The sequence below is a fragment of the Streptomyces sp. 2P-4 genome (assembly GCF_030167965.1).
GTDB classification, from domain to species: Bacteria; Actinomycetota; Actinomycetes; order Streptomycetales; family Streptomycetaceae; genus Streptomyces; species Streptomyces globosus_A.
This window is the reverse complement of the sequence record NZ_CP095011.1, coordinates 4675505-4733175: the sequence shown is the minus strand read 5'-3', so window position 1 is coordinate 4733175 and position 57671 is coordinate 4675505. Positions and strand designations below refer to the sequence as shown.

General features: G+C 74.7%; 42 protein-coding genes and 2 pseudogenes (1 of these 44 cut by a window edge). 25 read left to right on the top strand and 19 right to left on the bottom strand.

The window, feature by feature from the left end; translation table 11 throughout:
- The first annotated feature begins 184 nt into the window (after positions 1 to 184).
- The gene (locus MUK52_RS20860; protein WP_284579013.1) at positions 185 to 1621 is read left to right on the top strand and encodes an amino acid permease; all 1437 of its coding nucleotides are present in this window, start codon (positions 185 to 187) and stop codon (positions 1619 to 1621) included.
- A 100-nt stretch (positions 1622 to 1721) separates the two neighbouring features.
- Here the strand turns inward: MUK52_RS20860 and MUK52_RS20855 are convergent, their stop codons facing one another.
- Positions 1722 to 2303, bottom strand: a complete 582-nt coding sequence (locus MUK52_RS20855; RefSeq protein WP_114057582.1) for a biotin transporter BioY — start codon at positions 2301 to 2303, stop codon at positions 1722 to 1724.
- A 286-nt stretch (positions 2304 to 2589) separates the two neighbouring features.
- Here MUK52_RS20855 and MUK52_RS20850 point away from each other — a divergent pair, with 286 nt between their 5' ends.
- From MUK52_RS20850 to MUK52_RS20840, 3 genes are all read left to right on the top strand, one after another.
- The gene (locus MUK52_RS20850; protein ID WP_284579011.1) at positions 2590 to 4002 is read left to right on the top strand and encodes an amino acid permease; all 1413 of its coding nucleotides are present in this window, start codon (positions 2590 to 2592) and stop codon (positions 4000 to 4002) included.
- A gap of 199 nt (positions 4003 to 4201) precedes the next feature.
- Complete coding sequence (locus MUK52_RS20845; RefSeq protein WP_114057584.1) at positions 4202 to 5614, top strand: amino acid permease; 1413 nt, start codon at positions 4202 to 4204, stop codon at positions 5612 to 5614.
- Positions 5615 to 5780: 166 nt separating this feature from the next.
- Positions 5781 to 6437, top strand: coding sequence for a superoxide dismutase (locus MUK52_RS20840; RefSeq protein ID WP_114057585.1), 657 nt, complete (start codon positions 5781 to 5783; stop codon positions 6435 to 6437).
- Positions 6438 to 6562: 125 nt separating this feature from the next.
- Here MUK52_RS20840 and MUK52_RS20835 read toward each other — a convergent pair whose 3' ends face one another.
- Positions 6563 to 7210 carry a mycothiol-dependent nitroreductase Rv2466c family protein gene (locus MUK52_RS20835; RefSeq protein ID WP_114057586.1) on the bottom strand — a complete coding sequence of 216 codons (648 nt, stop codon included), beginning with the start codon at positions 7208 to 7210 and terminating at the stop codon, positions 6563 to 6565.
- Positions 7211 to 7335: 125 nt separating this feature from the next.
- On the opposite strand from MUK52_RS20835, the gene pepN (MUK52_RS20830) reads away from it, so the two are divergent.
- Positions 7336 to 9888, top strand: coding sequence for an aminopeptidase N (pepN, locus tag MUK52_RS20830; protein ID WP_284579008.1), 2553 nt, complete (start codon positions 7336 to 7338; stop codon positions 9886 to 9888).
- A gap of 173 nt (positions 9889 to 10061) precedes the next feature.
- A complete protein-coding gene (locus MUK52_RS20825; protein ID WP_114057588.1) occupies positions 10062 to 11021 on the top strand; it encodes a putative endonuclease domain-containing protein in 960 nt (319 codons plus the stop codon).
- Here the strand turns inward: MUK52_RS20825 and MUK52_RS20820 are convergent.
- Together MUK52_RS20820 and MUK52_RS20815 are read right to left on the bottom strand one after the other, a co-directional pair.
- Positions 10997 to 11899, bottom strand: a complete 903-nt coding sequence (locus MUK52_RS20820; protein ID WP_284579006.1) for a pyridoxamine 5'-phosphate oxidase family protein — start codon at positions 11897 to 11899, stop codon at positions 10997 to 10999. The genes MUK52_RS20825 and MUK52_RS20820 overlap by 25 nt on opposite strands.
- Positions 11900 to 11920: 21 nt before the next feature.
- Positions 11921 to 12379 carry a VOC family protein gene (locus MUK52_RS20815; protein WP_284579003.1) on the bottom strand — a complete coding sequence of 153 codons (459 nt, stop codon included), beginning with the start codon at positions 12377 to 12379 and terminating at the stop codon, positions 11921 to 11923.
- Positions 12380 to 12520: 141 nt separating this feature from the next.
- Here MUK52_RS20815 and MUK52_RS20810 point away from each other — a divergent pair, with 141 nt between their 5' ends.
- The 4 genes from MUK52_RS20810 (at position 12521) to pepN (MUK52_RS20795) (ending at position 20660) form a co-directional block, all read left to right on the top strand.
- Positions 12521 to 13090 carry a CGNR zinc finger domain-containing protein gene (locus MUK52_RS20810; RefSeq protein WP_284579001.1) on the top strand — a complete coding sequence of 190 codons (570 nt, stop codon included), beginning with the start codon at positions 12521 to 12523 and terminating at the stop codon, positions 13088 to 13090.
- 274 nt (positions 13091 to 13364) lie between these two features.
- Positions 13365 to 16694 carry a S8 family serine peptidase gene (locus MUK52_RS20805; RefSeq protein WP_284578999.1) on the top strand — a complete coding sequence of 1110 codons (3330 nt, stop codon included), beginning with the start codon at positions 13365 to 13367 and terminating at the stop codon, positions 16692 to 16694.
- 208 nt (positions 16695 to 16902) lie between these two features.
- Complete coding sequence (locus MUK52_RS20800; RefSeq protein WP_114057591.1) at positions 16903 to 17934, top strand: aspartate-semialdehyde dehydrogenase; 1032 nt, start codon at positions 16903 to 16905, stop codon at positions 17932 to 17934.
- 140 nt (positions 17935 to 18074) lie between these two features.
- Entirely contained in the window at positions 18075 to 20660 is a 2586-nt protein-coding gene (pepN, locus tag MUK52_RS20795; RefSeq protein ID WP_284578996.1) for an aminopeptidase N, read from the top strand.
- Positions 20661 to 20747: 87 nt separating this feature from the next.
- Here the strand turns inward: pepN (MUK52_RS20795) and MUK52_RS20790 are convergent, their stop codons facing one another.
- The 4 genes from MUK52_RS20790 to MUK52_RS20775 form a co-directional block, all read right to left on the bottom strand.
- The gene (locus MUK52_RS20790) at positions 20748 to 21665 is read right to left on the bottom strand and encodes a LysR family transcriptional regulator (RefSeq protein WP_284578993.1); all 918 of its coding nucleotides are present in this window, start codon (positions 21663 to 21665) and stop codon (positions 20748 to 20750) included.
- 10 nt (positions 21666 to 21675) lie between these two features.
- On the bottom strand, positions 21676 to 22617 hold the full coding sequence (locus MUK52_RS20785) for a DMT family transporter (protein WP_502963588.1): 942 nt from the start codon (positions 22615 to 22617) through the stop codon (positions 21676 to 21678).
- 35 nt (positions 22618 to 22652) lie between these two features.
- A complete protein-coding gene (locus MUK52_RS20780) occupies positions 22653 to 23597 on the bottom strand; it encodes an EamA family transporter (RefSeq protein WP_284578991.1) in 945 nt (314 codons plus the stop codon).
- Between the two features lie 71 nt (positions 23598 to 23668).
- On the bottom strand, positions 23669 to 25009 hold the full coding sequence (locus MUK52_RS20775; RefSeq protein WP_284578990.1) for an MFS transporter: 1341 nt from the start codon (positions 25007 to 25009) through the stop codon (positions 23669 to 23671).
- Positions 25010 to 25113: 104 nt separating this feature from the next.
- Here MUK52_RS20775 and MUK52_RS20770 point away from each other — a divergent pair, with 104 nt between their 5' ends.
- Positions 25114 to 25608, top strand: a complete 495-nt coding sequence (locus tag MUK52_RS20770) for a MarR family winged helix-turn-helix transcriptional regulator (protein ID WP_114057597.1) — start codon at positions 25114 to 25116, stop codon at positions 25606 to 25608.
- Between the two features lie 192 nt (positions 25609 to 25800).
- Here the strand turns inward: MUK52_RS20770 and MUK52_RS20765 are convergent, their stop codons facing one another.
- Both MUK52_RS20765 and MUK52_RS20760 read right to left on the bottom strand, forming a co-directional pair.
- The gene (locus tag MUK52_RS20765) at positions 25801 to 26037 is read right to left on the bottom strand and encodes a hypothetical protein (RefSeq protein WP_114057598.1); all 237 of its coding nucleotides are present in this window, start codon (positions 26035 to 26037) and stop codon (positions 25801 to 25803) included.
- Between the two features lie 20 nt (positions 26038 to 26057).
- A complete protein-coding gene (locus MUK52_RS20760; RefSeq protein WP_284581743.1) occupies positions 26058 to 28118 on the bottom strand; it encodes a 4-alpha-glucanotransferase in 2061 nt (686 codons plus the stop codon).
- A 357-nt stretch (positions 28119 to 28475) separates the two neighbouring features.
- Between MUK52_RS20760 and MUK52_RS20755 the strand changes: the two genes are divergently transcribed.
- Positions 28476 to 31457, top strand: coding sequence for a glycoside hydrolase family 84 protein (locus tag MUK52_RS20755; RefSeq protein ID WP_284578986.1), 2982 nt, complete (start codon positions 28476 to 28478; stop codon positions 31455 to 31457).
- A gap of 97 nt (positions 31458 to 31554) precedes the next feature.
- Positions 31555 to 32358, top strand: coding sequence for an alpha/beta fold hydrolase (locus MUK52_RS20750; RefSeq protein WP_114058912.1), 804 nt, complete (start codon positions 31555 to 31557; stop codon positions 32356 to 32358).
- 110 nt (positions 32359 to 32468) lie between these two features.
- Here the strand turns inward: MUK52_RS20750 and MUK52_RS20745 are convergent, their stop codons facing one another.
- Entirely contained in the window at positions 32469 to 33008 is a 540-nt protein-coding gene (locus tag MUK52_RS20745) for an HNH endonuclease (RefSeq protein ID WP_125547456.1), read from the bottom strand.
- Positions 33009 to 33268: 260 nt separating this feature from the next.
- On the opposite strand from MUK52_RS20745, the gene MUK52_RS20740 reads away from it, so the two are divergent.
- The 11 genes and pseudogenes from MUK52_RS20740 (at position 33269) to MUK52_RS20690 (ending at position 49113) form a co-directional block, all read left to right on the top strand.
- Positions 33269 to 34366, top strand: coding sequence for a mechanosensitive ion channel family protein (locus MUK52_RS20740; RefSeq protein ID WP_114057602.1), 1098 nt, complete (start codon positions 33269 to 33271; stop codon positions 34364 to 34366).
- Between the two features lie 169 nt (positions 34367 to 34535).
- Positions 34536 to 35764: pseudogene (locus MUK52_RS20735) on the top strand (ROK family transcriptional regulator).
- A 43-nt stretch (positions 35765 to 35807) separates the two neighbouring features.
- Complete coding sequence (locus tag MUK52_RS20730) at positions 35808 to 37079, top strand: 6-phospho-beta-glucosidase (RefSeq protein WP_284581742.1); 1272 nt, start codon at positions 35808 to 35810, stop codon at positions 37077 to 37079.
- An 8-nt stretch (positions 37080 to 37087) separates the two neighbouring features.
- Positions 37088 to 38113: an N-acetylglucosamine kinase gene (locus MUK52_RS20725; protein WP_114058914.1), complete on the top strand. Its 1026-nt coding sequence runs from the start codon at positions 37088 to 37090 to the stop codon at positions 38111 to 38113.
- Positions 38114 to 38303: 190 nt separating this feature from the next.
- On the top strand, positions 38304 to 39701 hold the full coding sequence (locus MUK52_RS20720) for a GlnX family signal transduction membrane protein (RefSeq protein ID WP_284578982.1): 1398 nt from the start codon (positions 38304 to 38306) through the stop codon (positions 39699 to 39701).
- A gap of 83 nt (positions 39702 to 39784) precedes the next feature.
- A complete protein-coding gene (locus MUK52_RS20715) occupies positions 39785 to 40774 on the top strand; it encodes a glutamate ABC transporter substrate-binding protein (RefSeq protein ID WP_284581741.1) in 990 nt (329 codons plus the stop codon).
- 131 nt (positions 40775 to 40905) lie between these two features.
- Positions 40906 to 42165 carry a hypothetical protein gene (locus MUK52_RS20710; RefSeq protein WP_114057605.1) on the top strand — a complete coding sequence of 420 codons (1260 nt, stop codon included), beginning with the start codon at positions 40906 to 40908 and terminating at the stop codon, positions 42163 to 42165.
- The gene (locus MUK52_RS20705; protein ID WP_114057606.1) at positions 42162 to 45032 is read left to right on the top strand and encodes a serine/threonine-protein kinase; all 2871 of its coding nucleotides are present in this window, start codon (positions 42162 to 42164) and stop codon (positions 45030 to 45032) included. Before MUK52_RS20710 ends, MUK52_RS20705 begins: the two co-directional genes overlap by 4 nt.
- 3 nt (positions 45033 to 45035) lie before the next feature.
- A pseudogene (locus MUK52_RS20700) lies at positions 45036 to 46636 on the top strand (PP2C family protein-serine/threonine phosphatase).
- A gap of 120 nt (positions 46637 to 46756) precedes the next feature.
- On the top strand, positions 46757 to 48082 hold the full coding sequence (locus tag MUK52_RS20695; RefSeq protein ID WP_114057608.1) for a vWA domain-containing protein: 1326 nt from the start codon (positions 46757 to 46759) through the stop codon (positions 48080 to 48082).
- 44 nt (positions 48083 to 48126) lie between these two features.
- Positions 48127 to 49113 (top strand): FHA domain-containing protein, encoded by a 987-nt coding sequence (locus MUK52_RS20690; RefSeq protein WP_284578978.1) that lies wholly within the window; start codon positions 48127 to 48129, stop codon positions 49111 to 49113.
- A gap of 23 nt (positions 49114 to 49136) precedes the next feature.
- Here the strand turns inward: MUK52_RS20690 and MUK52_RS20685 are convergent, their stop codons facing one another.
- Positions 49137 to 50213: a methyltransferase domain-containing protein gene (locus MUK52_RS20685; protein WP_114057610.1), complete on the bottom strand. Its 1077-nt coding sequence runs from the start codon at positions 50211 to 50213 to the stop codon at positions 49137 to 49139.
- An 88-nt stretch (positions 50214 to 50301) separates the two neighbouring features.
- On the opposite strand from MUK52_RS20685, the gene MUK52_RS20680 reads away from it, so the two are divergent.
- A complete protein-coding gene (locus MUK52_RS20680) occupies positions 50302 to 50706 on the top strand; it encodes a globin (protein ID WP_114057611.1) in 405 nt (134 codons plus the stop codon).
- A 33-nt stretch (positions 50707 to 50739) separates the two neighbouring features.
- Here the strand turns inward: MUK52_RS20680 and MUK52_RS20675 are convergent, their stop codons facing one another.
- From MUK52_RS20675 to MUK52_RS20645, 7 genes are all read right to left on the bottom strand, one after another.
- The gene (locus MUK52_RS20675) at positions 50740 to 51456 is read right to left on the bottom strand and encodes a DUF8010 domain-containing protein (RefSeq protein WP_284578974.1); all 717 of its coding nucleotides are present in this window, start codon (positions 51454 to 51456) and stop codon (positions 50740 to 50742) included.
- Positions 51453 to 51935 (bottom strand): acyl-CoA thioesterase, encoded by a 483-nt coding sequence (locus MUK52_RS20670; protein WP_114057613.1) that lies wholly within the window; start codon positions 51933 to 51935, stop codon positions 51453 to 51455. The genes MUK52_RS20675 and MUK52_RS20670 overlap by 4 nt, the downstream gene beginning before the upstream one ends.
- Positions 51936 to 51943: 8 nt before the next feature.
- Positions 51944 to 53608 (bottom strand): energy-dependent translational throttle protein EttA, encoded by a 1665-nt coding sequence (gene ettA / locus MUK52_RS20665; protein ID WP_114057614.1) that lies wholly within the window; start codon positions 53606 to 53608, stop codon positions 51944 to 51946.
- 157 nt (positions 53609 to 53765) lie between these two features.
- Entirely contained in the window at positions 53766 to 55334 is a 1569-nt protein-coding gene (locus MUK52_RS20660) for a bifunctional phosphatase PAP2/diacylglycerol kinase family protein (protein WP_114057615.1), read from the bottom strand.
- 177 nt (positions 55335 to 55511) lie between these two features.
- A complete protein-coding gene (locus MUK52_RS20655; protein ID WP_284578968.1) occupies positions 55512 to 56831 on the bottom strand; it encodes a TQXA domain-containing protein in 1320 nt (439 codons plus the stop codon).
- Positions 56832 to 56899: 68 nt separating this feature from the next.
- Positions 56900 to 57307, bottom strand: a complete 408-nt coding sequence (locus tag MUK52_RS20650) for a single-stranded DNA-binding protein (RefSeq protein ID WP_284578966.1) — start codon at positions 57305 to 57307, stop codon at positions 56900 to 56902.
- 93 nt (positions 57308 to 57400) lie between these two features.
- Positions 57401 to 57671, bottom strand: partial view of a GTPase gene (locus MUK52_RS20645; protein WP_114057617.1) — the final stretch only. 1559 nt of this gene lie beyond the right edge of the window; 271 of the gene's 1830 nt are visible here — the last part of the coding sequence; its start codon lies beyond the right edge, outside the window; it ends in the stop codon at positions 57401 to 57403.

Sequence of the window (57671 nt, the reverse complement as noted above, 5' to 3'; positions counted from 1 at the left end):
TACCGGGGTGTCGCGTAAGTCACTTCTAAAGCTCAAGTAAACCCAAAGACCGCAGATGGGACAGGGTGGGACCAAGGTCCCGGACCTTGGCCCCGCGGAAACGATCCGGATGCCGCTCTTCCGGGCGGCGCCTTCTCGGGCTTGAATGCCAGAACTCGCAACCCGAGAACCTAAGGATTCGTCCATGAGCACCACGACGACCCTTCGGAAGGCAGGCGAACCCTCCGGCAACCCCGGTGGCGCCGCGCCCAACGACGGTCTCAAGGCCGGTCTCAAGAACCGCCACCTGTCCATGATCGCCATCGGCGGCGTCATCGGCGCAGGACTCTTCGTCGGCTCCGCCGGCGGCATAGCCAAGGCCGGCCCCGCCATCCTGGTCTCCTACGCGCTCGTCGGCGCGATGGTCGTCTTCGTGATGCGGATGCTCGGCGAGATGGCCGCGGCCAGCCCGAACTCCGGCTCCTTCTCCGCCTACGCCGACCGGGCGCTGGGCCGCTGGGCCGGCTTCTCCATCGGCTGGCTCTACTGGTTCTTCTGGGTCGTCGTCCTCGCCGTCGAGGCCACCGCCGGCGCCGTCATCCTCGAAAGCTGGATCCCCGCCGTCCCGCAGTGGGCCTGGGCCCTGATCGTGATGGCCGTCCTGACCGCCACCAACCTCGGCTCCGTCGCCTCGTACGGCGAGTTCGAGTTCTGGTTCGCCGGCATCAAGGTCGTCGCGATCGGCGCCTTCGTCGTCATCGGCATGCTGGCCGTCTTCGGCCTGCTGCCGGGCTCGGACAACCCGGGTGCGGGCTTCGCGCACCTCACGGACACCGGCGGCTTCATGCCGAACGGCTGGGGCTCGATCCTGACCGGTGTGCTGATGGTCGTCTTCTCCTTCATGGGCAGCGAGATCGTCACGCTGGCCGCCGGCGAGTCCGAGGACCCGCGCCGCGCGGTGACCAAGGCCACCAACTCGGTCATCTGGCGCATCGCCGTCTTCTACCTCGGTTCGATCTTCGTCGTCCTGACGCTGCTGCCGTGGAACGACGAGTCGATCGTGGAGAAGGGCTCGTACGTCGCCGCCCTGGACTCCATCGGCATCCCGGCCGCCGGCCAGATCATGAACTTCATCGTGCTGACGGCGGTGCTGTCCTGCCTGAACTCGGGCCTGTACACCGCCTCCCGCATGGCGTTCTCCCTCGGCGAGCGCGGCGAGGCCCCGAAGTCCTTCGCCAAGGTCAACAAGAAGGGCGTGCCCACCGCCGCCATCCTGGGCTCCACGGTCTTCGGCTTCGTCGCCGTCGTGTTCAACTACACGAACCCCGACACCGTCTTCAGCTTCCTGCTGAACTCCTCCGGTGCGATCGCGCTGTTCGTGTGGCTGGTCATCTGCCTGACCCAGCTGCGCATGCGCAAGATCCTGGTGGCCGAGTCCCCGGAGAAGCTGACGGTGAAGATGTGGCTCTTCCCGTATCTGACGTACGCCACCGCCGCGATGATCGTCTTCGTCCTGGGCTACATGTTCTACGACGACGGCAACCGCGAGGTCGTGTCGCTGTCGGTGCTCGTCGCCGCGGTCGTCATCGCGATCGGCGTGGTGCGCGACGTCCGCCGCCGCAAGGCCGCCCTCCGGGGCTGACGCCCGGCCCGCCGGGGCCCCGGACGGCAGCAGCCCCGGGCCGCGCGCACCGCGCAGGTCCGGGGCTGCCCCGCTTCTCGGGCCGCTGCCGGCGGCCGCTTCAGGAGCGGCCGGCCAGCTTCCAGGCGGCGGGCAGCAGGCCCATGGCCAGCGCCGCCTTCAGGGCGTCGCCGATCAGGAACGGGACCAGGCCCGCCGCGACGGCCGCACCGAGGGACATGCCGGTCGACAGCGCCAGGTACGGCACGCCCACCGCGTAGATCAGGGCCGAGCCGAGCGCCATCGCACCGGCCGTGCGCAGCACGGAGCGGTCGGCGCCGCGGCGGGCCAGGGCGCCGACGACGGTGGCTGCGAGCAGCATGCCGAGGACGTAGCCGAAGGAGGCGCCGAACGCGCCGGAGGTGCCGTTCGCGAACCACGGCACGCCGGCGGCGCCGGCCAGCGCGTACGCCGCGAGGGAGAGGAAGCCGAGGCGGGCGCCGAGGGCGGTGCCGACGAGCAGCGCGGCGAACGTCTGGCCGGTGACCGGGACCGGGGAGCCGGGGACGGGCACCGCGATCTGCGCGGCCAGCCCGGTCAGCGCGGCCCCGCCGGCGACGAGCGCGATGTCGCGGACGCGGCTCGCGGGCAGCAGGTCGGCGAGGACGGTGCCGGGGCGGACGGAAACGGATGCAGTGCTCATCGGGAGGCTCCGCGGTGGTGAGGGTGACGGGACGATCACCGACGCTAATGCGCGCCCCCGCGGGACCCCACCGCTGCCCGGAACAAAGCCCCGCTCCCCCGTTTGGTCGGGATCGCACAAAGTCCCCGGTTCACACCCGGGGCACCGTGATGCTCATCACGGGTCAGTTCACTCCACACATCCGTTTTGCGCGGATGGGCGCCGAACGGCGAGACTGTAGGGTCCCGCCAATCACCCGTGCGGAGCCCAACCGCCGCTGCCGAGCCGAGAGTACGAGCCTCCCCTCATGCGCGACCGTCTGCCCGACACTCCTCCACGCGCGGGCGAGCTGCCCGCGGAACCCCTGAGCCACAGCCTCAAGCAGCGCCACCTGACCATGCTGGGCCTCGGCGGGGTGATCGGCGCGGGCCTGTTCGTCGGCTCCGGAGCCGGCATCGCCGTCGCCGGCCCGGCGATCATCTGCTCGTACCTGCTCGCGGGCGCGCTGGCCATGCTGGTGATGCGCGCGCTCGGCGAGATGTCCGCGGCGCTGCCCGCGTCCGGTTCGTTCTCCGTGTACGCGGAGCGGGCGCTGGGCCGCTGGGCGGGCTTCTCTGCCGGCTGGCTGTACTGGTTCCTGCTGGTCGTGGTGCTGGCCGTGGAGGCGACCGGCGCCGCGAAGATCGCCAACGGCTGGGTGCCGGCGGTGGACCAGTGGGTGTGGGTCCTCGTCTTCATGGTGGTCTTCACCGTGGCCAACCTGGCCGCGGTGAAGAACTTCGGCGAGTTCGAGTTCTGGTTCGCCGCCCTGAAGGTCGGGGCGATCGTCCTGTTCCTGGTCCTGGGCACGCTGGCGGTGTTCGGGCTGCTGCCGGACACGGACCCGGTGGGCCTGGCGAACCTGACGGGCCAGGGCGGGTTCTTCCCGCAGGGGGCCGGCGGCGTGGTCGCCGGCATGCTGGCCGTCATCTTCGCGTTCGGCGGCCTGGAGGTCGTCACGATCGCGGCCGCCGAGTCCGACGACCCGGCCCGCTCGGTGGCCCGCGCGGTGCGCAGCGCGGTGTGGCGCATCCTCTTCTTCTACGTCGGCTCGATGCTGGTCGTGGTGACGCTGCTGCCGTGGGACTCGCTGGCGCCGGGCCAGAGCCCGTACGTGGCGGTGCTGGACTCCCTCGGCATCCCCGCCGCGGGCCAGATCATGAACATCGTGGTCTTCGTGGCGCTGCTGTCGGCCCTGAACGCCAACCTGTACGGGTCCTCCCGCATGGTGTTCTCGCTGGCCGAGCGCGGCGAGGCGCCCACGGCGCTGCTGAAGGTGTCGCCGGGCGGGGTGCCGCGCCGGGCCGTCTTCGCCTCGGTGTCGTTCGGGTTCGCCTCGGTGGTGCTGAACCTGCTGTGGCCGGACACGGTGTTCCTGTACATGCTGAACGCGGTCGGCGCGGTGCTGCTGTTCGTGTGGGCGCTGATCGCGGTGTCGCAGCTGCGGCTGCGCCGGGAGCTGGAGCGGGACATGCCGGAGCGGCTGACGCTGCCGATGTGGTGCTTCCCGTACCTGACGTGGGCGGCGCTGCTCGGGATGGCGGCCGTGCTGGTGCTGATGCTCTTCGACGACAGCGCCCGGTCGCAGCTGCTGTGGTCCTCCGGCGCGGCCGCCGCGGTGCTGGTCGTGGCCTGGGTGCGCGAGCTGCGCGCGCGGCGCGCCGGGGACGCGGCCGGCTGACGGCGCAGCGCGCCTGCGGCGGTGGGCCGCGCGCGGGGCCTCGCGGGTCCGGGACTCCACGTCCCGGACCCGCTGCCGTGGTGCCCCGGGGCGCGGGCGGGCGGGTCGTACGCGACCGGATGATCACACCCCGTGAGCCGGATGTCCGGATAACGGACGCGAGGCGTCCGACTATCGGACGGTCGGCAGACTGGCCGGCATGAGTCAGCGCACCACCGCACCTCCCGCCCCGCCCTCCGCCGGGCAGCAGCCCCCCGCGGACAGCCCCCTCGGCAACGGCCTCCGGCAGCGCCACCTGTCGATGATCGCGCTCGGCGGAGTCATCGGCGCCGGCCTGTTCGTCGGCTCCGGAGCCGGCGTCGCGGCGGCCGGCCCGGCGATCGTGGTGGCGTACGCCCTGTCCGGGATCCTCGTGATGCTCGTGATGCGGATGCTCGGCGAGATGTCCGCGGCGAACCCCGCCTCCGGCTCCTTCTCGGTGCACGCGGAGCGGGCGATCGGCCCGTGGGCCGGGTTCACGGCCGGCTGGATGTTCTGGACGCTGCTGTGCGTGGGGGTGGCCATCGAGGCGATCGGCGCGGCGCACATCATGACCGGCTGGTTCCCGGGCACCCCGTCCTGGGCGTGGGTGCTGGCCTTCATGGCCCTCTTCTGCGGCGCCAACCTGGCCGCCGTCTCCAGCTTCGGCGAGTTCGAGTTCTGGTTCGCCGCCCTGAAGATCGGCGCGATCGCCCTGTTCCTGGGCCTGGGCGTGCTCGCGGTCCTCGGCCTGCTGCCGGGCACCTCCTCCCCCGGCACCGCCAACCTGCTGCCCGAGGGCGGGTTCCTGCCCCACGGTGTCGACGGCCTGCTCGTCGGCGTGCTGGCCTCGGTCGTCGCCTACGGCGGCCTGGAGACGGTCACCATCGCGGCCGCCGAGTCCGACGACCCGGAGCGCGGCGTGGCGAAGGCGGTGCGGACCACCATGTGGCGGATCGCGGTCGTCTACGTCGGCTCGATGCTCGTGGTGGTCACGCTGCTGCCGTGGAACGACCCGAAGGTGACCGAGCAGGGCCCGTACGCCGCCACCCTCGACCACCTGGGCATCCCCGCCGCCGGCGAGGTCATGAACGCGGTCGTCCTCGTCGCGCTGCTGTCCGCGATGAACGCGAACATCTACGGCTCCTCCCGCATGGCCCACTCCCTCGTCTCCCGAGGCCAGGGGCCGCGCGCCCTCGGCAAGGTCAGCGGACGGGTGCCGCGGCGCGCGGTGCTCGCCTCCTGCGGCTTCGGCTTCACCACGGTGCTGCTGTCGTACTGGTACCCGGACACCCTGTTCGCCTGGCTGCTGAACATGGTCGGCGGGGTCATCCTCGTCGTCTGGGGCTTCACCGCCGTCTCACAGCTGGTGCTGCGCCGCCGGACGGAGCGCGAGGACCCGGCTCGGCTCACCGTGCGGATGTGGTGCTTCCCGTATCTGACGTGGGCTGCGCTCGCGGGCGTGGCGGGGGTGCTGGTGCTGATGGCCTGGAACCCCGACACGCGGGTGCAGGTCGCCTTCACCGGCGGGCTGGCAGCCTTCCTCGCTGCCACCGGCTTCCTGATGCAGCGTCGGCGCGCCTCCCGCGGCTGACGCCTCCTCCGTCCCCTCCGCAGGCGGGCCCCGTGCACTCGTACGGGGCCCGCCTGCGCTTTTACCCAGGCGACCCTTACGTGTGAGCGGGAATAGATGCTGCTAGCGTGCAGTTGCGCATTGATTGCAATAGCAGTTGGCACGCTGAGGGGACCGGATCACACGCATGGCCATCTACACGCTTCCCGAGCTTCCGTACGAGTACTCGGCTCTCGAGCCGGTGATCAACCCGCAGATCATCGAGCTGCACCACGACAAGCACCACGCGGCGTACGTCAAGGGAGCCAACGACACGCTGGAGCAGCTGGAGGAGGCGCGCGACAAGGAGAACTGGGGCGCGCTGAACGGGCTGGAGAAGAACCTCGCGTTCCACCTCTCCGGCCACATCCTCCACAGCATCTACTGGCACAACATGGCCAGCCCGAAGACCGGCGAGGGCGGCGGCGAGCCGACCGCGGCCGACGGCCTGGGCGAGCTGGCGGACGCCATCACCGAGTCCTTCGGCTCCTTCGCCCGGTTCAAGAAGCAGCTGACCTTCGCGTCCTCCGCGACGCAGGGCTCCGGCTGGGGTGTCCTCGCCTACGAGCCCGTCAGCGGCCGCCTGATCGTCGAGCAGATCTACGACCACCAGGGCAACGTCGGCCAGGGCTCCGTGCCGATCCTGGTCTTCGACGCCTGGGAGCACGCCTTCTACCTGCAGTACAAGAACCAGAAGGTGGACTTCATCGAGGCGATGTGGAACGTCGTCAACTGGCAGGACGTCGCCAAGCGCTACGCCGACGCCAAGGCCAACACCCCGCTGCTGATCCCCGTCAAGGGCTGATCGCGGCCCCCGGGCCGCCCGCCTCGTGATCGTCTTCTCAACCTTCGCGACCGGGCGTTTCCAACGGCAGACCCCCGTGAGGACGTGACTCACGGGGGTCTGCTGTGTGGGGCACCGGGAGGGCGTCAGTCGAAGCGCGGGCCCTCGGTGCGGGTGCGCTTGATCTCGTAGAACCCCGGGGTGGAGGCGACGAGCAGGGTGCCGTCCCACAGCCGGGCGGCCGCCTCGCCGCGCGGGGTCGGGGTGACGACCGGGCCGAAGAAGGCCACGTCGCTGCCGTCGGCTCCGGGAACGGAGATCACCGGAGTGCCGACCTCCTGGCCGACGCGCTCGATGCCGTTGTTGTGGGACTCGCGCAGCACCTCGTCGTACTCGTCGGAGTCGGCGAAGCGGATCAGCTCGGCGGGCAGGCCGACCTCGTCCAGCGCGGCGGCGATGACCTCGCGGGTCGCGCCGAGGTCCTGGTTGTGGATCCGGGTGCCGAGCGCGGTGTAGAGCTTGCCGGTGACCTCGTCGCCGTGCTTCTGCTGGGCGGCGATGACGACGCGCACGGGCGCCCAGCCCTTGGGGCCGACGATCTCCCGGTAGCGCTCGGGGAGTTCCTCAAGGCGGTGCTCGTTCAGGACGGCGAGGCTCATCACGTGCCAGCGGACCTCGACATCGCGGACCTTCTCGACCTCCAGCATCCAGCGGGAGGTCATCCAGGCCCAGGGGCAGAGCGGGTCGAACCAGAAGTCGACCGGGGTCTTCTCGCGCACCTGGGTGTCGGCCATGTCTCTCCTTGGGGCGGATAACGCTTCTCTGGTCATGTTCCTCCTGGCCAACCGGGCTGCGGCCGTGCGCATTCCCGCGTGGGAGGATTCGATCAGGTATCGCGAGCCCGCACGAAGGAGTGCACGTGCCAGGAGAGAATCTGTCCCGCGAGGAAGCCCGCGAGCGGGCGGAACTGCTGTCCGTCGACGGCTACGAGGTCGCCCTCGACCTCCGGTCGGCCGTGGACGCCGCCGAACCGGCCGAGGGGCCGCGGACCTTCCGCTCGGTGTCGACGATCCGCTTCCGCGCCGCCGTGCCCGGCTCGTCGTCCTTCGCGGACCTCGTCGCGCCGTCCGTGAACTCCGTCACCCTCAACGGGCGCCCGCTGGACCCGTCGGCCGTCTTCGACGGCGCCCGGATCGTGCTGGAGGGCCTGGAGTCCGAGAACGTCCTCGTCGTCGACGCGAACTGCGCGTACAGCCGGACGGGCGAGGGCATGCACCGGTTCGTCGACCCGGAGGACGGCGAGGTCTACCTCTACACCCAGTACGAGCCGGCGGACGCCCGGCGGGTGTACGCCAACTTCGAGCAGCCCGACCTGAAGGCGCCCTACCGCTTCGAGGTGACCGCGCCCGAGGGCTGGCACGTGTGGAGCAACGGCGCGGAGGTCTCCCGCGAGGGCGCGACCCGCCGGTTCGCCGAGACCAAGCCGATCTCGACGTACATCACCTGCGTCGTCGCCGGCCCCTACCACTACGTGACGGACACCTACACCCGCGGGGACCTGGAGATCCCGCTGGGTGCGATGTGCCGCAAGGGGCTCGCCAAGCACTTCGACGCGGAGGAGGTCTTCCGCGTCACCAAGCAGGGCTTCGACTTCTTCCACGAGCACTTCGACTACCCGTACCCCTTCGGGAAGTACGACCAGGCCTTCGTCCCCGAGTACAACCTCGGCGCGATGGAGAACCCGGGCATGGTCACCTTCCGGGAGGAGTACGTCTTCCGCGGCAAGGTCACCCGCGCGGCGTACGAGCGCCGCTGCAACACGGTGCTGCACGAGATGGCCCACATGTGGTTCGGCGACCTCGTCACCATGAAGTGGTGGGACGACCTGTGGCTGAAGGAGTCCTTCGCGGACTTCATGGGCACCTTCTCGCAGGTGGAGGCCACCCGCTTCGACCAGGCGTGGGTGACCTTCGCCAACAGCCGCAAGGCGTGGGCCTACCGCGCCGACCAGCTGCCGTCCACCCACCCGATCACGGCGGACATCCGCGACCTGGAGGACGCCAAGCTCAACTTCGACGGCATCACCTACGCCAAGGGCGCGGCCGTCCTGAAGCAGCTCGTGGCGTACGTGGGCCGGGAGGCGTTCCTGGAGGGCGCGCGCCGCTACTTCAAGGCGAACGCCTACGGCAACACCACCCTGGCCGACCTGCTGTCCGTGCTCGGCGAGGTGTCCGGGCGCGACATGGCGGAGTGGTCCCGGGCCTGGCTGCAGACGGCCGGTGTGAACGTGCTGACGCCGGAGCCGGTCCTCGGGGAGGACGGCCGCCTCGCCGAACTGGCCGTCGTCCAGGAGGGCGGCGAGCTGCGCCCGCACCGGGTCGCGGTGGGCCTGTACCGGCTGGAGGCCGGCTCGCTCGTCCGCTACGCGCAGGCCGAGGCGGACGTCGCCGGCGCCCGGACGGCCGTGCCGGAGCTGGCCGGCCGGGAGCGGCCCGACCTCGTCCTCGTCAACGACGACGACCTCACCTACTGCAAGGTCCGCTTCGACGAGCGGTCCCTCACGACGCTGCGGAACCGGCTCGGCGACATCACGGACCCGCTCGCGCGGGCGCTGTGCTGGTCCGCGGCCTGGAACCTGACCCGGGACGGGCTGATGCCCGCCCGCGAGTTCATCGCGCTGGTGACGGCGCACGCGGGCCGGGAGGGCGACGTCGGCGTCGTCCAGATGGTGCACTCCCAGGCGCTGGCCGCCCTCACCCACTACGCGGCGCCCGCCTGGCGCGAGCAGGGCGGCCGGGAGCTGGCGGCCGCCGCGCTCCGGGAGCTGCGGCTGGCCGAGCCGGGCTCGGAGCACCAGCTGACGTGGGCCCGGTTCTTCGCGGCGGCCGCGGCGACCGAGGGCGACTTCCAGCTGCTGCTGGGCCTGCTGGACGGGACCGCGCGCATCGACGGGCTGGAGGTGGACCAGGAGCTGCGCTGGGACTTCCTGCTGCCGCTGGCCTCGCACGGGGCGGTGGACGAGGCCGCGGTCAACGCCGAGCTGGCGCGGGACGACACGGCGTCGGGCAAGCGGCACCAGGTGCGCTGCCTCGCGGCGCGCCCGTCGGCGGCGGTCAAGGACCAGGCGTGGGCGGCGGTCGTCGAGTCGGACGCCCTGTCGAACGCGCTGGTGGAGGCGACCATCGACGGAATGCAGCAGCCCTCGCAGCGGGCCCTGCTGGCCGCGTACACCGACCGCTACTTCGAGGTCGTCGAGCGGGTCTGGGCCGAGCGCTCCATCCAGATCGGGATGCACGTCGTCCGGGGCATGTACCCCGCGCTCCAGGACGACGCGGCGACACTGGAGGCCACGGACGCCTGGCTGTCCGCGCACGGGGACGCCGCCCCGGCGCTGCGGCGGCTGGTGCTGGAGTCCCGCGACGACCTGGCCCGGGCGCTGCGCGCGCAGGCCTGCGACGCCGCCGCCGGGTAGCGGCCGCCGCGGTACGGGTCCGGGGGCGCTGCCTCCGGACCCGGCCCGGACAGGCCCGCGGGTGCGGGCTATCGGCCATCGAACGGCCGTACTTTAGTGCTGTCTTGTCCGGATTTGCCGACGGGACGGTAACAGCGGTTAGGGGGCCCGCCCGGAGCGGGAATCTCCGCGGCATGAACCACAACGCACCCCTCCCCCTCGCCCACCTCACCGACAGCCGCCCCCGCGTCCTGACCCTCGCGCAGCTCCGCGAGCACGGTGTCAGCGCCGCGGAGGCCGCCGCCCGGTCCTGGCAGGAGATCCTGCCGGGGGTGTTCCTGCTGCACCCCGGCGTCGCGACGAGCGAGGAGCGGCTGCACGCCGCCCTGCTGTACGCGGGTCGGCGCGGCGGCGAGGCGATGATCACAGGACTGGCGGCGCTGGCCCTGCACCGGTTCACCTCGGCGCCCGCCCTGCTCTCCCTGCCGCGGATCGACGTACTGGTGCCGCACACCCGCCGGCTGCGCTCCGTCGGCAGCGTGCGCGTCGTCCGCGCCCACACCCCGCCGCGCCCGCTGGAGGTGGCCGGGCTGCCGGTGGCGCCGGTCGCCCGGGCGGTCGCCGACGCGGTGGCCGGGCTGTCGGACGCGGGCACGGTCCGCCGGATCCTGAGCGAGGCCGTCCGCGCCGGGCACTGCGAGCCGGCCGCCGTCGTGCGGGAGCTGACGGTGGCCCGGCTGCTGAACCGGCCGCACGTGGTCGACGCGGTGGAGTCGCTGCTCGCCGAGGGCCGGGCCATCGCCGAGGACCGGCTCTACCGGCTGGTGGGCGGCTTCGGCCTGCCGCAGCCGCTGTGGAACGTGGACCTGCGCCTGCCCGGCGGCCCGCACCTGGGCGGCGTCGACGCGTACTGGCCGGAGCAGGCGGTCGCCGTGGAGATCGACACGCGGGCGCCCCGGCAGGGCGAGGACGAGGACTGGTCGGAGGCGGTCCGCAAGCGCGACGCGCTGGAGCGGCTCGGCGTGACCGTCCTGCACATCACCCCGCGCAAGCTGCGCGACTGGCCCGAGCAGCAGGCCGCGGTCGTACGGACCGCACTGACCGCGGCCGCCGGCCGGGAGCCCGCCGCCTACCTGGTCGTCCTGCCGCGGTGAGGCGGCAGCGCCGGGTTCGCCGGCGAGAACTCCGGGGCGCTCCACAGCAGCCGCCCCGGGTGCAGGCTCTCCACCGCCTCCTCGATGCGGAACAGGACGCTGCGGCCGCCGTCGGGCTCGTACACGGTCCGCGCCCGGCCGCTGAGCTGGAGCAGTGCGCCGCTCTCCCAGTGCGGGAAGAGCAGTCCGGCCCGCGGGTCGGCAGCCAGGTTCCCCAGGGTGAGGAACATGGCGTTCCCCGGGTAGTCCGGCCAGCGCAGCTCGGTCGGCGACAGCACCTCGACGAAGCCGGGCATGCCCCCGCGGTGGCTGGCGTCGGCGCCCTCCGCGTGGGCGGTGGCCGCGAAGAAGGTGTCGGCGCCGCGGACGGCCCGCTCCTGGCGGGCGTCGAGGGCGTGCGCCCGGCGCAGCACGCCGGGCCCGTCGGGGACGGTCCGCAGCGGCTGCCGCTTCTGGAGGTACTTGGGGCAGTTGGAGAAGACCCGCTCGGCCGCGACGGCGAACCCGCCGGGGACGGCCCGCGCGGTGCCGCCCAGCCGCATCCGGCGCCGGGTGCGCGGGTCGAGCGCGATCGTGCCGACGTGGATCCCGCCGGCGGCGAGCGCCGCGGCGAGCGGATCGCCCTCCGGCACCCCGCCGGCGACCTCCATGCGGGCGGGTCCGGCGGCCCGCACGAAGCCGGGCGGGCCGGTGAGCAGTGAGGCCCACATCCGGCCCGCCGCGTCGGCGGCGCCGACGACGAGGTGCGGCTGGCGGGCCAGGAACGCCGCGGCGACGTCCTTGATGCCGGGGCCGATGGAGCGGCCCACGTGCTCGGCGGCCGCGCGGACGCCGACCCGCTCCTGTACCGCGATCGAGCCGCGGTGGTACCGCTCCATGACTGCCTCCTGTCGGGCCGGCTAGAAGAACCCGCAGGTGGGGGCTCCGGGGGTGGGTGCGGGGGCGCCGTGGGCGCCGGTGGGCACCGAGATTTCGAGGCGGGTGCCGTCCGGGTCGTGGAAGAAGATCCCGCCGGAGGCGGTGCCCTCGCCGTGGGCGACGACCCCGTCGTGGGCGAAGGGGGTGCCGAGCTCGCGCAGCCGGGTCTCGTGGGCGCGCACCTCGTCGATCCCGGAGGCCGTGAAGGCGAGGTGGTGCAGTCCGGCAGCGGCGGGGGCGTACCCGCCTTCGGCCTGCTGCCACAGGGTGAGGACGAGTTCGCCGTCCCGCCCGAGGAAGGCGAAGCGGCGGCCGTCCTCCTTGCCCTCGCCGAGCGGCTCGAAGCCGAGGGCGTCGCGGTAGAAGGCGAGCGAGCGGTCGAGGTCGGTGACGTTCAGGCCGACGTGGCCGGTGCGGAGCGTGCTGATGGCAGCCGTCACGGCTGTTCCCCCTTCGACAGGGCCGGCGGGTCCCCGCCGGCGTTCTAACCATCTAAATTGAAGTTAACGGTTAGATGCGGGGGGCGTCAACCGTCCGCGTACGCTGGGGGGGTCGCTCGGCATGCGAGGAGGAACGGCTACATGGCCACAGCGGAGGCGGCGGACCCGCGCCCCCTGACCGGCGAACCGATCGCCCTGGACCTGCTGAACACGCGCTGGGTGCAGGACGGCGCGCCCGTCGACCTGTTCGCCGGCGCGGCCGGGCTGACCCGCATGGAGGGGCTCGCCGTCTGGCTGCGCGCCGCCGGCCTGGCCGACCGCTTCCGCGCCGACCCGTCGACCCTCGTCCACCTGCTGACCGCGCGCGAGGCCATCGCCCGCGCCGTGGCCGACCCGGCGGACGCCGGTGCGCGCGCCCTGGTCGACGCCGTGCTGGAGCACGGGCGCATCCGGCCGACGCTGGGCGGGGAAGGCCCGGGCGAGCGGCCCGAGTTCGACGACCGGTCGTGGGGGCCGGCGTGGACGGCCGCGTACGGCTACCTGGAGCTGCTGCGCTCCGGCCCGGAGCGGATCCGCAAGTGCGCCTCGGCGAGCTGCGTGCTGCACTTCCACGACACCTCGCGGGGCGGCACCCGCCGCTGGTGCTCGATGGCCGCCTGCGGCAACCGCGCCAAGGCCTCGCGGCACTACGCGCGCACGCGCGAGCGCTGAGGCGCCGGAAGTTGTCACACCCGGGCGCGCACTGACCGCGCCCCGCTGACCCCGACAAGGTCGGGAAGTCGACAAATCTACTCCCTGGAACCGGCGGTTCGCCGGCTTATGCCCCGCTACGGCCCCGATGGCGGGAAGTCCGAGCTGGCGAGAGTGCGCCATGCCAGGTCTCGGTAAATGACAGGCCTCCCCAAACAGCGGGCAGTTAGGCAAAGCTGACCGGTCATCCGGCACCGAAATCCGGACCGTATCTTTCACTTATCCAGGGATGCTGATGACCTTCGAATCCCCCAGTTCGATATCCGGGGCCCGGCGCGTCGCGCGCGTCGCGGCCGCGGCGGGTCTGGTGGCCGCTCTCGCGGGCGCGGGCGCCATGCCCGCCTTCGCGGCGCCGGCCCCCGGCACCGGTGCGGCGGGCACCGGGCCGGCCGTCAAGTCCGCCGACCAGAAGCTCGGTTCGGCCGACGCCGAACTGCTGCAGGAGGCCAAGGCCAAGGGCGAGGCGACCGTCACGGTCATGGTGGCCACCGCCCCCGGCCAGACCAAGCAGGTCACCGACCAGATCGCGGCCGTCAAGGGCGCCTCGGTCGGCCAGGCCAACGACAAGCTCGGCTACGTGCGCGCCACCCTGCCCACCGGCAAGGCCGAGGCCGCGCTGAAGGCGGCCTCCAAGCTGTCCTCCGTCCACGCCATGGACCTCAAGCACGAGATCCGGCTGCCGGACCCGCGCCCCGACGCGGGCAGGGAGTCCGGTGCGGGCAAGAAGACGGCTCCGGGCAGCTTCGCGGCGCCGGACAAGAACACCCCGGCGAAGAACCCGTACAACCCGTCCTTCGAGACCGGCTCGGTGGACTTCGTCGCGAACAACCCCCAGGCCGACGGCCGCGGGGTGACCATCGGCATCCTGGACTCGGGCGTCGACGTCGCCCACCCCGCCCTGCAGCAGACCACCACCGGCGAACGCAAGATCGTCGACTGGGTCACGGCGACCGACCCGATCACCGACAACGACGGCACGTGGCGCGCACAGATCACGCCGGTGACGTCCTCCGGCGGCAGCTTCGCCGCGGGCGGCCAGAGCTGGAAGGCCCCGGAGGGCTCCTTCCAGTGGAGCCGCTTCAGCGAGTCGATCACCGCCAACGGCGACATGAAGGGCGACGTCAACCGGGACGGCGACACCACCGACCGGTTCGGCATGCTCTACGACCCGGCCGCCGGCACCGTCCGCGTCGACACCGACCAGGACGGCGACTTCACCAACAACGAGCCGATGAAGCCGTACAAGGACGGCTTCCAGATCGGCTGGTTCGGTACGGACAACCCGGCGACCGCGGTCGCCGAGCGCATCCCCTTCGTGATCCAGATCCGCAAGGACGTCCCGATGGACCCGCTGGGCGGGGACTGGGTCGGCAAGAAGGCCGACTTCGTCAACATCGGCATCATCGAGTCCGAGCACGGCTCGCACGTCGCGGGCATCACCGCGGCGAACGGCCTGTTCGGCGGCAAGATGAACGGCCAGGCGCCCGGCGCCAAGCTCGTCTCCTCGCGCGCCTGCTCCTGGTCGGGCGGCTGCACCAACGTCGCGCTGACCGAGGGCATGATCGACCTCGTCGTCAACCGCGGCGTGGACATCGTCAACATGTCGATCGGCGGCCTGCCGGCGCTGAACGACGGCAACAACGCCCGCGCCGAGCTGTACAAGAACCTCATCGACACCTACGGCGTCCAGCTCGTCATCTCGGCGGGCAACGAGGGCCCCGGCGTCAACACCATCGGCGACCCCGGCCTCGCCGACAAGGTCATCTCCGTGGGCGCGGCGGTCTCCAAGGAGACCTGGGCCGCCAACTACGGCTCCGGCGTGGACAAGAAGTACGCCATGTTCCCGTTCTCCTCGCGCGGCCCGCGTGAGGACGGCGGCTTCACGCCGACCCTCACCGCCCCCGGCGCGGCCATCAACACCATCCAGACCTGGCTGCCCGGCGCGCCGGTGAAGGAGGCGGGCTACGACCTGCCGGCCGGCTACGGCATGCTCCAGGGCACCTCGATGTCGTCGCCGCAGGCGGCCGGCGCGGGCGCGCTGCTGCTCTCCGCCGCCAAGCAGCACAACATCAAGCTGACCCCGGCGGCCCTGCGCATCGCGCTCACCAGCACCGCCAAGACGATCAAGGACGTCCCCGCGCACGCGCAGGGCGCCGGCCTGATCGACGTGAACGCCGCCTGGGAGTCCGTGCAGCGCGACGCCAAGGCCAACGACTTCACCGTCAAGGCGCCGGTCGACACCGCGATCGACCAGTTCCTGAAGACCCCGGGCTTCGGCACGGGCATCTACGACCGCGAGGGCGGCCTGAAGGTCGGCAAGAAGAAGGTCTACAACGTCGTCGTCACCCGCACCACGGGCGTGAAGTACGGCACCCGCCACAACCTGAGCTGGCGGAACAACGACGGCACCTTCAAGGTCATCGGCGGCTACGACTACGTCACCCTGCCGCTGAACAAGCCCGTCACGATCAAGGTCGAGGCGAAGGCGAAGACGGCCGGCGTGCACAGCGGCATCCTGCAGCTGGACGACGAGAACACCGAGGGCATCGACAAGCAGGTCCTGGCCACGGTCGTCGCCGCGGCCCCGCTGGCGAAGCCGTCGTTCACCTTCTCGGACACCTCGTCCGTGCAGCGCAACAGCCACAAGTCGTACTTCGTCACCGTGCCGCAGGGCGCGAAGTCCCTCGAGGTCGCCCTCGGCGGTCTCGCGGCGGGCAGCCAGACGCGCTTCATCTCGATCCACCCGTACGGCCTGGGTGTCGAGGACAGCTCCACCACGCAGTGCTACCCGAACTACGACAACCCGGCGAACAAGTGCCGCCCCGACCTGCGCTCGTACGAGAACCCGCAGCCGGGCGTCTGGGAGATCGAGGTCGAGTCGCGCCGCACGTCGCCGCTGCTCGACAACCCCTTCAAGCTGGACGTGAGCATCCTCGGCGCGGCCTTCGACCCTGCGGTCCAGGTCCTGCCCGAGGTGAAGCAGGGCACCCCGGCGCCGGTCCAGTGGACGGTGAAGAACGACGCCGCGGCCATCTCCGGCGGCAAGCTCCAGGGCGGTTCCCTCGGCTCCGCGAAGGTCGCCAGGCCGACCATCGCGGACGGTGAGCAGCAGACCACGACGGTGACCGTCGGCGAGGGCGTCTCGCGCCTCGACGTGGCCATCGGCAAGACCTCGGACACCGGCGCCGACCTCGACCTCGACGTCTTCAAGGACGGCGTGAAGGTCGGCTCCTCCGCCGACGGCGACTCCGAGGAGACCGTGAGCCTGGTGAACCCGGGCGCCGGCACCTACACCATCGTGGTCACCGGCTACGCGGTTCCGGCCGGCTCCACCGCGTACGACTACCGCGACGTGTACTTCTCCTCCGCCCTGGGCTCCGTCCAGGTCGACGAGAACGCCGCGGTGAACCTCGCGAACGGCGCCTCGGCGAGCGTCTCGGCGAACGTCGTGGCGGGCAGCCCGGCGCCCGAGGGCCGGCAGTTCTTCGGCGAGGTCAAGCTGCTGAACGCCCGCGGCACCGCCGCCGGCACCGGCAGCGTCCAGATCGAGAAGGTCGCCTCCTGACCTGACCGTGTGGCGAAGGGGCGGGTGCCGACGGCGCCCGCCCCTTCCGCTTGCCCCGCCGCCGCGCCGGGACCAGCCCCGACCTGCGCAGACGTCCGCCGAGCCCGGAACATCGTCCGCTCCTCGGACAATGGATTGGACAAGCCTTGTGGGGTCGAACGCATGATGGCTCCACGCGCCCGAGTCGTACGCACCAAAAGGAGTCACCGTGAGGGTTGGAATCGTCGGAGCCACCGGCCAGGTCGGCGGAGTCATGCTCAGCATCCTGGCCGAGCGCAAGTTCCCGGTCGACGAGCTGCGCCTCTTCGCCTCCGCCCGCTCCGCGGGCTCCACCCTGGAGTGGCAGGGCCGGGAGATCACCGTCGAGGACGCCGCCACGGCCGACTACAGCGGCCTGGACATCGTGCTGTTCTCCGCGGGCGGCGCCACCTCCAAGGCCCTCGCCGAGAAGGTCGCCTCCCAGGGCGCCGTGGTGATCGACAACTCCTCCGCCTGGCGCCGCGACCCCGAGGTGCCGCTCGTCGTCTCCGAGGTGAACCCCCACGCGGTCGCGAACCGCCCCAAGGGCATCATCGCCAACCCGAACTGCACCACCATGGCCGCCATGCCGGTGCTGCGCCCCCTCCACGACGAGGCCGGGCTGGAGGCGCTGATCGCCACCACCTACCAGGCCGTGTCGGGCTCCGGCCTCGCCGGCGTCGCCGAGCTCGACGGCCAGGTGAAGCAGGTCGCCGAGCGGGCCGCCGAGCTGGCCCACGACGGCGGGGCCGTCGACTTCCCGGAGCCGGGCGTCTACAAGCGCCCCATCGCCTTCAACGTGCTCCCGCTGGCCGGCTCGATCGTGGACGACGGCTCCTTCGAGACCGACGAGGAGCAGAAGCTCCGCAACGAGTCCCGCAAGATCCTGGAGATCCCGGACCTGAAGGTCTCGGGCACCTGCGTGCGCGTCCCCGTCTTCTCGGGCCACTCCCTCCAGGTCAACGCCCGCTTCGCCCGCCCGATCAGCGTGGAGCGCGCCTACGAGCTGCTGAAGGACGCGCCGGGCGTCGAGCTGTCGGAGATCCCGACCCCCCTCCAGGCCGCCGGCAGGGACGCCTCGTACGTGGGCCGCATCCGCGTCGACGAGACCGTCGAGCACGGCCTCGCGCTCTTCCTCTCGGGCGACAACCTGCGCAAGGGCGCCGCGCTGAACGCGGTGCAGATCGCGGAGCTCGTCGCCGAGGAGCTCGGCCGGTCCTGACTCCGGCGCGCAGGGGTGGTGCCGGGTGCCGGTGCCACCCCTGCGGCGTACCCGGGGCGGCGGCTTCGAATCCGCCGGGTGGAGACCGCTGCGGCATGCAAGGATGACCGCGAACGTCACCATCGAAGGAGATGAAACGCGTGCCTGGCACGAATCTGACCCGTGAAGAGGCTCAGCAGCGGGCGAAGCTGCTCAGCGTCGATTCGTACGAGATCGACCTCGATCTGAGCGGCGCGCAGGAGGGCGGTACGTACCCCTCCGTGACGACCGTGCGGTTCCAGAGCGCCGAGGCGGGCGCCGAGACCTTCATCGACCTGGTCGCCCCGGCCGTGCACGAGGTCGTCCTGAACGGCAAGTCCCTGGACGTCGCCGCCGTCTTCCGGGACTCCCGCATCCGGCTGCCGCACCTCCTCCAGGGTGCCAACGAGCTGAAGGTCGTCGCGGACTGCGCGTACACCAACACGGGCGAGGGCCTGCACCGCTTCGTCGACCCGGTCGACCAGCAGGCCTACCTGTACACCCAGTTCGAGGTGCCGGACGCGCGGCGTGTGTTCGCCAGCTTCGAGCAGCCCGACCTGAAGGCGACGTTCCAGTTCACGGTGACGGCACCCGAGGGCTGGACGGTGGTCTCGAACTCGCCGACGCCGGACGCCGCCGACGTCAAGGACAACGTGTGGCGCTTCGCGCCCACCCCGCGGATCTCGACGTACATCACGGCGCTCGTCGCCGGCCCGTACCACGCGGTGCACAGCACGTACGAGGGCCCGGACGGCCAGGTCGTGCCGCTCGGCATCTACTGCCGCCCCTCCCTGGCGGAGTTCCTGGACGCCGACGCGATCTTCGACGTGACGCGGCAGGGCTTCGACTGGTTCCAGGAGAAGTTCGCCTACGACTACCCGTTCGCCAAGTACGACCAGCTGTTCGTGCCGGAGTTCAACGCGGGCGCGATGGAGAACGCGGGTGCGGTCACCATCCGCGACCAGTACGTCTTCCGCTCGAAGGTGACGGACGCCGCGTACGAGGTGCGCGCCGAGACCATCCTCCACGAGCTCGCGCACATGTGGTTCGGCGACCTGGTCACCATGGAGTGGTGGAACGACCTGTGGCTGAACGAGTCGTTCGCGACGTACACCTCGATCGCCTGCCAGGCGTACGCGGAGGGCTCGAAGTGGCCCCACGCGTGGACCACCTTCGCCAACTCGATGAAGACGTGGGCCTACCGGCAGGACCAGCTGCCCTCCACGCACCCGATCATGGCGGACATCCGCGACCTCGACGACGTCCTGGTCAACTTCGACGGGATCACCTACGCCAAGGGCGCGTCGGTCCTCAAGCAGCTTGTCGCCTACGTCGGCATGGAGGCGTTCTTCAAGGGCGTGCAGGCGTACTTCAAGGCGCACGCCTTCGCCAACACGCGCCTGTCGGACCTGCTGGGCGCCCTGGAGGAGACCTCCGGCCGCGACCTGGCCGCCTGGTCCAAGGCATGGCTGGAGACCGCCGGCATCAACGTCCTGCGGCCGCGCATCGAGACCGGCGCCGACGGCGTGATCACCTCCTTCGCGGTCAGCCAGGAGGCCCCGGCGCTCCCCGCGGGCGCCCAGGGCGAGCCGACGCTGCGCCCGCACCGGATCGCGATCGGCCTGTACGACCTCGACGGCGGCCGCCTCGTGCGCACCGACCGGATCGAGCTGGACGTCGACGGCGCGCTCACGGAGGTGCCGGAGCTGGTCGGCCGCGCCCGCCCGGCCGTCGTGCTGCTGAACGACGACGACCTCTCGTACGCCAAGGTGCGCCTCGACGAGGTGTCCCTGGCGAACGTCACGGCGCACCTGGGCGACTTCACCGACTCGCTGCCCCGCGCGCTGTGCTGGGCGTCGGCGTGGGACATGACCCGCGACGGCGAGCTCGCGACCCGCGACTACCTGGCGCTGGTCCTGTCGGGCATCGGCAAGGAGTCGGACATCGGCGTCGTGCAGTCGCTGCACCGCCAGGTGAAGCTGGCCCTCGACCTGTACGCCGACCCGGCGTGGCGCGAGGAGGGCCTGGCCGCGTGGACCGAGGCCGCGCTGGAGCACCTGCGCGCCGCGGAGCCGGGCAGCGACCACCAGCTGGCGTGGGCGCGGGCGTTCGCGGCGACGGCCCGCACCGAGGAGCAGCTGACCTACCTGAAGGCCCTGCTGGACGGCGTGGCCGAGATCGAGGGCCTGGCCGTCGACACCGAGCTGCGCTGGGCGTTCCTGGAGCGGCTGGCGGCGACCGGCGTCTCCGACGAGGCGGCCATCGCGGCCGAGCTGGAGCGCGACCCCACGGCGGCCGGCGAGCGCCACGCGGCGACCGCGCGGGCGGCCCGCCCGACGGCCGAGGCGAAGGCCGCGGCCTGGGCTTCGGTGGTGGAGTCCGGCGACCTCCCGAACGCCGTGCAGGAGGCGGTGATCGGCGGGTTCGTCCAGGCCGACCAGCGCGAGCTGCTGGCCCCGTACACGGAGAAGTACTTCGCGGCGGTCAAGGGCGTCTGGGACAGTCGCAGCCACGAGATCGCCCAGCAGGTCGCGGTCGGCCTGTACCCCTCGCTGCAGGTGTCGCAGGGCACCCTCGACGCGACGGACGCCTGGCTGGCCGCGGCCGGGCCGAACGCGGCCCTGCGCCGCCTGGTCTCGGAGTCCCGCTCGGGCGTCGAGCGCGCCCTGAAGGCACAGGCCGCCGACGCGGCCGCGGGCAGCGCCTGACGCGCACGCAGGTCTGCCGGTGCCCCGGTCCCGCCCACGGCGGGGCCGGGGCACCGGCGCGTACGGGGCCGGGGCGGCGGGTCCGCCTCAGGCGGGGTCGGCGGACGCCCGGCGGGCAGCCGCCTCCCGCAGCGCGTCCAGGGCCCGGGCGACGGCGGGCGAGGCCTCCGCTCCGCGGCGGGTCGCGGCGATGACGTGCCGGGTGGGCCGGTCGCGGGCCAGGACGCGGACGGCGACGCCGCCGGCCCGGCCGGACACCATGCGCGGGACGAGGGCGACGCCCATCCCGGCCTCGACCATGGCGAGGATCGCGGTCCAGCCGGCCGCGGTGTGCGCCTGCTCGGGGACGAAGCCCGCCGCCTCGCAGGCCGTGCGGGCGATCTCCTGCCAGGGCCCGCTGCCGCCGTAGATCCACGGCTCGCCGGAGAGGTCGGCCAGCCGGAGGTCCGGCGCGTCCGCGAGCGGGTGGTCCCGCGGGAGGGCCACGTCGAGCGGGTCCTCCAGCAGCACCATGCGGCTGAAGCGGGTGTCGCGCGCGGTGGGGGCGTGGGCCGCGAGCGAGAGGGCCAGGTCGACCGCTCCGGCGGAGAGCAGCTCGTACGACTCGCCGGCCTCGGTCTCGCGGACGCGCACCTCCAGCCCGGGCCGGGTCTCGCGCAGGATCGCGACGGCCGGGACGACCAGGGCGGGGACTGCGGTGGAGAAGGCCCCGATGCGGACCTCCCCGGTGTCGCCGGCGAGGTATCCGGCGAGGTCGGCGTCGGCCCGTTCGAGCTGGGCGAAGACGGCGTCGGCGTGCCGCAGCACGAGCCGGGCGGCGTCGGTCAGCCGGACCCGGCGGCCACGCGCCTCCAGCAGCGGGACGCCCAACTGCCGGGCGAGCCCCGCCAGCTGCTGCGAGACGGCCGAAGGCGTCAGGTGCAGTGTCCCTGCTGTCGCGGTCACGGTGCCCTGTTCGGCCAGGGCCCGCAGGATCCGCAGCTTCTTGATGTCCCACTCGGTCATGGGCCCGAACCTACCGCCGGGCCCCCATTGCGACGCCGCCGAGGATCAGCGCCATGCACAGCAGCTCGGCGGGGCCGGTGCGCTCGCCGAGGAGCAGCAGGCCGAGCCCCGCGGCGCACACCGGCTGGAGGTGGTAGACGGCGCCGGCGCGGGCCGGGCCGATCAGCGTGACGGCCTTGTTCCAGGCGAGGAAGGCGACCGCGGAGGACATGACGCCGACGTAGAGGAGCATGCCGGCCGTGCCCGGGGTGGGGGTGAAGCCGCCCTGGAGGTGCAGGGAGACGGCGTAGGCGGGGGCCAGCATCAGCGCGCCGAGGACGAAGGTGGTCAGGAGGAAGGCCAGGCCGCCGAGTTCGGCGGGCGCACGGCGCAGCAGGGCGCTGTAGGTGGCGAAGGAGAGGGCGGCGGCGAGCATCCAGAGGTCTCCGGCGCCGAAGCGGGGGATGGGGGAGCCGTCGCCGACGAGGAGCAGGACGCCGGCCAGGGCGGTCAGCAGCCCGGCGGTGCGGCGCGGGCCGAGGCGTTCCCCGCCGGCGCGGGCGTAGAGGGCCATGACGACCGGCGAGGCGGCCATGATCATGCCCATGTTCGCGGCGGAGGTGGTCAGTCCGGCCTGGTGGACGAGGGTGTTGTAGAGGGCGACGCCGAAAAGGGAGGCGAGTGCGGTGTGCGCCAGGTGCCGGCGGATCAGGTGCCGCTGCCGCCATGCCTGCCGGGCGGCGAACGGGGCGACGGCCGCGGCGGCGATGATCCACCGCCAGAAGACGGCCTGGACGGGCGGGACGGTGTCGGCCATGCCGCGGGTGGCGACGAAGCTGCCGGACCAGACGACCGTGGCGGCCAGGGCGAGGAGTACGCCCGGCCCGGCCGCGCGGGCGGCGGCGTCGCGCAGTGGGCGGGCGGCGCGGGCGGGCGGGGGCGGGGTGGTGCGGGTCCGGTCCGTGACGGCCACGGGTCGTCTTTCCTTCCGGTGGGGGCGGTGTGCCCCTACCGTCGCACCGGCCGATTCATCAGGTCCATCGAAAAGTTTCGACTGTTCTTTTCAGCAGAACTGAACGATCCGCCTGCGCGGGCGGAGGCTCGGGCTGCGAAGATCTGCCCGGCGACCGTTGCGCCGAAGGCGAGGGCCATCCCGGCGAGCTGCACGGGGGTGAGGTCCTGCCCGAGGGCGGCCCAGCCGATGGCCGCGGCGGTCAGCGGGGACAGCGGGCCGAGCAGGGTGACGGAGGTGGCGCTGAGCTGTCCCATGCCGCGGAACCAGAGCCAGTACGCGATCCCGGTGTTGACCAGCATCATGTAGCCGTAGCCGAGGAGGGCCCGGCCGTCGAGCGCGGGCGGAGCCCCCTCGGCGAGTGCGGCGAGGGGGGCGATGGCGAGCCCGCCGGCGGTGAGCTGCCAGCCGGTGGCGGCGAGCGGGCCGACGCCTGCGGGGCGCCCCCAGCGCTTGGTCATCACGGTGCCGGCGGCCATGGACGCGGAGGAGACGACTCCGGCGGCGATGCCGAGGGCGTCGAGGCGGGCCTGCGCGGTCAGGACGACCATGCCGACCCCGAACGCGGCGGCGATGGCGGCGAGGACGGTCCGGAGCTCGGCGCGCTCGCCGAGCAGCACGGCGGCGAGCCCGACGACGAAGAGCGGCCCGGCCGAGCCGAGGACGGCGGCGACCCCGCCCGGTAGGCGGTAGGCGGAGAGGAAGAGCAGCGGGAAGAAGGCCCCGATGTTGAGGATGCCGAGTACGGCGGACTTCCACCACCAGCTGCCCGAGGGGAGGGTGCGGGAGAGCGCGGTCAGCAGCAGTCCGGCGGGCAGGGCCCGCATGGCCGCGGTGAACAGGGGCCGGTCGGGCGGCAGGAGTTCGGTGGCGACGGCGTAGGTGGAGCCCCAGGAGACCGGGGCGAGGGCGGTCAGGGCGAGGGTGGCGGGGCGGTTCACGGCGGCTCCTCGGGAGGCGGAGGGGACCGGCGGGCTCGGTGCCGTCGGCGCGGTGGTGCGGCGGCCGCGGGTCAGGGCCGGGCGGACAGCGGCCGGCCGGTGCCCCCTGCCGGGGCTGCCGGGGCTGCCGGGGCTGCCGATGCGGGAGGCCGGGGCGGCTCGGGGTGCACGGCGTCCGCCGGGAGGTGCCGCTCCAGGCGTACGAGCGCGAGCGCGCACCCGGCGGCCGCGGCGGCGAGGACGCCCCAGGGCAGCCGGCCGTCGACCGCCGTCAGGGCGGTGAACAGGGACGGGGCGAGCGCTGTGGCCAGCGAGTACGACAGCTGGTAGGTGGCCAGGTAGCGCCCGCGGACCGCTTCGGGCGCGGCCGAGACGGACAGGGCCCCGGCGGAGGGGCTGTGCACGAGTTCGCCGAGGGTGTAGACCACGACGATGGCCAGCAGCGCGGCGGCGGTCGCGGTCTGGCCGGGCCGGACCGTGCCGAGCACGGCCTGCCCGGCGAACGCAGCGGCGAAGAGCAGCGCGCCGAGCGCAGCCGAGCGGGTGCGGCGGGCACCGGAGCGGCGGACCCGGGAGGCGACGAGGACGCCGGCACCGGCGCACAGCGCGGTGTTGACGGTGAACGCGGCGCCGGTCAGCGAGTCCGGGCCGTGCAGCCACGTGGCGATGTACAGCGGGAACAGCACCGACAGGGCGGCGTAGCCGAGCGCGGCCAGGAAGTTCGCGGCGGTCAGCCCGAGGAAGGGCCGGTCGCGCAGCACCATCCGGTATCCGGCCGGGGTCCGGGCGGCCGCGGCGGCCGGGCCCGCGCCGGCGGCGGGGCGGACCCGCGTGACGAGGAGCCCGGCGAGGGCGAAGGCGAGCGCGTTGCCCCAGGCGGTGTGCGAGAAGGCGGCGGTGCCCCAGACCCCGAGCACTCCGGAGACGATCAGCGCGCCCGCGCCCATCCCGGCGTTCTGCAGGGCGCGCAGGGAGGCCTGGAGGCGGTCGCGGGCGGATCCGCGGGCCACCTCCCCGATCAGGGACTGCTGGACGACGGGGAAGGACCGGTCGGCCAGCGCGGTCAGGAGGGCGACCGCGGCGAAGGCGGCCGGGGAGTGGGCGAAGGGGTAGAGCGCGAATCCGGTCGCCCGTACCGCGTAGAGGAGGAGGTTGACGCGCTTGGCCCCGAACCGGTCGACGGCCGCGCCGGCCGCCGGCATGAAGGCGAGCCCGGCGAGCCCGGTGGCCGTCAGCACGAGGCCGACGACCGCGAAGGAGAGGCCGGTGACGTGGTGGAAGAAGACCAGGGAGAAGGGGACGTACATGCCGATCCCGACGGCGCTGATGCCGATCCCGGCGAGCAGCGGCCGCTCCCCCGGGAGCCGGTCCTGCCGTCTGCGCCGCCGCTGCCGCGCCTGCCCGCCTGCCATGGTTCCCCCCGAAAGTAGATCGACAGCAAGTAGCTTACTTGCAAGCTACTTTCGGTCAAGCAACATTTTTGCGGGCGGTCGGCCCGACGGCCGATACTGCGGACATGAGCGAGGTCAGCAAGGACGCCGTCGACGCGATCATCGACCAGTGGGCCGCGGTGCGCCCGGACCTGGAGACGGCCCCCATGGCCCTCTTCGGCCGGATCTTCCGGATCGACCGGGCCATGGGCGACGCGATGGAGCGCGCGTACGCCCGGTACGGGCTCACCCGCGGGGAGTTCGACGTCGTGGGGACGCTGCGCCGCTCAGGCGAGCCCTACACGCTGTCGCCGCGGCAGCTCTCCGCCACGCTCATGCTGACCTCGGGCGGCATGACGGGCCGCCTGGACAAGCTGGAGAAGGCGGGGCTGCTGTGCCGCAGGCCCGACCCGCACGACCGGCGGGGGCTCCAGGTCACCATCACGGACCGGGGACTGGCCGTCGTCGACGAGGCCGTGGCGGCGGGCCTGGAGGTGCAGCGCGCGGCGCTGTCGGGCCTGGACGAGGAGGAGGCCGCTGTACTGACCGGCCTGCTCCGCAAGCTCCTGGCCGGCATCTGAGGGCGGCGGCCGGGGCGGCCCGGGCGCCGCGGAGCCCGTACGCGGGTACGCCGGAGCGCCGGAGCGCCGGAGGTCCGCACCGCCGCCGGGCGTCTCGCACCGGCAGGGGGACCTCCGGCGCCCCGGAAGCCTGCCGGGCAGCCCCGGCCCCGCAGGGGCCGGGGCTGCCCGGCTGGTTCAGTTCGAGTCCGCTCAGCCCTGCTGCTGCTTGCGGGACTTGTCGCCGACCATCACGAGGCCCGCGATGGCCAGGAACAGGACCACCGGCAGCACGACGAACACGCCGAGGGTCTCGGCCAGGCTGATGCCCTGGCCCGGGTCGTCACCGTCGTCGCGGGTCAGCGCGAGCGCGGGAGACGTCATCAGCAGCATCATCAGCGTCGTTCCGGCCGTGACGGCGCCGGCGCGCAGGGCGTTCTTCTTGTCCACGGTGCAAACGTAGCGAACACCTAAACGGGGCGCGCGTCCGGGGGTGCCGTACGGGCGGGCCCGCCCTCCCGCAGGGCGTCCAGCAGGGCGTTCGCCCGCGCCGACGCGGCCAGCGCCTCCAGCGTGAGGGGCCGCCCGTCCGCGTCGGCGAGCGGCAGCCGCCAGTTGGGGTACTGGTCCCAGGTGCCGGGGAGGTTCTGCGGCCGCCGGTCGCCGACCGCGTCCGGGAGCCATACGCCGACCAGCCGGGCGGGGGTGCGCAGCAGGAACCCGTACAGGGCGGCGACGGCAGCCTCCTCGTCCTTGGTGTCGAAGCCCTCGTCCGCGAGCAGGTCCAGCCACTGCGCGGTGTCTGCGGCGTCCTCCGCCCGCTCACGCTCCACGGGGCGCGTCAGCAGCCCCAGCCGGTCGCGCAGCTCCACGTGCGCGCCGGCCAGCTTGGCGGCGGTGGGCGGCAGGTCGTGCGTGGTTGCCGTCGCCAGGCAGCCGGCCCGCCAGGCGTCGGCCGGGAGCGGGGCGCCGCCGCCCGTCCAGTCCCGTTCGAACCACAGCACGGAGGTGCCCAGCACACCGCGCCGGGCCAGGGCCCGGCGGACCTGCGGCTCGACCGTCCCGAGGTCCTCCCCGACGACCGGGGCGCCCGCCCGGTGCGCCTCCAGGACCAGCACCGCCAGCATCGCCTCGCCGTCGTACGCGACGTACGTGCCGTCGGCGGGCGGCGCACCCTCGGGGATCCACCAGAGCCGGAACAGGCCCATCACGTGGTCGATGCGGAGCGCGCCCGCGTACCGGAGCACCCCGCGCAGGAGCTCGCGGAACGGGGCGTACCCGGCGGCGGCGAGCAGGTCGGGCCGCCACGGCGGGAGGCCCCAGTCCTGGCCGCGGGGGTTGAAGGCGTCGGGCGGGGCGCCGGCGCTCGCGTTCCCTGCGTACAGGGGCTGCCCGGCGGCGTCCGAGCCGTCGGGGTGCACCCCGACGGCGAGGTCGTGGACGATGCCGACGGCCATGCCGGCCTCGCGCGCCGCCTGCTGGGCGGCGGTGAGCTGGGTGTCCGTCAGCCAGACGAGCCAGCGGTGGAAGTCGGCCGCGGCGGCGGGCGGGGCGCCTGCCGGGCCGCCGGTGCGGGCGGCGCACCAGGCGGCGTGGCGGTCGAGGGCCGCGCCGTGCACGGTGCGGAACTGCCGGTAGGCGGCATCCCGTTCGGGGGTGCGGGGGGCGGCGTACAGCAGCTCCAGAGCGGCGCGCTTGAGCTCCCAGACGGCGTCCCGGTCGATGAGGGCGCCCTTCTCCAGGACGGCGCGGCGCAGTGCGGCGCCGCGGGCGGCGAGTGCGGCCAGGGCCTCCTGGTCGGGGCAGGCGGCGTACTCGGGGAGGTCCTCGATCCGCAGGTGGACGGGGTCGGGGAAGCGGCGCGTGGCCGGCCGGTACGGGGAGGGGTCGGTGGGGCTGCCGGGGACGGCCGCGTGCAGCGGGTTGACCTGGACGAAGCCGGCGCCGTGGGTGCGGCCGGCCCAGCGGGCGAGCGCGGCGAGGTCCCCGAGGTCGCCCATGCCCCAGGAGCGTTCGGAGAGCAGGGAGTACAGCTGGACGAGCAGCCCGTGGGCGCGCTCCGGCACGGCGGGTGCCCGCTCGGGGGCGACGATCAGCGTCGCGGCGGCGGTGCGGCCGTCGGGGGCCTCGGCGCGCACCCGGTGCACGCCGAGCGGCGGCAGGACCGCGGGGTCCCAGTCGTACGGGCCGGCGGAGCCGGCCGCGGCCGCCCCGCCCTCCGCGGGGACACCGCCCTGGGCGGCCCCCTCGGGCTCCAGTCGGGTCCGGGTCCCACGGGGCAGCCCCGCCAGCTCACGGGGCGCCGCCGATCCGGCCCACCAGACGAGGACGGGCGGCAGCAGCCGCTCGGCGGCGTCCCGCTCGGCCGCGGCGAGCGCCTCCCGCACCTGCTCGGGGGTGCCGGCGGGCACACCCAGCAGGCCGAGGACCGCGACGACCGTCTCGCGCGGCACGTCGACGGTGACGCCCTCAGCGGGCCGGTAGTCGGTGGCGACGCCGTGCAGGGCCGCGAGCCGGGCGAGTTCGTCCATGGAGGTCACCGGTGTCCCTGTGGTCGGCCGCCGGCGGCGCCGCCGCGGCGGTGGTGGGCCCGCCGGGCGGGGCGGTGGGGGCGGCGCCGGCCGGCGTAGCGGATTCCACGGTTCTGCCTTCCCGTTGCTGCGGGCGGATGGTGAGGGTGGGTCAGCGATCCGTCGCGCGGCGCGGCTCGACACCGCAGCCATACCCAGCGGACGGCCCGGCATTCCTGGCGGTTCCGGGTCAGATCACCCGCTCGCATTGACACTCCGGCCGCACGGGTGGTGGGCTCGGGCTCATTCGTACGAGCGCCGGCGAACTCGGGACGGGGAGGCTTCGTGCAGCTCAGGGGCAGGAAGCGGAACACTGCCGTGGCCATCGCCGTCATCGGCACGCTGCTCGGCGGCGCCGTGGCGGCCGAGCACCAGGGGCTGCTGTCGACGGCCGGCGCGCCCTCCCCCGACCAGGCCGGCAGCGGGGCCAAGGGCGCACCCGGAGCGGCGGCGGGAGCCCCGGCGGGGAACCAGCCCGGGCCGCTGCTCGACCCGGGCGCCGTCGCCCCCCGCAGCCCCGCCGAGGGGCCCGGCGTGTGGCCGCGCCCGCAGTCCATGGCCGCCGACGCGGCGCGCGAGGTGCCGCTCGGCGAGCAGGCCGTCCTGGTCGCCGCGCCCGACGCCGACCCCTACGCCGTCGGCGTGGTCCGCACGGCGCTGCGCGCCGCGGGCGTGCGCGTCCTGCACGAGCCCGCACCCGGCGCGCCGCTTCCCGCGGCCGGGACCGTCGTACGGCTCGACGGGCGCGGCGCCGAGGAGGCGCTGCGGGCGCTCGGCGCGTCCGAGGTCGGGGACCTGCCGAAGGGCGGCTACCGGCTCGCCGTCGGCAAGACGGGCGGCCGGAGCACGGTCGCCCTGGCCGGCACCGGCGAGGACGGCCTCTTCCACGGGGCGCAGACACTGCGCCAACTCCTCGCGGCGGGCGGCGGGAAGGTCCCCGGCGTACTGGTGCGGGACTGGCCGTCCGCCCCGGTGCGCGGGATCACCGAGGGCTTCTACGGGGAGCCGTGGACGCATGGGCAGCGGCTCGCCCAGCTCGACTTCATGGGCCGCACCAAGCAGAACCGGCTCCTCCTCGCCCCCGGCGACGACCCGTACCGCACCACGGAGTGGCGGGCGGAGTACCCGGCCGCGCAGCAGGAGCAGTTTCGGGAGCTGGCCGGCCGGGCCCGCGCGAACCGCGTCGTGCTGGGCTGGGCGGTCTCCCCGGGGCAGTCGATGTGTCTGGCCTCGGCGCAGGACCGGGCGGCGCTGGCCCGCAAGCTCGACGCGATGTGGGAGCTGGGCTTCCGGGCGTTCCAGGTGCAGTTCCAGGACGTCAGCTACTCGGAGTGGGGCTGCCGCGCGGACCGGGTGCGCTACGGCTCGGGTGCCGCGGCCGCGGCGAAGGCGCATGCCGAGGTCGCCGGCGAGCTGGCCGCGCACCTCGCGGCGAAGCACCCGGGGGCGGCGCCGCTGTCGGTGCTGCCGACGGAGTACCACCAGAACGGCGCGACCGCGTACCGGACCGTCCTCGCCGAGCGGCTGGACGGGCGGGTGGAGGTGGCCTGGACGGGTGTCGGCGTCGTGCCGCGCACCATCACCGGCCGCGAGCTGTCCGGCGCCCGCGACGCCTTCGGGCAGCATCCGCTGCTGACGATGGACAACTACCCGGTGAACGACTGGGATCCGGGCCGGATCTTCCTCGGGCCGTACACGGGGCGCGAGCCGGCTGTCGCGGGCGGATCGGCGGGCCTGCTGGCCAATGCGATGCCGCACGCCTCGCTGTCGCGGATCCCGCTGTTCACGGCCGCCGACTTCGCGTGGAACGCGAGCGGCTACCGGCCCGGCGACTCCTGGGCGGCCGCCGTGGCCGACCTGGCCGGGCCCGACGCGCGGGCCCGGCAGTCGCTGGCCGCGCTCGCCGGGAACTCCGCCTCGTCGGGGCTCGCCCAGCCGGAGTCCGCCTATCTGCGGCCGCTGGTGGACGAGTTCTGGCAGGGCCGTGCCGCGGGCGACCCGGCGGCCGGGAAGCGGCTGCGGGCCGCGTTCACGGCGATGCGGGAGGCGCCGGAGCGGCTGCCGGGGCTGTCCGCCGAGGGCGGGCCGTGGCTGGCGCGGGTCTCCGCGTACGGCGCGGCCGGCGAGCTGGCCGTGGACCTGCTGCGCGCCCAGACCCGCGGGGACGGCGCGGCGGCCTGGCAGGCGTCGCGGGCGCTGGCGGAGGCCCGCCGGAAGCTGGCGGAGCCGGCCTCGGCGCGGGTCGACAAGGCAGTGCTGGACCCGTTCCTCGCCAAGACGGTCGAGGAGGCCGACGCCTGGACGGGCGCGGCCCGGGAGACCGGCACCGTCTCCCGGGAGCCGGGCGCCTGGACGGTCCGCCTGGACGGGGTCCGGCCGGTGTCGGCGGTGACGGTGATGACGGATCCGCTGCCGCAGGGTGCGCGGGGCGGGGCGGTCGAGGTGCACGTCCCGGGCGAGGGCTGGCGCAAGGTGGGCGACGCCTCGCCGACCGGCTGGACTCAGGCCGACGCGGGCGGGGTGCGGGCGGACGCGGTCCGGCTGTCCTGGGCCGGGGCGGCTCCGGTGGTGCACCGGGTGGTGCCGTGGCTGGCGGACGGGCCGGAGGCCTCGTTCGAGCTGCCCGAGTCGGTGGACGTGGAGATCGGCGGGGCGGCGCGTACGGTGACGGCCGAACTGTCGGCGCTGCGGCCCGGCGAGGTCCGAAGCCCGCTGTCGGCGGCGCCGCCGCAGGGCGTCGAGGTGCGGCTGCCCGCCGAGGTGCGGGCGCCGCGCGGGACGCGCGTCCAGGTCCCGGTGTCGGTGTCGGTCGCTGCGTCCGTGCCGGCGGGCGTGCACCGGGTTCCGGTGGTGTTCGCGGGGCAGACCCGGGTCCTGGCGGTCCGGGCGGTGCCGAAGACGGGCGGGCCGGACCTCCTGCGCTCCGCGCGGGCGTCCTCGTCGGCGAACGAGACACCGGCGTTCCCGGCCTCCGCGGTGATCGACGGTTCGGCGGCCACCCGCTGGTCGTCCCCGCCGGTGGACGGCGCCTGGTGGCAGGCGGAGCTGGCGGCTCCGGCGCGGCTGGGGCTGCTGGTCCTGCACTGGCAGGAGGCGTACCCGTCGGCCTACCGGGTGGAGACGTCGATGGACGGGACGTCCTGGCACCGTGCGGCGGCGGTGGCGGGCTCGAAGGGCGGCACCGAGTCGGTCAGGCTGGATCCGGCGCAGGCCCGGTTCGTCCGGGTGACCTGCGAGAAGCGGGCGACCAAGTACGGGTGCAGCCTGTTCGCGGCCGAGGCGTTCGCGGTCGTCCCGTGACGGATCCGCCCGGGCCCGGCCCCGTGGCCCGTACCGGCCGGATTCCGGCCGCAAACCGCCTTCCACCGGCCTCGTGCCGCCCGCCAGACTGGCGATCATGGACGTGATGCTGCCGGTGCAGGACGGCGAGGTGTGGGCCGAGGACTCGGGCGGCGCGGGCCGCGGCGGGCTGCCGCTGGTCCTGCTGCACCCGGGCGTCGGGGACTCGGCGGTCTGGGATCCCGTCCTGCCGCTCCTCGCCCCCGGCCACCGGGTGGTCCGCTACGACGCGCGCGGCCACGGCCGGTCGCCCGCGCCGACGGCTCCGTACTCCCAGGCGGAGGACCTGGCCGCGGTCCTGGACCGGCTCGGGGTGGGCCGGGCGGTGCTCGTGGGCTCCAGCATGGGCGGCGCCACCGCACTGAGCCTGGCCCTGGCCGCCCCGGAGCGGGTGGCGGGACTCGCCCTGTTCGTGCCCGGGGTCACGGGGGCCGAGGGCCTGACGCCGCCCGGCTTCTTCGAGGAGGTGGGCCGGCTGGCGGCCGCCGGGGACATGGAGGGCATCGTCCGACTGGGGCTGCGGATCTGGGGGCGGGCCGGGGGCGGCACCCCCGAGTCCGATCCCGTCGCGGCGGCGCAGCTGCGCGGCGCGCTGCCGGGCTGGTTCGCCGCGGCCGGCCGGCTGCGGGAGGACGCCCCGGCCTTCGACCGGCTCGCGGAGGTCCGCGCCCCGGCGCTGGTCGCCCTCGGGGAGCAGGACCAGGCCGAGGTGGTGAGGTGCAACGAGGAGATGGCGGCCCGGATCCCCGGCTGCCGCCTCGTGCGTCTGGCGGGGTGCGACCACTACCCGTCGCTGCGGGTGCCGCAGGCGGTCGCCCGGCTGGTGGACGAGGCCCACGCCGCGGCCGCCTCCGCAGCCTGAGCCGCGCGGCGGCAGCGCCCGTACCCGGCCCGGCGTACGTGCCGGGTCGGGTCCTGTCGGGTCCGAGCTGGTCTGGTGCGGCGTGGTCCGGTGTGGTCGCCGGGCGTGCGTCAGGAGGCGGCGGCCGCGCCGATGCGGTCGAGGGCGTCGTCGGCCCCGTAGGGCTGGAGGTAGGGCATCCACCGGGGGTCCCGGTGCCCGGTTCCGATGATCCGCCAGGCCAGGCCCGACGGCGGGGCGGGCTGGTGGCGCAGCCGCCAGCCGAGGTCGACCAGGTGACGGTCGGCTTTGACGTGGTTGCACCGGCGGCAGGCGGCGACCACGTTGTCCCACACGTGCTGCCCTCCGCGGCTGCGCGGGATCACGTGGTCGACGCTGGTGGCCACGCCGCCGCAGTACATGCAGCGGCCGCCGTCACGCGCGAACAGCGCACGCCGGGTGAGTGGAACGGGCCCCCGGTAGGGGACCCGCACGAAGCGCTTGAGCCGAACCACGCTGGGCGCGGGGACGACCCGGGTCGCGCTGTGCAGGAAGGCGCCCGATTCCTCCAGGGAGACCGCTTTGTTCTCCAGGACGAGGACGAGCGCGCGGCGGAGCGGTACGACGCCGAGCGGCTCGTACGACGCGTTGAGGACCAGGACGTGCGGCACGGACTGCCTCCTTGTACGCCGGCGGCGCGTGGCTCGCGCCGGGACGATCTGCTATCCAGTCTCTCCTTACGGCTGGTCGAAACGCCACCATGCACCCGTAACGGGTCCGAGGTGTTTTCGGCCACACCCCACTTCTCCCCAGGTGAGCCTCGTCTCTCCCCCGAACAAGGCAACAAGGTCACCCGAATGCCCCGATAGTGTGGAAGGGCTGTTCCGCATTCCGTTCCGCGGGCAGACCGTGACACCTGGAGGTTCCCGCCGTGCCCTGGCCCGCAGCCCATCTGCCGCTGGCAGCCGCCACTCCGGATCCGGCGGCGTCGGTGCAGGAAGCGCACGAGAGCGTCACGAACGCCGCGAGCTTCATAGAGGAGAACTGGGCCGGGTGGCTGTACCTGGGCCTGAAGATCCTGCTCATCGTGGTGATCGCGATGGCGCTCCGCTCGGTGGTCCGCAAGTCGCTGACCAAGCTGATCACGCGGATGAACCGGGGTGCCGAGGCCGTCGAGGGAACCGCGCTGGGCGGACTGCTCGTCAACGCCGAGCGGCGGCGCCAGCGTTCCGAGGCGATCGGCTCGGTCCTCCGCTCGGTGGCCTCGTTCCTGATCCTCGGCACGGCGAGCCTGATGGTGCTCGGCGCCCTGGACATCAACCTCGGCCCGCTGCTCGCCAGCGCCGGTGTGGCCGGTGTCGCGATCGGTTTCGGCGCGCGGAACCTGGTGACGGACTTCCTCTCCGGCGTCTTCATGATCCTGGAGGACCAGTACGGCGTCGGCGACAAGGTCGACGCGGGTGTGGCCTCCGGCGAGGTCGTGGAGGTCGGCCTGCGCGTCACCAAGCTGCGCGGCGACAACGGCGAGATCTGGTACGTGCGCAACGGCGAGATCAAGCGGATCGGGAACCTGAGCCAGGGCTGGGCGACGGCGACCGTGGACGTCCAGGTGAAGCCGACGGAGAGCCTCCCGCGGATCCGCGAGGTCGTCGCCGGCGTCGCCGACGCCATGGCGAAGGAGACCCCGTGGGACGAGCGGCTGTGGGGTCCGGTCGAGGTGCTCGGCCTGGACGAGGTGCTGCTGGCGTCGATGACGGTGAAGGTGTCGGCGAAGACGATGCCGGGCCAGCAGTTCTCCGTCGAGCGCGAGCTGCGCTGGCGCATCAAGGAGGCCTTCGACGAGGCCGGCATCGGGATCGTCGGCGGCCTCCCGGCCGCCGGGGAGGAGGAGCCCGCGGCCGATCCGGCCGCCTCGGTGGCGCCGCCGTCGGCCCTGGCCAACCCGACCTCCCCGCAGTCCCAGGCGACCGCGCCGATTCCCCCGGGCGGCGGCGTGCCGTCGGCCGGCGCCCCCCGGATCACCAAGTAGGGCCCGGCCCCGGCTTCTCCCCGGCTTCCCCGTTCTCCCCGTTCTCCCGCCGCCCCCTCCGCATCCTGCGCCGAGGGGGCGGCGGCGTTTGCGGGCGCGCCACCGTTGACACGCCCCCCGTCCGACAGGAAACTTTCCCAACAGTTGCCCTGAGCAAGGGAGAGCGCCCATGGCCGGCCCGGCCCCCGGAACGCCCGGCGTGCTGCGCGCCATGAACGACCGTGCTGCGCTCGACCTGCTGCTGGCGCACGGCCCCCTCTCCCGCACGCGGATCGGCAGCCTCACCGGCCTCTCCAAGCCCACCGCCTCCCAGCTGCTGGCGCGCCTCGAAGCCGCCGGGCTCGTCGTGGCCGCCGGCACCACCACCGGCCGGCCCGGGCCCGGCGCCCGCCTGTACGGGGTCAACCCGGCCGCCGCGCGCGTCGCCGGACTGGACGTCACACCCGACCGCATCACCGCCGCCGTCGCCGACCTGACGGGCCGGGTCGTCGGCAGCAGCGAGGTCCCCTGCGCCGGGAGCGGCGGCCCGGCCGGGCAGACCTCCCGGGCCCTGGACGGCGCGCTGGCCGCCGCCGGGCTCGGCCGCGGCGACCTGCGCCGCGCGGTGATCGCCCTGCCCGGATCCTTCGACCGGCGCACCGGCATCCTGCGCCACGCAGGCCACCTGCCGGACGGGTGGCAGTCCCCCGCCCTGCCGGAGGAGCTGGCCGCGGCGCTGTCCGTGCCGGTCGGCTACGAGAACGACGTGAACCTCGCCGCGGTCGCCGAACAGCGGCTCGGCGCCGCCCGCGGACACGACGACTTCGTCCTGCTGTGGAACGGGGCGGGCCTCGGCGCCGCGGTGGTGCTCGGCGGGCGGCTGCACCGCGGCCGGACGGGCGGGGCGGGCGAGGTCGGGTTCCTGCCCGTGCCCGGGCGGCCGCTGGTCCGGCAGGCGGCCCGAGTCGGCGCAGGCGGCTTCCAGGACCTCGCCGGCGCCGGCGCGGTGGTCGCCCTGGCCGCCGGGCTCGGCCTCGCGCCGCCCCGGCCGGCGGGCCCGCCGCCGGAGCCGGCGGCGCGGCGCAGGCCGCCGCGGCCGCCGCGCTGCTGCGGCGCGCCGCCGCCGAACCCGAGGGCGCGCAGCTGCGGCTGCTGCGGCGGTACGCCACCGCGCTCGCGACGGGACTGGCCGCGCTGGTCGCCGTACTGGACCCGGAGCTCGTCATCCTCTCCGGCGCGGTCACCGACGCCGGCGGCGCGGCCCTGCGCGACCTGGTCCAAGCCGAGCTGGCCGACCTCGCCCCCTCCGCGCCCCGCCTGGTCCCGGGGGGCGTGCGCGAGCGGCCGGTGCTGCGCGGCGCCCTGGAATCCGCCCTGGCCACCACGCGCGACGAGGTCTTCGACACCTCGCGCCGCTGACCCCGTACCCCTCCACCGGAGTGAAAGGCTGGCGAACGTGACCTTGAAACTGGCAGTGGTGGGCGGCGGGTCCACCTACACGCCCGAGCTGATCGACGGCTTCGCGCGGCTGCGCGACACCCTCCCGATCGCCGAGCTGGTGCTGGTCGACCCCGCTGCCGACCGCCTGGAGCTCGTCGGCGGCCTGGCCCGCAGGATCTTCGCCCGGCAGGGCCACCCCGGCCGCATCACCACCACCGCCGACCTCGACGCGGGCGTCGACGGCGCCGACGCGGTCCTGCTGCAGCTGCGCGTCGGCGGGCAGGCGGCCCGGCTCCGCGACGAGACGTGGCCGCTGGAGTGCGGCTGCCTCGGCCAGGAGACCACCGGCGCGGGCGGCCTCGCCAAGGCGCTGCGCACGGTCCCCGTGGTCCTGGACATCGCCGAGCGGGTGCGCCGCACCAGCCCCGGCGCCTGGATCATCGACTTCACCAACCCGGTCGGGATCGTCACGCGCGCCCTGCTGGACGCCGGCCACAGGGCCGTCGGGCTGTGCAACGTCGCCATCGGGCTCCAGCGCAGGTTCGCCGCGATGCTCGGCACGGAGCCGGCCGAGCTGCACCTCGACCACGTGGGGCTCAACCACCTCACCTGGGAGCTCGGCGTCCGCAAGGGCGGCCCGGACGGCGAGGACCTGCTGCCCGGCCTGCTCGCCGACCACGCCGACCGCATCGCCGCGGAGCTGAGGCTGCCGCGGGAGGTCCTGGACCGGCTCGGCGCCGTCCCCTCCTACTACCTGCGCTACTTCTACGCGCACGACGAAGTGGTCCGGGAGCTCGGCGCGAAGCCCTCCCGGGCCGCCGAGGTGGCCGCCATGGAGCGGAAGCTGCTCGCCCTGTACGCGGACCCCTCCCTCGACGAGAAGCCTGCGCTGCTGGCCTCGCGGGGCGGGGCCTTCTACTCGGAGGCGGCCGTGGACCTGGCGTCGGCGCTCCTGGGCACCGGGGCCGGCCCCGGATCGGTGCAGGTCGTCAACGCCCGCAACCGGGGGACGCTGCCCTTCCTCCCCGACGACGCGGTCGTCGAGGTGCAGGCCCGGGTCGACGGGTCGGGGCCGGTTCCGCTCCCGGCGCCGCGGCTCGACCCGCTGTACGCGGGGCTGGTGGGACACGTGGCCGCGTACGAGGAGCTGGCGCTGGAGGCGGCGCTGCGCGGCGGACGCGACCGGGTGTTCCGGGCGCTGCTGGCGCACCCGCTGATCGGCCAGTTCGACCGGGCGGCGGGGCTCGCGGACCGGCTGCTCGCGCACAACAAGGAGTACCTGCCGTGGGCGTGAGCCGCCCCATGGGCGCCGGGGGCGGGCCGACCGGGGCCGGGGGCGGCCCGGCGGCCGTCCTCGCTGTCGACGCGGGCAACAGCAAGACCGACGCCGCGTTGGTCGCCGCCGACGGCAGCGTCCTCGGCCGGGGCCGCTCCGGCGGCTTCCAGCCGCAGCTGACGGGGACGGAGGCGGCGGTGGACGAGCTGGAGCGGGCCGTCGCCGCGGCCGCCGCCGCAGCCGGGCTCCGCGGCGGGCCCCCGTACGCGGACCGCGTCTCGGCGTGCCTGGCGAACGCGGACTTCCCCGTGGAGGAGGAGCGGTTCGCGCGGGTGATCGCCGCCCGCCGCTGGGCCGCGGCCGACCGGGTACTCGTACGGAACGACACCTTCGCGGTCCTGCGGGCCGGGCTGGCCGGCGCGGACGCCCCGGCCGGGGTCGCGGTGGTGTGCGGTGCCGGCATCAACTGCGCGGGCATGCTGCCCGACGGCCGCACGGCCCGCTTCCCCGCGATCGGCAGGATCTCCGGGGACTGGGGCGGCGGCGTGCACCTGGCGCAGGAGGCCCTGTGGCATGCGGCGCGGGCCGAGGACGGCCGCGGCGAGCCGACCGGGCTGTCCCGGGCCCTGCCGCGGCACTTCGCCCTGGGCTCGATGGCGGCCCTGGTCGAGGCGCTGCACCTGGGGGAGCTGCCGCAGCGGCGGATCCACGAGCTCGTGCCGGTCCTGTTCGAGACCTCGGAGGCGGGCGATCCGGTGGCCGCCGCGCTCGTGGACCGGCAGGCGGACGAGGTCGTCGCGATGGCGGCCGTGGCGCTGGCCCGGCTGGACCTGCTGGGGGCGCGGGCGCCGGTCCTGCTCGGCGGCGGCGTGCTGACGGCCGGGCACCGGCGGCTCGACGCCCGGATCGCGGCCGGGCTGGCGGAGCGGGCGCCGCTCGCCGCCGTCCGCGTGGTCGAGGCGCCGCCGGTGCTCGGCGCGGCGCTGCTCGGGCTGGACGCGGCCGGTGCGCCGGTGGCCGCAAGGGCAGCGCTGCGTGCCCATTTCGGGTGAACCCGCCCGGGAGCGGCCTGCGTCTGGAACCGTGTCGGTGGCGCGGACGTATTCACGGTGAGGGCGTGGCGGAGGCGGCGCCGACCGCGCACCGGGAGGGGAGCGTCCGGGATCGGACACCGGGTGCTGTGGCCGGCCGCCGCTCCGGCCATACTGCTGCGGAGCATGGAGGACCGAGGGGGAGGTCACGGTGGCCATCACATCACGCGCGCCCGCGCCGGCCGGCGGCGCCGGCGGCACGGCCGCAGGGCCGCCGACCGGTCCTCCCGGGCCCGGCACCGCCTGGGCCGAGGGGGTCGAGCGGCTCCGCGCCGCCGCGACCACCGAGCCGGGCCGGCTGCGGATCATCGGCGCGCTCGTCGCCGGACTGGTCCTGCTGTTCGGGGCGGTGACGGTGTGGGAGGTCGCCGACCGGGTCGGCTCCGCAGAGGACGTGGTGGGCCGCAGCCAGCCGCTCAGTGCGGACGCGGCGAGCATCTACCGCTCCCTCGCGGACGCCGACACGGCGTCGTCGAGCGGGTTCCTCGCCGGCGCGGACGAGCCGCGCGAGGTGCGGCAGCGGTACGAGAAGGACATGGCGGGCGCCTCCCGGCTGCTCGTCAGCGCCGCGGCGAACGCGGGGGAGGACGCCGCGTCCCGTCGGCAGATCACCCTGCTCGGGGAGCAGCTGCCCCGCTACACCGGCCTGATCGAGCAGGCCCGTGCCAACAACCGGCAGGGCCTGCCGCTGGGCGGCGCCTACCTGCGGTACGCCAACGAGCAGATGAGCACCCAGCTGCTGCCGGCCGCGCAGCGGCTGTACGAGGCGGAGACAGGCCGGCTGTACGAGGACTACGACAACGCCCGCTCGCTGCCGCTGGCCTCGCTCGGCGCCGGGATCCTCGCCCTGGCGGCGCTGGCGTGGGCGCAGCACCGCAACTACCGGCGGACGAACCGGGTCTTCAACCGCGGCCTCGTCGCAGCGACGGCCGCCACCCTGGTGGCGCTGCTGTGGCTGGCCGCGGGGCACGCGGTGGCGCGCTCGTCCCTGGCCGAGGCGCGGGCGGAGGGGCAGGAGTCGCTCAAGGTGTTGACAGACGCGCGGATCGCCGCGCTCCAGGCCCGCGCCAACGAGAACCTGACGCTGATCGGGCGCGGCGCCGTCCTCGCCGACGACAACAGGTCCGACAAGTACGACGTGGACTTCGCGGCCAACATGAAGGACCTCGACGCGGGCCTGGAGAAGGCGCTGCGCCTCGCGGACGACGGCAAGGGCCGCGAGCCGGTCGCGAGCGCCGCGGACGCCGTCCGGCAGTGGAAGCAGCGGCACGCGGCGGCCCGCGAGACGGACCTGCGGGGCGACTACCAGGCGGCCCTGCCGCAGGTCATCGGGGGCAAGGACCACAAGGACAGCAGCGGGGCGGCGTTCGACACGGTCGACGCCTCCCTGGAGCGGGCCCTGGCGCACGAGCAGGCGGAGTTCACGCGGGCCGCCCGGTCCGGGCTGGGCGCGTTCGGCGGGTTGGTGACGGGTTCGGCGGCCCTGGCGGTCGCCGGCGCCGCGGCGGTGCTCCTCGGCATCGGGCGCCGGCTTTCGGAGTACAGGTGACAGCGATGCGGACAGGCGTGAGGCGCGAGGACGAGGCCCCCCGCGGCGGCGGCCCGGCAGGCGGGGGGACCCGCCCGCCGCGGATGCGCCGGCTCGCCCGGCGGCTGCGCGGCTGGGGCGGGGTCAGCGCGATGGCTGCGGCCTGCGCGGTGACCGCTGCCGTGCTGCTGCCGCTGGCCCAGGCGGCCCCGGATGACGGCCCGCCGGGCGCGGTCCGCCCGCCCGGCTCCGTCGCGGCCGTCCCGCAGGCGCCGTGGACGCTGACCGACACCTGCCCGGACCCGGAGGCCAGCCTGCGCCCGTCCGCGGGCGACGGCCCGACGATCGAGCGGATCCGCAAGGCGGGCAAGCTCGTCGCCGGCGTGGACCAGAACAGCTTCGCGTGGGGGTACCGCAACCCGGTCGACGGCCGCCTCGACGGCTTCGACATAGCCCTGGTCCGGGCGATCGCCAAGGACATCCTGGGCGACGAGAACGCGGTCATCTACCGGGCCATCCCGACGAACCAGCGCATACCGGCCCTCCAGGAGGGCCGGGTGGACGTCGTCGTCCGCACCATGACGATCAACTGCAAGCGGCTGGAGGAGGTCGCGTTCTCGACGGCGTACTTCGAGGCCGGACAGCAGGTCCTCGCGCCGAAGGGCTCCCCGATCACCGGGTACGACGCCTCGCTGAAGGACCGCCGCATCTGCACCGCGGCCGGATCGACGGCGGAGACCGCCCTGAAGGCCCAGGCGTACGGGGCGGTCCCGGTGAGCGTCCCCAACCAGCTGGACTGCCTGGTCCGGCTCCAACTCGGCGAGGTGGACGGCATCATCACCGACAACGCGCTCGCCGCCGGGCAGGCCGCGCAGGACCCCTCGGTGCGGCTCGTCGGGTCGCCGTTCACCAGGGAGTTCTACGGGGTGGCCATGCACCGGGACGCCCCGGACCTGGTGCGCCGGGTCAACAAGGTGCTGGAGGACTACCGCGCCGGCGGTGGCGGCAGCCCGTGGATGCAGGCGTACGCCCGCCACCTGGGGCCCGTGCTGCCCGGCGTGGCCGGGCCGCCCGCCCCCAAGTACCGGGACTGACGGCGGTGGCAGGGGTACGCCGCGCCGGCGGGGAAGAATCGGAGCCGGACACCGGGGATTCCCGGCGGGACGGCGCAGGAGCGGAGGCGGGGCCGGTGGAGGCACGGTCGTTGGAGGCGCAGTCGGCGTTGATGGACCGGGACGGCGTCGACCGTGCGCTGGCCCGGCTCGGGGCGGAGCACGAGGCCGTCGAGACCTCCCTCCTCGCGCTCCAGGACCACGCGGGGCGGCGCCTGCTGGAGGGCGCCGACCTGGCCGGGGTGACCAAGGAGCGCTGGGCCGCAGCCGACGCCGCCATCACCCGGCTGTGGACGTACTTCGACGCCTACAGCGGGGCACTCGCCGCGGCCCGTGCCATCCGGGAGCGGCGGCGCTGGCTCAGCCGGGACGACCTGGTCGACCTGACGGAGCGGCTGCGCGGGCCGGGCGTGCACATCGCCGGCGCCGCGGCCGACGGCGCGGGCCTGGCGGAGCGGTGGTCGCTGGCCGAGCTGGTGGCCAGGATGAACGAGCTGTACGCGGGCTCCCTGGACGTGGTGGTCGCCGCCGACGCGGTGTGGTCGGCGCTGCCGGCCCGGATCGACCTGCTGGCGGCGGAGCTGCGGCGCACCCGCTCGCTGGCCCACTCGGTGGGGGTCCGCCCCGGCGAGCACCCCGCGGGCGACGACCTGGAGGCGATCACCGCCGAGCTGGCGGACCTGCGCGAGCAGGTCGTCGCCGACCCGCTGGCGTTCTGGCAGCCGGCCGCGGGCAGCTCCGCGCCGGGCGGGGGCCGCCCGGACACCGGCCGCTACGACCGGGCCGCGCTCGCACTGGAGGACGTACGCCGGGAGGTCGAGGCGGTGCTGGCCGTCCGGCAGGACGCCGAGCAGCGGCTGGTCGCCCTGCGGGACGTCCTCTCCCGGGCCGACCGGACCCTGGCGGAGGCCCGGGCCGCGCGCACCGAGGTGCTGGCGAAGATCGCGGCGTCCGAGGTGCCGGCGGTGAGCGGTCCGCCGACCGCGCTGCAGGAGCAGCTGGCACTGGCCGCCGAGTACCGGCGCACCGCGCGCTGGCACCGGCTGTCGCCGCTGCTGGACGCGCTGGAGGAGCGGGCCGAGGAGGAACTCTGCCGGGCCCGCGAGTCGTTGACCGCGGTGACGGCTCCGCTGGCCGTGCGCGCCGAGCTGCGCGGCCGGCTGGACGCCTACCGGGCGAAGGTCGCCCGGCACGGCCTCGCGGAGGACGTGGTGCTGGTCGAGCGGTACGACGCGGCGCGGCGGATGCTGTGGAGCGCGCCGTGCGACCTGCGGGCCGCCGAGCAGGCGGTGCTGCGCTACCAGCAGGCGGCCGCAGAGGCGCTGGCCCCGCAGCAGGACAGGCCCTCGGGGCCGGGAGGGGAGGACGCATGAGCCAGGTCGGGACCGCGTGCGCCCGCCCCGGCTGCCCGGGGGCGTACGAGGACATGGGCGGCGGCGGGCTGTACTGCGGGACGTGCGGGCTGGCGCCCGCCATCACGGAACCGGGCGTTCCGGCGGCGGGCGCTGCCGGGCCGGGGCTGCCGGGACCGGGCGCTGCGGGACCGGGCGCTGCGGGACCGGGAGGCGCTGCGCCGGGACGTGCCGCGCCGGGCGGTGCCGCGGATCTGGTCTCGCAGCCGACGGGCATGGCGAACCCGGCCCGGCGTCCCGAGCCGCGGGGCTCGCAGGGCTCCGGCCGGTCCGGATCGTCCTCGGCGCGCTCCGCCGGATCGGCGTCCGCGCGCTCGTCCCGCTCGTCGCGCTCGTCGCGCTCGTCGTCGTCGCGGCGCTCGGTGTCCGGCCGGCTGGCGGGCGTGGCGTCGAACCGGTCGGTTTCGGTGCGCAGTTCGGGCTCGTCGGCCGGCTCGTCGGGCCGCAGCCGGCTCGGGGCCGGACTGGTCAGCGTGCCCGAGGTGCCGCGCCCGGACCCGTCTGCGGCCGTCCTGCGGAACCCGGAGGTGCCGGAGCGCAAGCGGTTCTGCTCGCGCTCCGACTGCGGGGCCCCGGTGGGTCGCGCGCGCGGCGACCGGAAGGGCCGGACGGAGGGGTTCTGCACCAAGTGCGGGCACCCGTACTCCTTCGTGCCGAAGCTGCGCCCGGGCGACGTCGTGCACGGGCAGTACGAGGTCGCGGGCTGCCTGGCGCACGGCGGCCTGGGCTGGGTGTACCTGGCGGTGGACCGGGCCGTGTCCGACCGGTGGGTGGTCCTCAAGGGCCTGCTGGACACCGGCGACCAGGACGCGATGGCCGCGGCCATATCGGAGCGCCGGTTCCTCGCGGAGATCGAGCACTCCAACATCGTGCGGATCTACAACTTCGTGGAACACCTGGACCAGCGGACCGGCTCGCTGGACGGGTACATAGTCATGGAGTACGTCGGCGGCAAGTCGCTGAAGGAGATCGCGAACGGGCGGCGCCGGCCGGACGGGCGCCGCGACCCGCTCCCGGTGGAGCAGGCCTGCGCGTACGGGATCGAGGCGCTGGAGGCGCTCGGGCACCTGCACAGCAGGAACCTGCTCTACTGCGACTTCAAGGTCGACAACGCGATCCAGCAGCAGGACCAGCTGAAGCTGATCGACATGGGCGCGGTGCGCCGGATGGACGACGCCGAGTCGGCGATATACGGCACGGTCGGCTACCAGGCGCCGGAGGTCGCGGAGGCGGGGCCGTCGGTCGCCTCCGACCTGTACACGGTGGCGCGGACGCTGGCGGTCCTCACCTTCGACTTCCAGGGCTACACCACCGTGTTCGCGGATTCGCTGCCGGATCCGGAGCACATCGAGGTGTTCCGGCGGTACGAGTCGTTCTACCGGCTGCTCGTGCGGGCGACGGATCCGGATCCGGGGCGGCGGTTCTCGTCCGCGCAGGAGATGGCGGACCAGCTGACGGGGGTGCTGCGGGAGGTCGTCGCCCTGCAGACGGGCCGCCCGCGCCCGCAGTTGTCGACGCTGTTCGGGCCGGAGCTGCGGGTCCCGGACACGCGCCTGTTCGCGGACGCCGCGGACGCCGAGGTGTCCCGGCTGGGGGCGCGGCCGGTGGCGGGCCACGGCCCGGTCCTCGCCCGCCTGCTCGGCCTCGCCGGCCGGGGTACGCGGTCCGCCGCGGCGGAACGGGATCCCGGCGCGCCCGCGCCGGGATCTGCGGCCGCGGCTCCGGCAGTCGCCGCGGCCGCCGCGGCGGTCCCGGCCGCGGCGCCCCTGGGGGTCGAGGCGACCCACCGGGCGAGTGCGGTCCCGGCGCCCCGCCGCGCCCCGTCGGCGGCGGCCGGAGCCGCGGCCGCCGCCCGTCCGGAGGCCGCGGCCGGCGGTCCGGCAGCAGGGGCGGCGGCCGTTCGGCGGGCTGCCGCGGACGCCCGCGAGATGGCCCTGGCCCTGCCGCTGCCGCTGGTCGACCCGGGCGACCCCAACGCCGGGTTCCTCGCCGGACTGCTGACCTCCGCCCCGGCCGACCTGCCGGCCGCGCTGGCCGCGGCGCCGGCGGACTCGGTCGAGCTGCGCCTGCGGGCGCTGCGCGCCCGGCTGGAGCTGGGCCGGACCGCCGCCGCGGGTGCCGCCCTGGCCGAGCTGGAGGCCGCGTATCCGGACGACTGGCGGGTGGTGTGGGCCCGGGGCGTCGTGTCGCTGGCCGGCGGGGAGGACGCGGTCGCCGCCCTGTCCTTCGACGCGGTGTACGACGCCTTCCCCGGCGAGCCCGCGCCGAAGCTGGCGCTCGGTCTGTGCGCGGAGATCCTGGGGCAGTTGGACAACGCGGCCGAGTACTACCGGCTCGTGTGGGCCACCGATCCGGGTTTCGTGAGTGCCGCGTTCGGCCTGGCCCGGGTCCAACTGGCCGCCGGGGACCGCGAGGCGGCGGTGCGCACCCTGGAGTCCGTCCCGGAGTCCTCCATCCACTACACGGCCGCCCGGGTGGCGGCGGTACGGGCACGTCTGCGCGACCGCTCTTCGGGAGAGGCCCTGCTTCCCGATCTGGTGGCGGCTGCCGCGCAGGTGGAGGCGCTGGAGCGGCTCGGGTTGGACGCGGAGCGGCAGGAACGGCTGTCGGCGGAGGTTCTGGGCTCGGCCCTGGACTGGGTACTGTCGGGTAGCCGGGGGACGGACCCCGGCCGGACCACGCTGCTCGGCAGTCAACTGGACGAGCGGGGCCTGCGCTTCGGCCTGGAGCGCTCGTACCGCGTCCTCGCGCGGCTGGCGCAGCGCGGTGAGGACAGGATCGAACTGGTGGAGCGGGCCAACCGTCTCCGTCCCCGGACGTGGGTGTGAGTGATGTCGATGCATCGGCCGTCTGGCTGCCCCAGCTGCGCGGAGCCCCTGGAGGAGGGGGACCGTTTCTGCGGTTACTGCGGCTCCCCCGTCTGCGCGTTCCCGCCGCCCCTGCCGGCGGACGACCCGACCCTGGCCCTGCCCTCCTTGGCTCCGGCGCCCGCCTCGGCGGCGGCCCGGGCGGCCGTGTCGCCGGGCCGGCCCCCGGCCCCGCCGTGGCCGGCGGGCGGCGCCCCCGCGTGGGACGCGGCGGGCTCCGGCCCGCAGGACGCGCCGGCTGCGGCGCCGGAGCCCGCGGCCCCCGCCGCGCCGGCTGCCGCCGCGTGGGGCCGCGGCGGGGCCGCGCAGGACACCGGAGCCGGTTCCGCCGCGACCGGGTGGGCCGGCGACGGCTACCACCTCGCCGGCCCGGCCTCCGCCCCGGAGCCCGAGCCCTCCCCGTCCCCGTCCCCGTCCCCGTCCCCGCACCGGAGCATGCTGCCCCTGCCCTGTCCGGGCCTGCGGATCCGGCGGGCGCGCAGGACCTCGCGTACGGGGGCGGCGAGACGCGCCACGACCGGCCGTACGGCGGCCCCGACGCGCCCGGCGCCTCCCCGTGGGCCCCGCCCGCGGCCGAGGCCCCGTACGGCAGCACCCCGCCCGGCCATGAGGCGGCGGCCAAGAAGACGTGCGTCGCCTGCCGGGCCGGCCGGGTCGACACCGACGGCTACTGCGAGCACTGCGGCCACGCCCAGCCGCGGGAGCGCGACCACCTGGAGGAGGAGCTCGGCAGCGTCGCCGCGGTCAGCGACCGCGGGCTGCGCCACCACCGCAACGAGGACTCCTTCGCGGTGGCCGCCACGGCCCTCGCCGACGGCTCCACCGCCACCGTCGCCATCGTGTGCGACGGCGTGTCCTCGGCCAGCCGGCCGGACGACGCCTCGGCCGCCGCGGCCGCCGCGGCGAACGAGGCCCTGCTGGAGGCCCTCCCCCGCGGCACCCACCCGCAGGAGGCCATGCACCGGGCGATCCTGGCCGCGGCGGACGCCGTGACCGCCCTCGCCCCGGAGGCCCCCGGCGCGCAGAACGCCCCGGCGTGCACCCTGGTCGGAGCCGTCGTGAGCGGCGGCCTGCTGACCATCGGCTGGGTCGGCGACAGCCGCGCCTACTGGGTCCCGGACGACCGCGGGGCCCTCCCGCGGCGCCTGACCGAGGACGACTCGTGGGCGGCGCAGATGGTCGCGGCCGGCCTGATGGGCGAGGCCGAGGCGTACGCCGACGCCCGCGCACACGCCATCACCGGCTGGCTCGGCGCGGACGCGTACGAGCTGGAGCCGCACACGGCCACCTTCCGGCCGGACCACGCGGGTGTCGTCGTGGTCTGCACCGACGGCCTGTGGAACTACGCCGAGTCCGCCGTCGAGATGGCCCGGGTGCTGCCCGCGGACGCGGCCGTGCGCCCCCTCCACAGCGCGCAGGTCCTCGTCGGGCACGCCCTCGACGGCGGCGGCCACGACAACGTCACCGTGGCCGTGGTGCCGTTCGCGGCCCCGCCCGCCGACGGCCCCGCCGCGGACGCGTCCCCGCGAGGGGATGCGGAAGCACAAGCGCACCCCCGGGCCTGAACCGGCCGGTCCGGGTCCGCCGGCCCGGCCGCACGCCCCCGCGGGGCCGGCCCGTCCCTCCGCGAACAGCACAGGTGAGTCCCTCCCCCAGCCCTGCCCAGGACCCGAGGAGTCCCGCCCATGGCGAATTTCGCCAAGCCGAGCGCCCCGCACTTCAGCGTGGAGGTGTACCAGAACGAGTTCCTCCCCGAGGGCGGGCGCGAGGTGCACGCCATCCTCACGGTCACCTCCACCGGCGGCGCGGCCGCCACCCGCGCCGCCGCGGCCCGCGGCCCGGCCGCAGTCGTCGTCATGGTCGACTGCTCGGGCTCCATGGAGTACCCGCCGGACAAGATGCGCGGCGCCCGCGAGGCCACCGCCGCCGCGATCGACACCCTCCGGGACGGCACCTGGTTCGCCGTCATCGCCGGCACCCACACCGCCCGCGAGGTCTACCCCGGGCAGGGCCGCCTCGCCGTCGCCGACCCGGCCTCCCGGGCCCGCGCCAAGGAGGCCCTCGGCGGCCTCGCCCCCTCCGGCGGCACCGCGATCGGCACCTGGCTGCGCCTCGCCGACGGCCTGCTGCGCCAGTCGCCCGCGGCGATCCGGCACGGCATCCTGCTCACCGACGGCCGCAACGAGCACGAGGACCCGGCCGCCCTGCAGGCCGTCCTGGAGTCCTGTGCGGGCCGCTTCACCTGCGACGCCCGCGGCGTGGGAACCGACTGGGAGGTCAAGGAGGTCAAGGGCATCGCGAGCGCCCTGCTCGGGTCCGCCGACATCGTCGCCGACCCCGCCCGCCTCACCGAGGACTTCACGCTCATGATGGAGAAGGCCATGGGCAAGGAGGTCGCCGACGTGGCCCTGCGCCTGTGGACCCCGGTCGGCGCGGAGGTCCGGTACGTCAAGCAGGTCTCCCCGAGCGTCGAGGACCTCAGCGGCCGGCGCACCGAGGCCGGCCCGCGCACCGGCGACTACCCGACGGGCTCCTGGGGCGACGAGAGCCGCGAGTACCACGTGTGCGTGCACGTCCCCCCGGCGGCCGTCGGCCAGGAGATGCTGGCCGCCCGCGCCTCCCTCGTCCTGCCGGGCGCGGCGGGCGGGCCGCCGTCCGTGCTCGGCCAGGGTCTGGTCCGGGCGGTGTGGACGGCCGATCCGGCGGCCTCCACGGCCATCAGTCCGCAGGTCGCGCACTACACAGGACAGGCGGAGCTCGCGCAGGCTATCCAACAGGGTTTGGAAGCCCGCAAACTGGGCGATGTCGATGGTGCCACGGCCAAGCTGGGGCGAGCGGTGCAACTCGCGAGCGTCTCCGGGAATGCGGACACGGCCCGCCTGCTGGCGAAGGTGGTGGATGTCGTCGATGCCGCGGCGGGTACTGTGCGGCTGAAAGCGAAGGTTGCGGACGCCGACGAGATGACGCTCGAAACGCGTTCGACCAAGACCGTCCGAGTCAAGAAGACCTGAGAGGACCTGCCGCGACGAGGCAGGCTGAAGGGGGAAGAGCCGCCATGCCGACCTGCCCTAATGGGCACCAGTCCGCCTCCGACGACTGGTGCGAGGTCTGCGGCCACCGCATGGCTGCCGCCGCGGGGGCGTCGTCCGCGTCGTCACCCTCCTACGGCTACGGCTACCCTCCCACCGCCGGTGAGCCGACCGCCCAGGCGGAGCTGTGCCCGCAGTGCCGGACCCCGCGCGAGGCCATGGCGCCGTTCTGCGAGGAGTGCCGGTACAACTTCCTGACCCGCTCGGCCACCCCGTACCAGCCGCCGGCCGGCCCGGAGCAGGGGCTCACCGGGGGCACCGGGATGCGGACACCTCCCCCGCCGCCCGCGCCGTCCCCCGCGTCCTTCCCCCAGGACCCCTTCGAGTACCAGGGCTCGCGGCCGTCCCGGGTGAACCGGCCGGCCGAGCCGCTGTCCCGTGAGGACGACTGGCTGCTGCCGCCGCCCTCGCACGAGCAGCAGCAGGCGCCGCAGCAGCCGTACCGGCAGCAGCCCGCGTACGAGTACCAGCCGCCCCGGCAGCACCCCCACCAGCAGCAGGCGCACCACCAGCCCGAGGCCGAGCAGCCCTTCCCGCCCCGCGGGGGCGGCTCCTGGTCGGTGACGATCGCCCCCGACCGCTCGTACTTCCTGGCGATGATGCAGCGCAGCGGCCCGGAGGCGGGCCGGCTGAACCTGCCCGCGTACTCCCCGGAGCAGCACGTTCCGCTGTCGGGCGGCCAGGTCACCATCGGGCGGCGCCGCGGCTCCACCGGCGAGTCCCCCGACATCGACCTGTCGGTGCCGCCGGAGGACCCGGGCGTCTCCCACCAGCACGCGGTGCTGGTCCAGCAGCCCGACCTGAGCTGGGCGGTCGTGGACCAGAACTCCACCAACGGCACCACCATCAACGGCGGCGAGGACCCGATCCAGCCCTACGTCCCGGTGCCGCTCTCCGACGGCGACCGCGTCCACGTCGGCGCCTGGACCACGATCACGATCCGCCGCGGCTGACGGCCCCCCGGCGGGGCCCGCGCTCACCGGCCGGCGTCTTCGTCCTCCCCCAGGGGCCACACGTAGGGACCCTGGGGGTCGTCGAGCCACGCCCACTGCCCGCCGGCGGCGACCGTCACCCCGAAGCGCTCCCGGGCCGGCCGCCCCTCCGCCCGCCACAGGTCCAGGGCCTCCCGCGGGTGCAGCGCGCCCCCGGTCAGCCCCAGCATGAACTGGAAGCGCTCGTTCTCCACCAGCTCGTACGGGATCCCCTGCCCCGGGGTCTCCCCCGGGGCCCGCGCCACCGCCCCGCGCAGCGGGACGAAGTACGCCGGGGTGTGCAGGAACCGCCCCTCCGCGAAGTCGGCGTCCCGCACCCGCAGTGCGATCAGCCCGGTCGACAGGGGGGCGAGGATCCGCGCCCCGGGCCGGCACTGGCCCAGCCACGCGTGCGGGATCCGCGGGAGGGTGCACGTCACGAGGATCCGGTCGTACGGGGCCCGCGCCGGGCACCCGCGCGCCCCGTCCCCGGTGACCACCGCCGGCCGGTAGCCGAGCGCGGCCAGGTGCGCCCGCGCCGACTCGGTGATCTCCTCGTCCAGGTCGACCGTGGTGACCAGGTGGTCGCCGAGGCGGTGGCAGAGCAGGGCCGCGTTGTAGCCGGAGCCCGTCCCGATCTCCAGGACGCGGTCCCCGTCCCGCACGTCCAGCGCGGCGAGCATCTTCGCCATCAGCGAGGGCTGGCTGCTGGAGGACACGAGCTCGCCGTCGCGCAGCCGTGTCGCGAGCGGGGCGTCCTGGTACACCCCGCGCAGCCAGCGGGCGCGGCGGGCCGGGTCAGGGTCCTCGCCCCAGAGCCGCTCGTGCCCCGCGCCGCGGACCGTGAAGAACCAGGGGACGAAGACGTGCCGGGGCACCGCCGCGAAGGCGGCCCGCCAGGCGGGGTCGTCCAGCACCCCCGCCGCGGTCAGTTCGCGCACCTGCGCGGCGTGCGCCGCCCCGCGCAGGTCCCGCGCGCCCTCTTCCTCGACGGGGTGCGCCGTGCGGCGGGCACGGGGCCGGGCGTGCCCGGTGTCTCCGGTGTGCCCGGTGCGTCCGGAGTGCGGTGCTGGTGCGCCCATGGGTCCACTGTGCTGCGCCGGGCCCCGTGAGGCGAGCGCTGGTCCTAAGACCTCCGTCCTCCGTCCGGGCGTCTGAGACGATGGTCGGGTGAATGAGAATCCGCGCGGCACGCTCCAGGAGCAGACCTTTTACGAGCAGGTGGGCGGCGAGGAGACCTTCCGCCGCCTGGTCCGGCGCTTCTACCAGGGGGTCGCGGAAGACCCGCTGCTGCGTCCGATGTACCCGGAGGAGGACCTCGGGCCGGCCGAGGAGCGGTTCGCGCTCTTCCTGATGCAGTACTGGGGCGGCCCGACGACGTACAGCGAGAACCGCGGCCACCCGCGGCTGCGCATGCGGCACGCCCCGTTCCGGGTGGACTCCGCGGCGCACGACGCGTGGCTGGCGCACATGCGGGTCGCGGTGGACGAGCTCGGCCTCGCCCCGGAGCACGAGGCGCAGCTGTGGCGCTACCTGACGTACGCGGCCGCCTCGATGGTCAACACGGCGGACTGAGCGGGGCCGGTGGCATGGCCCGTCCAGGAGTGTCTAGACGGGCCGGAACTGGAGGGCGCCGAGCCCGCCGGCGGCGCCGGGGCGGCGCAGCGCGACGGAGCCGTACGGGGTGCGCAGCCGCAGCCAGCCCCCGGAGGCCAGCAGCGCGACCGCGTCGGCCGGTGCGGCGCCCGCTCCGGGCGCGGCCGGGACCGCGGCGCGGGCCGGGCGCAGGAATCCCAGGGAGTGCGCGGCGTGCACGGCGCGCAGGGGGAGCTCGGTGTCGCCGAGCGCGCGGGACCAGATGTCGCGGCCGATGCGGTCCCGCTCGGAGCGGGTCCGGTGCTGCGGCGGGAGGGCCTCGTCACGGGCCCGGAACTCGGCGACGGAGCGGGCCACGGCGGCCCTCATGGCCTCGGGTCCGGGCAGTCCGGGCACGGGCAGCCAGCCGCCGCGGGGCGGCAGCACCCCGGCCCAGGGCGGGCCGGTGACGGCGGCGGGCACCAGGGCGCCCGCGGAGTGCTCGTCGACCGCTTCCAGCAGTTCGCCGGCGGAGACGGTGACGTCGAGGGGTGCGGCGACCGGCTCGGCGAGTCTGACCGTGCGGACGGCCAGCACGTCGAAGGACGGCGGCCGGCCGAAGACGGCGAGCGCGCCGCCGCCCGCCTGGAGGCGGACCGCGGCGGCGCGGTCGTAGTGCACCAGCCGGCCCAGGAAGGCGGCGAGGTCCGCCGCCTCCCCGGGATCGGCGAAGCGCAGCAGCCCGGTCATGCCGCGAGGCGCCCTTCGGAGGCCTTCGCCCTGTCCTTCGACTTCGCCGGCGCCGGCTCGTCGAGGTACTCCTCCAGGAAGGACCGCTCCTCGTCCGTGATGCGGCGCGGCCGCCCCTCGGCGAGGTTGTAGGGCACCACCACGGTCTCGGCGCGCACGTACACGGTCTCGGGCCGGTCCTCGGTCGCCTCGTCCTTGACCTCGTAGCGGATGGTCAGGGACGCGGCTCCGATGCGGGTCACCCAGGACTCGACGAGCACCGGCTCGTGCCGGTGCACGAGGGGCAGCTTGTAGTCGATCTCGTGCCGGGCGACGACGGAGCCGCCGGTGAACGAGTCACTGCCCTCGCCCGGCGCCAGGCGGAACATGAAGTCGATCCGCGCCTCCTCCAGGTAGCGGAGGAAGACGACGTTGTTGACGTGCCCGAAGGCGTCCATGTCCGCCCAGCGCAGCGGGCAACGGTAGTGGTGTCTGGCCATGGCCGGTATCAGCCTCGCGTGAGCTTCTTGTGGGTGGCGCGGTGCGGACGGGTGGCGTCCGGGCCGAGCCGCTCGACCTTGTTCTTCTCGTAGGACTCGAAGTTGCCCTCGAACCAGAACCACTTCGAGTCGCCCTCGTACGCCAGGATGTGCGTGGCGACCCGGTCGAGGAACCAGCGGTCGTGGGAGACGACCACGGCGCAGCCGGGGAAGTCCAGCAGCGCGTTCTCCAGGGACGACAGCGTCTCGACGTCGAGGTCGTTGGTGGGCTCGTCGAGGAGCAGCAGGTTGCCGCCCTGCTTGAGGGTGAGCGCCAGGTTGAGGCGGTTGCGCTCACCGCCGGAGAGCACGCCGGCCGGCTTCTGCTGGTCCGGGCCCTTGAAGCCGAACGCGGAGACGTACGCGCGGGACGGCATCTCGACCTGGCCGACGTTGATGTAGTCCAGCTCGTCGGAGACGACGGCCCACAGCGTCTTCTTCGGGTCGATGTTGGAGCGGCCCTGGTCGACGTACGAGATCTTGACGGTCTCGCCGACCTTGATCTCGCCGGAGTCCGGCTTCTCCAGGCCCTGGATCATCTTGAACAGCGTGGTCTTGCCCGCGCCGTTCGGGCCGATGATGCCGACGATGCCGTTGCGGGGCAGCGTGAAGGACAGGTCGTCGATGAGGACCTTCTCGCCGAAGGCCTTGGAGAGGTTGTTGACCTCGACGACGATCGAGCCCAGGCGCGGGCCCGGCGGGATCTGGATCTCCTCGAAGTCCAGCTTCCGCATCTTCTCCGCCTCGGCGGCCATCTCCTCGTAGCGGGCGAGGCGCGCCTTGGACTTGGCCTGGCGGCCCTTGGCGTTGGAGCGGACCCACTCCAGCTCTTCCTTGAGGCGCTTCTGGCGCTTCTCGTCCTTCTTGCCCTCGACCTTGAGGCGCTCGGCCTTCTTCTCCAGGTAGGTGGAGTAGTTGCCCTGGTAGGGGTGGGCGCGGCCGCGGTCGAGCTCGAGGATCCACTCGGCGACGTTGTCGAGGAAGTAGCGGTCGTGGGTGATCGCCACGACGGTGCCCTTGTACTGGGCGAGGTGCTGCTCCAGCCAGTTCACGGACTCGGCGTCGAGGTGGTTGGTGGGCTCGTCGAGGAGCAGCAGGTCGGGCGCCTCCAGCAGCAGCTTGCAGAGCGCGACGCGGCGCTTCTCGCCACCGGAGAGGTTGTTGACGGGCCAGTCGGCGGGCGGGCAGCCCAGCGCGTCCATGGCCTGCTCCAGCTGGGCGTCGAGGTCCCACGCGTTGGCGTGGTCGAGGTCCTCCTGGAGCTTGCCCATCTCCTCCATGAGCTCGTCCGTGTAGTTCGTGGCCATCTCCTCGGCGATGGCGTTGAACCGGTCGAGCTTGCCCTTGATCTCGGCGACGCCGTCCTCGACGTTCTGCAGGACGGTCTTGCTCTCGTCGAGCTTGGGCTCCTGCATGAGGATGCCGACGGAGTAGCCGGGCGACAGGAAGGCGTCGCCGTTGGAGGGCTGCTCGATGCCCGCCATGATCTTCAGAACGGTGGACTTACCGGCGCCGTTCGGGCCGACCACACCGATCTTCGCGCCGGGCAGGAAGTTCAGGGTGACGTCATCGAGGATCACCTTGTCGCCGTGCGCCTTGCGCGTCTTGCGCATGGTGTAGATGAACTCAGCCAAGAGAAACCGTCCGGCAGATCGATGATGGGCAGATACACCCCATCTTGCCAGCCGTCCACCCCGAGGCGGAAACCAGTGGCCCCGGAGCCCCGGCCCACGGCGCTGGTCTGGGGCGAAGCCGCAGCATGGCGCATCCGGCGGCAGGCCGACCGGCCGGTCAGCCGAGGCGGTAGACGGTCAGCGCGTGCGGGACGGTGTCGACGACCAGGGACCGCGCTGCCCGGGCGTACTCGCCGTCGTACGCCAGCGGGGTGCCGGGCGGGACGTCGTCGATGCGCAGGTGCGGCAGGCGGGTCGCGGTGTGGACGGGGGACCGGGAGAGCGGCCCCGCGAACGCGGCGGCGATAAGCCGGGGCCCGGGGCGGCCGCCGCCGTGCACGAGGCGGACGTCGAGCAGGGCCTCGGCGAGGCTGTCGCGGCGCCGCGGGGCGGGGCCGGTGCCGTGGTAGGTGCCGTTCCCCGCGAAGAGCAGCCAGACGCTCCGCGGCCGGCCGGAGAGCCGCAGCCGCACGGGGCGCTGCGTGCGCAGCACCCGCCAGGCCGCCAGCACCATGGCCGGGCCGCCGCCGATGCGGGGCGCCCAGTGCAGCCGGTGCCGCAGCAGCTCCGGGTAGGCGCCGATGCTGAAGGTGTTGAGGAAGTACCCGGCGGGTGCCCCGCCGCCGGCGCCCGCGGCCGGATCGGCCCCCGCGGCGCGGGCGGGCGCGTGGGCGGCGCCGGGCTCGAGATCGGGATCGGGATCCGGGCCGGGGGCGGCGACCGGTTCGGGGCCGGGGGTGAAGCGGCCCACGCCGACCTTGACGGCGCGGCCTTCCGCGATGGCCCGGCAGGTTTCCTCGGCACCGGCCAGGCCGAGGTCCAGCGCGAAGTGGTTGAGGGTGCCGCCGGGGAACACGGCGAGCGGCAGTCCGGCCCGCAGGGCGGCGGTGGCGGCGGCGTTCACGGTGCCGTCGCCCCCGCACACCCCGAGCACGGCGGCCCGGCCCGCGGCGGCGGTCAGCTCGCGCCGCAGCTCGGGGCCCTCGCATTCGACGACCTCCGCCTTGGGCAGCCGTTCCCGCAGGACGTCGAGCCCGGCCTCGGCCGCGCTGCCGGACCCGGCGTTGACGACCACCACGAGCCCCTCCCCGTCGGGCAGGGCGGGCGCGTCGACGGCCTCCGGCTCGTCGCCGGGGACGGCCCGCGCGCCCTCCATCCGCTGCGCGATGCGGCGGACGGCGAACCCGGCGACCACCCCGAGGGCCGCGCCGGCGGCCACGTCGGACGGGTAGTGCACCCCCGTGTAGACCCGGGAGAACGCCACGGACGCGGCGACGGGGGCCACCGCGGCGCCCAGGGCGGGCGCGTGCAGCGCGAGCCCGGTGGCGAAGGCGAAAGCGGACGCCGAGTGCCCGGACGGGAAGGACGTGGTCTGCGGCTGCCGGGAGAGCTGCCGCACCGCCGGCACCCCGTCCAGCAGCGGCCGGCGCCGGCGTACGGACCACTTGCCGACGGTGTTGATCGTCGCAGAGGCCAGCGCCAGGGAGGCGCTCGCCCGCAGCGCCGCCTTGCGGGCGGGGGCGGAGCCGAACGCGGCGATCGCGAGGGCCGTCCCTCCCCACAGCACCCCGTGGTTGGCGGCCCGCCCGAGGCGCGGCAGCACCCGCTCCCCACCGGGCCAGTGGTGCCGTGCCACAGCGTCGAACAGCGCCCGGTCCCACCGCGCTGCGGTCCCCCGCAAGGTCATCTCATGATCCGCCACTCCACGCGCTTACCCCGGCCCGCCGCCCCGGAACCGGTCCGCTTCCCCTCAGCCCCCGTACAGCCGACCCGCAGCCGGCCGAGGGCGTCGGCGACGGGCCCGACCCGGGGCCGGTGCTGCCGTGTCGGCGGCGCGGCAGCACCGTAAGGAGCGGCTATCTCCCTACGCGCCCTCCTCCTCGTCCAGCGGCCGCTTGCGGACCAGGAGGACCACCAGGCCGCCCAGGACCACCAGGCCCACCGCCAGGGAGGCGATCACCGGGGTGGCGGCGGAGCTGCCGCTGGTGGCCAGGCGTTCCTCCTCGGGGGTGGGTTCCGGGGAGGTGTCCGCAACGGCCGGGTTCGCCACGGTGGTGTCGCCTGCGGCGCCGGCCTCGGTGACGACGGCCTCCGGCCAGAGCGCCGTGGCCTGCGCGGTGACGGCGGAGGCGCTGGAGCCGGCGACGATCTGGGCCTGGGTCGGCAGGCCGCTGGTGAAGACGCGCCCGACCGGCACCTTCGTCGAGCCCTGCACGGTGACGGAGGCAGTCCCGTCGGGGGTGCCGGCGGGCACCTCGAAGTACAGCCGGCTGCCGTTGGCGGCGGCCGTGACCGGCTTGCCTTCGGCGTCGACGATGCGCACGCCCATCGCGACGGCCGCCGCGTCGGGGGCGACGGACACGCTCTGGGCGCCCGTACGGACCGTGACCGGGCCGATTCTGCCGCCGACCGGGCCGGACACGCTGCCCGGGTCCAGCCCGAGCGAGGCCGGCGGCTCGGGCAGCCGGCCGGCGGACCGCTGGAGGTAGTCGGCGAGCTTCTCGGCGGCCGGGTCGGCCGCCTCCACGTTCGCGCCGTCGGCGAGCCGCCAGATCGCCACCTGGGTGCCGGCCGCCGCGCTCTCCGCGGTGAGCGCGCCGGCGCCGGCGGCCTTGGCGAGTCCGGCGAGGTCGTTCAGCTGCGGGTAGGAGTGCTCCAGGACCCAGCGGATGCGGCCCGCTTCGGCGTTCCCGGCCAGGGGGCTGCCGCCCCACGCGCTCTCGGTGTAACGGGCGTGGGGCTGGGCGTGGCCGGCCACCCCGACCCCGTACGTCTGGAGGGTGCCGCCGCCGTCGACCCGCATCTCGTACAGCCCGGCCGGGATCTGCCGGACCGAGCCGTCGGCAGCGCGCAGGACCGCCTGCCCGTACGTCTTGAGTCCGTCCAGGACGGCGCCGGCGCCTTCCTGGGTCCGGGGTGCGGGCAGGCCGGTGTCGGCGGCCGCGCGGGCGCCGGGCGCGGCGGTGAGGGCCGCGGCGAGCAGCGCGGCGGCCAGCGGGCGGCGCGCCGCGCCGCGTCCCGACGCAGGGGCCGCTTCGCCGCCGGGTCTCGGGGGGCGGGCCGCTGCGGGGCCCGCCCCCGGGGCCGCAGCGCGGGCCGCGGCACGCAGCGGATCAGGTAGCGGATCAGCCGCAGCAGCGGAAGCGGAATATGAAGCGGAGGATGCGGGAACGCCAATCGACACAGTCTTCCCCTTCGGGCCAAGGACCCAGGTGCCCGTGAGTATTGGGGAATCCTAGCCTCATCGAACACTCAGACCACCGCCGCCTTCTGAGTGACCATCAGTGCGGGCTCCGCCCTGGTGATCCTGCGGAACGCGGCGGTGCCGCGGTTGAGGTCGTGCCCGATGGCGGTCGCGTCGATCTCCGCCGAGAACCAGCGGTTCCCCTCCGCGTCGGGCGGGTCGTCCCGCACCCGCAGCCGGCCGTGCACGACGAGCGGTTCCCCAACCGAAACGGAACCGGTCAGGTTGACCGCGAGCGTGCGCCGGGCCCACACCGTGTAGAAGCTGGTGGCCCCGTCCGTCCAAGCGTCCTTCCGGCGGTCGAAATACCTCGGCGTGACGGCGAATCGGAACCGTGCGGACGGCCCGTTCGCGGTTTCCTTGTAGTCGATCTGCGTGGCCACATACCCCACGAGCGTCACCAGTGTGTCGTTCACGGCGGCCGCCTCCCCTCGTCGTGCCCGCGCGGCCTCTCCGCACGGGCATGACCAGACTCGCCCGGACCCATAAGTTCCGGTTGAGCCTGTGGATTACGCGCGGGATGTGGACAACCTCGCCACCGCCGCGTACTGCTCGCGCACCTCCCGGTACCGCAGGAGCTCCGCGGCCACCGGCTCCAGCACCCGCGCCCGCCCGCAGCCGGCCGCCGCCTGGCGCAGCCGCCGCTCCGCGTCCTGCCCGTACCGCCGCGCAGGTCCACGGGCCGCGAGCGAACAGGCCCACTCCACCAGCGGCCCGCCGACGATTCCCGACGCCATCAGCAGCACCGGCGGCAGCAGGTGCGGCGGCAGCACGCCCACG

Excerpts from the sequence above, each read along its gene's own strand:
- MUK52_RS20860 (WP_284579013.1), top strand. The coding sequence starts at position 185 with ATGAGCACCACGACGACCCTTCGGAAGGCAGGCGAACCCTCCGGCAAC.
- MUK52_RS20855 (WP_114057582.1), bottom strand. The coding sequence starts at position 2,303 with ATGAGCACTGCATCCGTTTCCGTCCGCCCCGGCACCGTCCTCGCCGAC.
- MUK52_RS20850 (WP_284579011.1), top strand. The coding sequence starts at position 2,590 with ATGCGCGACCGTCTGCCCGACACTCCTCCACGCGCGGGCGAGCTGCCC.
- MUK52_RS20845 (WP_114057584.1), top strand. The coding sequence starts at position 4,202 with ATGAGTCAGCGCACCACCGCACCTCCCGCCCCGCCCTCCGCCGGGCAG.
- MUK52_RS20840 (WP_114057585.1), top strand. The coding sequence starts at position 5,781 with ATGGCCATCTACACGCTTCCCGAGCTTCCGTACGAGTACTCGGCTCTC.
- MUK52_RS20835 (WP_114057586.1), bottom strand. The coding sequence starts at position 7,210 with ATGGCCGACACCCAGGTGCGCGAGAAGACCCCGGTCGACTTCTGGTTC.
- MUK52_RS20825 (WP_114057588.1), top strand. The coding sequence starts at position 10,062 with ATGAACCACAACGCACCCCTCCCCCTCGCCCACCTCACCGACAGCCGC.
- MUK52_RS20820 (WP_284579006.1), bottom strand. The coding sequence starts at position 11,899 with ATGGAGCGGTACCACCGCGGCTCGATCGCGGTACAGGAGCGGGTCGGC.
- MUK52_RS20810 (WP_284579001.1), top strand. The coding sequence starts at position 12,521 with ATGGCCACAGCGGAGGCGGCGGACCCGCGCCCCCTGACCGGCGAACCG.
- MUK52_RS20805 (WP_284578999.1), top strand. The coding sequence starts at position 13,365 with ATGACCTTCGAATCCCCCAGTTCGATATCCGGGGCCCGGCGCGTCGCG.
- MUK52_RS20790 (WP_284578993.1), bottom strand. The coding sequence starts at position 21,665 with ATGACCGAGTGGGACATCAAGAAGCTGCGGATCCTGCGGGCCCTGGCC.
- MUK52_RS20775 (WP_284578990.1), bottom strand. The coding sequence starts at position 25,009 with ATGGCAGGCGGGCAGGCGCGGCAGCGGCGGCGCAGACGGCAGGACCGG.
- MUK52_RS20770 (WP_114057597.1), top strand. The coding sequence starts at position 25,114 with ATGAGCGAGGTCAGCAAGGACGCCGTCGACGCGATCATCGACCAGTGG.
- MUK52_RS20760 (WP_284581743.1), bottom strand. The coding sequence starts at position 28,118 with ATGGACGAACTCGCCCGGCTCGCGGCCCTGCACGGCGTCGCCACCGAC.
- MUK52_RS20750 (WP_114058912.1), top strand. The coding sequence starts at position 31,555 with ATGGACGTGATGCTGCCGGTGCAGGACGGCGAGGTGTGGGCCGAGGAC.
- MUK52_RS20725 (WP_114058914.1), top strand. The coding sequence starts at position 37,088 with ATGGGCGCCGGGGGCGGGCCGACCGGGGCCGGGGGCGGCCCGGCGGCC.
- MUK52_RS20715 (WP_284581741.1), top strand. The coding sequence starts at position 39,785 with ATGCGCCGGCTCGCCCGGCGGCTGCGCGGCTGGGGCGGGGTCAGCGCG.
- MUK52_RS20710 (WP_114057605.1), top strand. The coding sequence starts at position 40,906 with ATGGACCGGGACGGCGTCGACCGTGCGCTGGCCCGGCTCGGGGCGGAG.
- MUK52_RS20705 (WP_114057606.1), top strand. The coding sequence starts at position 42,162 with ATGAGCCAGGTCGGGACCGCGTGCGCCCGCCCCGGCTGCCCGGGGGCG.
- MUK52_RS20695 (WP_114057608.1), top strand. The coding sequence starts at position 46,757 with ATGGCGAATTTCGCCAAGCCGAGCGCCCCGCACTTCAGCGTGGAGGTG.
- MUK52_RS20690 (WP_284578978.1), top strand. The coding sequence starts at position 48,127 with ATGCCGACCTGCCCTAATGGGCACCAGTCCGCCTCCGACGACTGGTGC.
- MUK52_RS20685 (WP_114057610.1), bottom strand. The coding sequence starts at position 50,213 with ATGGGCGCACCAGCACCGCACTCCGGACGCACCGGGCACACCGGAGAC.
- MUK52_RS20675 (WP_284578974.1), bottom strand. The coding sequence starts at position 51,456 with ATGACCGGGCTGCTGCGCTTCGCCGATCCCGGGGAGGCGGCGGACCTC.
- MUK52_RS20670 (WP_114057613.1), bottom strand. The coding sequence starts at position 51,935 with ATGGCCAGACACCACTACCGTTGCCCGCTGCGCTGGGCGGACATGGAC.
- MUK52_RS20660 (WP_114057615.1), bottom strand. The coding sequence starts at position 55,334 with ATGACCTTGCGGGGGACCGCAGCGCGGTGGGACCGGGCGCTGTTCGAC.